Origin of the sequence: Sebaldella termitidis ATCC 33386, from assembly GCF_000024405.1 — a bacterium.
In the GTDB taxonomy this organism is placed as follows: domain Bacteria; phylum Fusobacteriota; class Fusobacteriia; order Fusobacteriales; family Leptotrichiaceae; genus Sebaldella; species Sebaldella termitidis.
The window spans coordinates 3517959-3575629 of record NC_013517.1; the positions used below are offsets into that span (position 1 = coordinate 3517959).

Genomic DNA, 57671 nt, shown 5'->3' on the forward strand with positions numbered 1-57671 from the left:
TCTCCGAAAAACATCTCTTTCAAGTCTTTTAACATTGTCAGATCCAGCTCTCTTTCCTGTAATAAAATCAAAGCCGTATCTGCTGCTCTTTCACTTGTGCTTGAATATGCCGCCGAGAATTTTATATCTTTCATTCCTTCCGCAGCATACTCTGCTACCTCTATTCCCTCAGGTGTCAGCGGTGCATCACAGTAACCCTGCATTCTTAAAAACTTGTTGAATAGTGTCTGTCCGTGTCTTACTATGTAAAGTACTATCTTTTTATCATTCATTTTTGAACCTGCCTTTTGCTTTTTTAGATATTTATATTATAGCACTTATACACTATTTTTTCATTTTTTACTTTCATTTTTTAAACTGTTCTCAAATACCTATATATCTTTGCCATTATTCATTATTACATCTTTATACCAGTAGAAACTTTTTTTCTTATATCTTGCCATTTCTTTTTCATCCTGTTCATCTCTGTCCACATAAACAAAACCATAACGCTTCTGATATCCGTTCAGCCAGCTTAGCAGGTCGGTAAAACTCCAAGTGCAGTAGCCTATAAGGTCTACACCGTCAGTAATTGCTTCTTTGCAGGCTCTGAGATGCTTTTCTATATAATCAATCCTGTAATCATCATTAATTATATTTCCCTCTTCAAGCTTATCAAATTCACCAAGACCGTTTTCCGAAATAAGGATCGGAAGCTTATATCTGCTTGTTATTCTTCTCATTCCTATTCTAAGCCCTGTAGGATCTATTTCCCAGTCCCAGTTGGTAGTTTCCAGATATTCATTTCTCTTTGTTTTATATGCTCCGGGAACTCCTTCCTCCTGTGTAGTTCCTTTTTTTCCCGTAGTATTAAATCCACCAATTCCCACGCCGTCAAGAGGATTTTTTTCAAATGTTCCTGTTCTATAATAGTTAACACCCATAAAATCAGGTTTCCCTTCTTTCAGAAGCTCTGTATCTCCCTCAAGAACTGTAGGTGCCCATCCTTTTTCTTTGAGAAATTTCATTCCGGCTATAGGATATTCACCCCATACATAAACATCCATCCACCAGTGTGCGTTTAATTCCTCTTCATCTTCAAATGCCAGTACATCTTCGGGATTACATGTGGCAGGATATCCCGGATTCAAAGCAAAGCTCGGTCCTATCTTTCCGTCCGGAACTATTTTTCTGAATGACTTTATCGCTTTTGCATTGGCAAGACTGGCTATATGATTAGCCTCGTACATTCTTTTATAATCCGTTACACCCGGCGGATGCATAGCTCTGAGATATCCCAGTCCTATAAAAATATTTTGTTCATTCAGGCTTACCCAGTATTTTACTCTGTCTCCAAAATTTTCAAATAAAGTAATACAGTAATTATTAAAGTCCTCTATTATCTGTCGGTTTTCCCAGCCGCCGTATAAATCCTGCAGTGCCTGCGGCAGATCCCAGTGATATACAGTAACTATCGGCTCTATATCATGCTTTATCAGTTCATCAATAAGATTATTATAAAAATCCAGACCTTCCTGACATATTTTTCCTGTACCTTCCGGAAAAATTCTTGCCCAGGCTATAGAAAATCTGTAAGCTTTCAGTCCCATTTCAGCCATGAGAGCCACATCTTCCTTATATCTGTTATAGTGATCCACAGCTACATCACCATTTGTCCCCATAAAAGTCTTTCCGGGAATTCTTACAAAATCATCCCATATTGACTTTCCTTTTCCGTCAGTATCCCATGCCCCTTCGACCTGATATGCCGCCGAAGCTGATCCCCATAAAAATCCTTCCGGAAAATTATCCAGCTTTTTATGTATCATTAAATACACCTCCTGATAAATATTTATTCCATCTGTTCTTTTATCATTATAAAATCAGCCATTACGGCTGATTTTCATCTATTGTTTGTCAAAAAAATCTTTAAACTGAGGAAGATATTTTTTGTGAGCTATTAATAATTCATCTAATACCTTTTTACCGATAGTGCTTCCAGGTACTAAAGGATTAGTAATGAATGCTTCTAATGCTATTTTATAATCTCCAGTTACAGCCGCTTCTATTGTAAGTTCTTCCATTGCTTTCATTATCTGGATATATCCTCTTTGTGCAGTAGGAAATTTCCCGAAATTAAGAGGTCTTGGACCGGATGCAGTTATATATGCAGTAGTTTCTATAGCACAGTCATAAGGAAGATCATCTATTGTTCCGTTATTACGCGTATTTACTACCATTAATATTTTTTTGTCATTATGTATTGAATTTATCAATTCACATGCAGCATCTGAATAATATGCTCCTCCTCTTTTTTCAAGCTGTGTAGGCTTATCTTTTAAGTCTGGATTTTTATATAGTTCAAATAATTCTTCTTCCACTCTTTTTACCACTTCACCACGAGTTCCTTCATTTTTATAGCTTTCAAGTCCTTTTTGAAGCATATCGTCCTGAAGATAATAGTATCTGTGATAATAACACGGTATCATTCCTAAGTGATCAAGCTGATCCTGAAGAAAATGCATTACTTCTATATTAGCCACTCCTGCTTCTTCTTCGCTTATTACTTTCGCAGCTACTTCTCCTGTTATATCATTACCTTTATTATCATATACCTTGTGCCATACAAAGTGGTTTAATCCTGCAAAGTGGAAAAACAATTCACTGGCATCCTTGCCAAGAAGCTTTGATTCGCTCATCATATGGTTTACAGGAACATTGCACAGTCCCACCACTTTTTCATATTTCCCATACTTCAATACTGCTTCTGTTACCATTCCTGCCGGATTTGTAAAGTTTACGAGCCATGCATCAGGACAAAGTCTTTTCATGTCTTCAACTATAGAAAGAATTACCGGAATTGTACGAAATGCTTTCAGCATTCCGCCGGGACCGTTTGTTTCCTGACCAAGCAGACCATTTTCAAAAGGTATTCTTTCATCTTTTATACGAGCATCAAGGAAACCAACCCTGAATTGTGTTGTTACGAAATCAGCACCTTTCAAAGCTTCTTCTCTGTCCAGAGTCAGATGTATCTGCCAGTCCAGTCCAGCTTTTTCTACCATACGTTTTGCCAGATTCCCCACTATTTCAAGCTTCTCTTTCCCCTCTTCTATGTCAACAAGCCAAATTTCCCTTATTGGAAGCTCCGCACTTCTCTTAATAAATCCCTCAATCAGTTCCGGTGTGTAGCTGGAACCTCCGCCAATAGTTACAATTTTAATTTTTGACATGTTACCATCATCTCCTTATATAAAATTTGTTAGTTGAATATATATATTTATTATATTATATCACTTTATCACCTTTTATGCACTAACTGCTGCCTGCTCTTCTTTTAATTTTTGCGCATCCATTATTTTAAAGAATGGATAATATATAAAGAAAGTCAATACCATACTTATTACCTGTATTACTCCTCCGGATATACTCGCCGTAGCCAGTGCCCCTCCGAGAACAGGCGGTGTTGTCCATGGTATCGCTATACCTGCGAGTCTTGACACCAGTCCTAATTTCATTGACCAGTATGTTATTGTAATTACCACTACCGGTGACAGTACAAACGGTATCAGCATAAGCGGGTTCATTACTATAGGAAGCCCGAAAAGAATCGGTTCATTAATATTGAAGAATGCCGGTCCTACAGCCAGTTTTCCTATTTCTTTCAGCTGTTTGCTCTTTGAGAAGAGGAATAATATTATTGCAAGTGAGAATGTAGATCCTGATCCGCCCATTGACTGGAATATATCAAAAAACTGTGTTGTTACAACGTGAGGTAATTCTGTTCCTCTTGCTCCTGCCATATAAGCAGCATTATTTTCCGCCATAAGCTTATAAGTTACCGGAGAGATTATTCCCATTATAAGGGCTGCACCGTGAATTCCCGTCATCCACAATAAGTGAATAAGCAGTGTTACTACGAGAGCTCCCCAGTATGTTCCTCCGATTTTTGTAAGCGGTCCTACCAGTATTACTCTTACTATATTATGCATATCCTCAAATGGAGTGTACATTAATCCAAGTCTGATTATCCATACTACAGTTAATATTATCATTCCCGGAATCAGGGCTGCGAATGACTTTGCCACTGCAGGCGGTACTCCGTCAGGCATTTTTATAATAATATCTTTTTGTACAATTATTCTGTATATTTCCACAGTAAATATTGACATTATCAAACCTACGAATAATCCTCCACTGTCTAAAAAGCTAAATGCGATTCCGCCTACAGTGCCTATTTCTTTACCGTCTTGTAAAAACGGGATGTTGTAAGGTGTTACAAGAACGAAAGTACATAAAGACAACACTGCCCCTGTAAGCGCATCTACATTATATTTTTCAGAAAGTCTGTATGCTATACCTATACAGGCTATTACTCCCATTAGTCCGAAGGATGCTGTTACCGGATACCCCAGCTTTTCAGCTATTCCTGTTTCCGCCAGCCATTTTGTGTATGCCGGTATCGGAAAGTTTCCTATTATTAAAAATACTGATCCTATTATTGTAAGCGGCATTGTAACTATAATTCCATCTCTTATTGCCTGAACATGTTTTTGATTTCCTATTCTTCCTGCTACAGGCATTAAATGTTTTTCCAGAAATCCTATAACCCCGTCCATTGCTCCTGCCATAATATTCCTCCTCAATTTCTATATATAATATTATACTAAAATTCTTTAACATCTTCATCAAAAAACAATGATAATTATGCATAAAATTAATGTTTTAAGGAATAAAATTCCAAACTTATGGACATAATACCCCTGTTATAAAGTTTATCTGCCCAAGTTCTTGGAATTTATTTATACAGGATAAATTTCATATCCTGCAAAAAAGCTTTAACCCTCCAGAGCATCCACTCTTTTATATAAATCTATCATTTCTATTACCATATCTTTGAACAGAATTGACCCCATCAGATGATCCTGTGCATGAACCATTATAAGACCCAGCTCTACTTTTTCTCCGCCTGCTTCCTTTGTTATAAGATCTGTCTGTATTTCATGTGCTTTCAGCATCTCTTCATTTGCTTTCTTTATATAGCTGTCAGCTTCTTCAAAGTTACCGACCTTTGCTTCTCTCAAAGCCTGAAAAGAATAGCTTTTACTTTCTCCTGCATGACCTATTAAGCTCATTGCAATCATTTCTATATCCATTTCCATATGTCATCTCCTAAATAATAAATTTATATTTACATTTTCAAAAAATTAACCGATTAATTTCAAAGCCTGTTCCAAAACCTTTGGCCCGTTCATCATTCCGTAATCCATCATATTTATTACATCAATAGGTATTCCTTTTTCATCAGCCACTTTTTTCAGATCGCTTAATGCGTATTTTACCTGCGGACCTAATAAAAGTACATCGGCATTTCCTACGTGATCTCTTACTTTTTCAAGCGGCTCTGCCCAAACTTCTGTTTCAATTCCCTGTTCATCTGCAGCCTTTTTAATTTTTGTCACAAGCAGACTTGTAGACATCCCTGCTGCGCAGCATAATAAAATTCTTTTCATAGTGAATTTCCTCCTCTAAAATGTTAATTTAATAATTTAATTGTTTCTTGCATAAATTCATCTTACCTATATAATAACCTATTTTTCTTATATGTCAAATTTAGTAAAAAAGCTTTATTTTTTCGTCTGCTTTTTTCTGATAAAAATTTTATTTTTGCCGTTTTTAAGCTTTTTATTCTTAAATCTTCAAAAAAAATATTGTTTTTTCGTCTGTTTTTGGCAAAAAAAAGTTATTATATTTTTATTTTTCTTGAAAATTTTTTCAAAAAACCCCATTTTTTAAATATAATTTTAATAATTATAGCTTTTTTTTCATATTTTTGTTATAATTCATTCAAAGTACTTTCCATATAGAAAATTCGGATTTTGAAAATCCAAAGGTATAAAAATATGGAATATATGAAATTTTAATAAAGGAGTTGTAATGCTAAATATATATAATTCCCAACAGTTTAATTTTCTAAAAAAACATAATTTTTCAGTTTTTACAAATAAATCATTAAATAAGAAAGAAAAAAAATTTTTAAAAACCCTTTATATCAGCTGCGGTATTATCGATAAAAATAACTCGGAAATATCCTATAAAACCGAAGATATATTAAGTATTTTAAATTACGATTCCATCGCACGTCTTGAAAAATTTCTTAATAATATTATCAGTAAAAGAGTTTTTTACAGAATTGAGGAGGATAACAAACTTCTGCAGAACGGGAGCTTCGGAATTATAAACTCTTATTCTGTATATAAAGGCAAGGTCTATTTTCTTCTTTCCGAAGAGATACTCCTATCTTTTGTGGAAAAGACTCTTTTTTCATACCTGAAAATAGATAAATTTATTTTTATGGAGGAAAATTTCTCTTATAATCTTTATTTATATCTTATTCCGCTTTTTTATAATCAAAAAGAAGTAAATATCGAACTGGATAAGCTCAAAAATATACTTAATGCCGAAACCAGCTATGAAAGATTTTATGATTTTGAAAAATACATTCTGAAAAAAGCAATTGAGGATATAGTAACTTTCAGTAAATATAATCTTTCATATTATAAGATGAAAACCGGAAAAAACATAAATAACAAGGTTACCGCAATAAAATTCATACTTAACAATAAAAAACCCGGCAATTACTTTGATGTAAAATATGCTGCCAATGAACTCCTGAATATGGTTAAGTCTCACATAACCAATATAAATGAGATGTACGAGCTTATTCTTCTTTATATAGTAAAAAGAAACTATGACTATGTACTTCTCAATATAAAATATGTACTTGCCAATTATACCGACAATATAGAAAAGCACCTGAAAAGAGCTCTTTTATACGATCTCGGCAATACTGAAAAAACAGATAAATATACACTTTATGTAGAGGATATTGCACACTTTAAGACACCTTTTATACTTCAGATGAATCTTTGGAGACATTTGAATAAAGTCAGCAGTGAAATTCCTGATTACGATGATGTAAACAGACTTTATTACTCAGATTTTTTCAAAAAAATAATAAAGCTTAAGGATAAGGAAGAGTTTGATTTTACTAATGATTCTGTGAGAATATTCATAAAATATAATGTAAAAGAGGAAAGTATTATCAGAATATATATTCATAAGGAAGTATAGCAGGCTCCTTCCTTACTATGAAAGGAGAATTTTTATGACTGATACGGATATTTTGTTTAAAAATAAAAAAGCAGATATAAAGCGGCTTCTTTCCTATGGATTTATAAAAAGGGAGAAAAATTACATCTATTCTGCCAAATTAGTAAATGATCAGCTTGAAATGACAGTAATTATAACAGAAGCCGGAAAATTATCAACAGAAATCAGAGATACGCTTTCAAAAGAACTTTACATTGTTCATAAGGTTTCCAATTCATACGGGGGCTTCGTCGGAAAAGTCCGTGAAGAACATAACAGAATTCTTAATGATATTATAAAAAACTGTTTTGATAATGATACATTTAAAAGTGAATATTCAAAACTGGTTATTGAATATGTCAGAAAAAAATACAATGACGAACTTCAGTTTTTATGGAAGAAATTTCCTGATAATGCGGTTTTTCGCCGTAAGGACAGTAATAAATGGTATGCAGCATTACTAATTCTTCAAAAGCACAAATTAGGACTGAAAGAAGACGGCATAGTTGAAATAATTGATTTGAGAATTAAGCCTGAAGAGCTGATCAGCCTTATTGACAACAAAAAATATTTTCCCGGTTACCATATGAATAAAAAACACTGGTTCACTATCTGCCTTGACGGCTCGGTTCCAATAGAAGAAATTTTTTCACATATTGATAAAAGTTATACACTGGCACAATAGCTCCTTGGCTTTTGAACTAATAACTAAAGCATTAATATACAAAAACAGACTGTCCTAAAAATGATTTTTTATACAGTCTGTTTTTTTGCTGATTCCTCTTGAAAATACATATTCTGTTAATATATATTCTTATCTTTCAAAACAGCCAATGCAGTCTCTGCTGCTTTTTTCCCGCCTGCATCATCCTTTCCCTGAATATTCACGGCAAAAATAAATACATTATCTTCCTTTTCCACAAAGCCCACAAACCAGCCGTTTACATTCTTTCCGTTTACTGCTCCGGTTCCTGTTTTTCCATAAAGGGCAGCTTTGTTATTTTCTGATAATTTCATTGCATTTTTTACAGTTTTTATGTTTTTATTACTGAAATCCAAACTGCCTGTATAAAAATTTTTCAGCAGTAAAACCTGCTCCACCGGAGAAATCCGTAAAGAAGAACCCATCCAGTAATCTGATATATCTCCGGCAAGATTATAATTTCCGTAGGCTATTTTTTTATAATAAGAATAAAGCTGTTTTTTCCCGGCTTTTTTATCGATTTCCTGAAAATACCAGTTTACGGAATTTCTTAATGCACTTTCAAGAGTCTGATCCTGATCCCACACTTGATAAGGATTCTTTTTCCCGTCCCATTTCATAACAGAATCATCATTTTTTATTATTCCCAGCTCCAGCCCGATAAGTGCGTCATATATCTTATAGGTAGAATCAGGTGCTGTTCTGGTGATACTTTTATCCCTGTTATAAATAAAATACTGATCATTTTTCATGTTATATAAAACAAAGCTTCCGTTAAATCCCCTGAAATAAGTGCTGAGATCTTCATAAACAATATTTTTTCCCCGAAAATCATACTTTTCAGTATAAGCCATCTGTGTTACAGCCGGAATCTGACTCAGCAAAAAAACACTCAGTCCCGTAAAAACAAAAAAACTCTTTATTTTCATGCTGATTGTTTCTCTGGTATAAACCGCTATTTTTTTTATTCGCTTTTTGAGTTCTTTTTTAGTTCCTCCCAAACTTGCTGTCATAAACATGTGAGGAGTTTCAGATAATTTTGTTATAAAATTTATAATAGTATATCCGTAATCATGAAAAGAGGTTTCATCAAGCACTTTCAGCACTGCAGCATCGCAAGCTATTTCTCTGTCAATGCGTATCTGCTTAAAAATCAGCCATATCAGCGGATTAAACCAGTAAATAACCTGAAAAAACAGCATTATCCAGTTAATCAAAACGTCCCTGCTTTTATAATGATTCAGTTCATGTAAAAAAATATATTTTATCTCTTTTGAGCTGAACTGCTCGGATATTTTTTCAGGAAGTACGATATATGACCGAAAGACTCCCATTGTTACCGGAACCCGGGTAAGAGAAGACGTCCCCATCACAGGTTTCTTGCTTATTTTAAGTATATTGCAGCATTCCGCATAAAGATCGTTTATTTTCTTATCTCTCACAAAAATTAGTGATTTTCCGATTTTTCCAAGTCTAAAACTGCCCATAATTATGAGAAATAAAAATATGAAAATTCCGGCAGCCCATACTCCTATCAAAAATAAGACAATATATTCAGGCATTGAATGATTGGCAGATACGCCAAAATCCTGAATCCAGTCAGCAGCATGTACTAAAGTCCCGCTTCTGTCGTTTCCCGCCATTCCGATTTCTGTAATCTGACCTGCATTCAGCTTATGAAACGTAAAATTATTCAAAACTCTGTAATCAAAAATTCTGCTTGGTATAAAAGGTACAGCTAATATTAACAGAAATAAAAAATCAGTATTATTCTGCCATTTTGCAGTAATATGTTTTTTAAATATACCTTTTATTCCCAGAATAACTAAAATAAAAACAGATATTGTAAAAGAATTCATCAAAAAACAGATAAAATTCGTCCTGATCATATTATTTCCCCTTCTTGTCTTTTTCCATATCAAGAATTTTCTTTAGTTCATTTATATCATTTTCCGTAAGCTTATCCTGTTCCAAAAAGTTAACTACCATAGAATTCAGGGCACCGTCATAAAATTTATTCAAAAAGCTGCTGCTTTCCTGTTCCACATAATCTTCCTCTTTTATCAGCGGAGTATACACAAATACTCTCCCCTCTTTTTTATAGCCTATCGCACCCTTTTTTACCAATCTCGAAAGCAGTGTCTGTATTGTCTTAGGCTTCCACGAGCTTTCAACTGTGAGAATTTCAGTAACTTCCTTTGTACTCACAGGGGCTTTGTCCCAAATTAATTTCATAACCTGATATTCTGCTTCTGAAATAGAAAATGAATTTTTCATAACAGCCTCCAATTCTTACAAATGTAATAAATTTATTATACCACAATTTCAAAGGGATTATAAGTAATTTTTTTATAAAAATTTTTCTTGACAAATTTATCTTACAAGTGTAAGATATAAAAAATTACATATGTAAGATTTAATTTTAAAGAGTATTATAATAATACTTATTTCTATCAAAATAATAAGGAGAAAATCATGAAAAGAATTCTATTAGTTATTATGCTGGCTTTTTCTACTATTCTGTGCAAAGCCCAGCCAAAATCAGAAAATACTGTTAACAATGCTGCTTCCGGAGGAATCCAGGAGGAAAATCTTCAAAAATACTTTGACGATCTGAATATAAAAGGAAGTATTACCATTTATGATTATAAAAATAAAAAATGGTACTATAGCGACAAAAAAGACTCAGAGAAACGAACTCTTCCGGCCTCTACCTTCAAAATACCAAATTCACTGATAAGCATTGAAGAATATGCTGTAAAAGATGAAAATGAAGTTTTGAAATGGGACGGAGTTATAAGAGAATTTCCAGCACATAATGCAGATACAGACTTAAAAACTGCTTTTAAAAATTCCACTGTCTGGTTTCACAGGGAAATGTCAAGAAGGGTCGGAATTGATAAATACAGAAAATATCTGAAAGAATTTAATTACGGAAATCAAAAGCTTTCAGGAATACCGGATTATTTCTGGCTGGATAATACACTTGTTATTTCACCTGCTGAACAAATAAATTTCTTATCCGGGCTTTATGATGAAAAATATCCGCTTTCAAAAAGAACCTATAATATTGTAAAAAATGTAATGATTGAGAAAAAGACAGACTCATATACCTTAAGAGCCAAAACCGGAAGCGGATTGGTAAAAACTCTGGATATAGGCTGGTATGTTGGTTATATAGAAACCAAAGACAATGTTTATTTTTTTGCTACAAGATTACAGCAGGACGAACCTGATAAAAATGATGATTTCCTGAATCTGAGAAAAACTATTACTTTTAATATTTTTCAGGATATGGGAGTTATGTAATATCTTCTGTGAAAAATAAAAAGGACTGTACCACTTCAAAAATGTTACAGTCCTCTTATTCCTAAAATGAAGCCTTAAAAGAAACTCCTACTTTATAATCTTCTTTCTTTTCATTTCCTATTCCGTATTCTCCTGTAAGGAATATTCCATATCTGTCTTTTAATTCCACCCCTATTATACCGTTTGTCTTTAATCTCCCCTTATCCTCAGCTGTCTGTGCCAGTTTATGATGACCTTCTTCTATTGCTGAAAGACCGGCTTCTTCCTGTCTGTTCATATTTCCAAGCTCATATTCATAACCTGCTCCTATATTACCCTTGATTTTCCAGTTTGACTCCGATCCGAGCCTTTTTTCCGCTTCCAGTCTTACACCTATACTTGGCTTTATACTGTAAGCATCATTGCTTTCCACCTTCAGACTTTCGGCAGCTCCGCTCTCCTCAAAGCTTTCATGTGTCATATATCCCAGCTCCAGACCTGTATAAGGTACCATCTTTACATTCCGCCCTATTTCAAAGTCTTTTCCAATTTCATTTAATGAGCTTAGACCGTATACATTATAATCCGATTTCATATCTGACTTTGTTTTATCATACCATGTAATGCTTCTGTCATTTGTATGGAAGCTCACTCTTCCCAGCAGGTCATTTCGGAAATTCCATCCGTTTACAGTATATTTATTATGTAATCCAAGCTGTATAGTATCTGCCTGATCCTCATTATCAGTATTCTTCATCTGAAAATCAGTTCTTGTATACCCAAGTGAATAACCAAATGTATGTCTGTATGTTCTTTCTACTTCCCTAAGCGCCAGTACACCTACTGTATTATAATCATATGACTCTACTCCGCTCGTATCTTCCTTAGTGCTTCCTTTACCTGCTATTACATTTATTTTTACATTTTCTTTTGTGTTGTTCTCTGAATTCTGCAGTGTAAACAAGGCATTATTTAGTACACCGTAAATATCCTGTTCTCTTTGGTTTATATTGGCATACATGCTTCCCGAAAGCTGCTCTAAACTATCTCTTAATGTATTTTCATCTTTTATAAGATCAAGCCTGTCATAAATTTTCAGTGCATCACCCTGTGCATTTAGATATTTATTTTCTATATTTTTGGCAAAGCCGTCATACCATGCTCCTTGTGTAAAGTTGTCATAATTGATCTTTTCCATCCATATATCTATTTTCCCCTGTGCATTCGTTACCGGAATTGCATCAAATGTCACTGAAGTACTTTTTACAGACACTTCTCCGGTATTTTGTCCTCCGCCCGGAGTAGTAGGATCAAATACATTTTCAAATTTATACACCCTTGCATTAGTTCCCTGAGTAAATAACGGGTCTATTTTTGCAACATTGTCACCAAAATTAAATCCCGGTGCCACTATACTCACACTGTTGCTTAGAAGAAAACCGCCGTTTATATCTTCCGGCGAATAACCATTTAGAGCAACCTCTTCTGCTGTAGGTACTCTAAAGCTTGACGGATCAGGCTTTATAATAAGATCAAAGCCGTTCAGCTCGAATTTTTCATCCACCTTTATAATTCCTGCGTTTATTATACTTGGAGGAGTATATGCCGCTTCTCCGGTTACTACCTGTACAGAACCTATTGTTCCGGAAGCTATTTCTATCAGTCCGTGATTTTCAAGTATTGAACCTCCTGAAAGCTGTATTCCTGTACTGTTATTTCCGTTTATATATATCTTTCCCGTACTTTCATTTATTACCTTCGAATTGGCATTAGCATAAATACCCATACTGTCGTTACCATTCATTGTTATAATTCCTGCATTTGTAATCTCAGTATTTCTTGTTCCGGCTATTCCGATACTTCCGTCTCCCGATAATGTAATATTGCCTTCATTTCTTACTGCTCCCTGCTCTATGTATATCCCCACTGCTTTTTCTGACACAGATGTTATATTTCCAGTATTCAGAGATTCATTTATATTATTTATCGAGTAAAAACCTACTGCATCGGAACCAATAGATATATTTCCGCTGTTTTGCATATTCTGTACATTTTCTCCGTAGACTCCCACTGCGTACTTATTAGCAAAAGGATTATCCGGATCTGTTATAACAGAATTACCGATTTTTATATCACCGCTGTTATTTATACTGCCTTCTTTATTATATATTCCCATATTTGCAGTTCCGTTGTCACCATTTATTGCGGCTTTATTTGTTATATCCCCGCCATTTATCATGTAAAAGCCTATTGAGTCAGAACCTGACATATTCAGGTCCGCCCCTGTTTCATTAATAACAGTTGTTTTACCGTCAGAATAAATCAAAACACCCGTATCTTCCAAATGAGATATATTTCTTCCGGTATAGACTGCATTCCCGCTTAACACTGCACCATAACTGCCGCTGCTTACACTTATCTCAGCATTATTATCAGTTACGGCACCGTTTGTCGCATAAATTCCTACTGTTTTTTCACCGCTTAATAACAATTTCCCGCCTGTAAGATTCAGATTCCCGGCATTCATATATATCCCGGTACCTGCCGGAGCAATTTTTATATCTCCGGCTGTATGATTTATTATACCGCCTTTATTATAGATACCTATAGATTTTTCACCCAGTATCATGTCAGTGGAATTATTAACCGTTCCCTGAGAATTATTATTGAATATCCCTATACTCGGATCAGCCGCGCTCACTGAACCGCCTAATTCTACAGAATTATTATTATTAAAGGTTTTTATACCTCCAGATGTAATATATACTCCTACAGATTTATCACCTGTTAATTTTATAGTTCCGTTATTTTCTCCTGTAATATCAGCTGTTCCGTCGATATAAATACCTACAGCCTTTTCGCCTGTACTATTAATTACACCCGAATTCGAGACAGCGCTGCCATCTTTTATATAAAGCCCTGATGATCCCGCTCCGATTCCTATATATCCGGAATTTTCAATGCTGGTACCTGCACCGCTCCCATACAATCCCACAGAAGAATTCCCCATATATACAGAACCTTCATTTTTTGCCTTAGCACCATTTGTTACATAAATTGCTGTTGATTTGCTGCCGCCGAAATTTATTACTCCTTTATTAGTTGCTTCATGATTTACAGCTTCACCATTTATAGTTACGGGAAGCCCGCCTGAATAAGCACCTGTAAGGGCTATCCCCACCATATTATCTCCTGCCGCATCTAAATATGAATTACTTCCGAGCAATACTGCCGAATTAATTCCGGAAGTAAATGTTCCTCCGGCTCCCAAAGAAGCATACGAATCATAAAACATGGTTCTGTCTTTTATATTCTGTACTATATACTGTGAATCAACCGTAGAATTAACGGAAAAACTCTGATTAAAATATCCTGAACCGGCTACGTTAAATATTACTATTCCTTTCCCGTCTACATTTACCGTTCCTGTTCCTGAGAAAGATGAAGTTCCGTCAGTATATATACCCACAGAATTATCTCCCTTCAGATTTAGCTCCAGATTACTAAGGGATACAGTATTATCTTTAATATATATTCCTGTTCCGTTTTCCCCTGCTGTTATTTTATTAAGTCCGTTACCTGAAACATAAGATTTATTGGAGTATATTCCTACACCGCCTTTTGAAGCGCTTACATCAATATCACTCCCGTCTTCGAGATACAGAGTTCCCTGTCCGTAATATCCTCCGCTTGAATTTTCATTTACATAAATTCCTATGGCCTTTTTACCTGAAGATGCAGTTATTTTCCCGGAATTATATACATCAAAACTTGCATAAGAAGTTGTGTAATCATTTGGTTCCGGATAAGTTTCCGCATAAATTCCCACACCGTTATTTCCAATATTTATCTCACTGCTGTTTCTGACAGTTCCGGCAGTAGTATACATCCCTATACTGCTTTCACCGTTCAAATTTAGAGCGCCTGTATTAGTCTGCCCTGCTCTTTGAGTATAAATACCTATAGATTTATTTCCGCTAAGAGTAATTATCCCGTTATTTTCGCTGTTTATTCTGTTATACTCATTCGCCTTATAGCTCTGTCCTATTGCTACCAGATTATCTTCAGTTCCGCTTATTGTCACACCTTGGTTTACAGATACTCCGGATTTTCCTATTTCAGTATTTCTGTATGTTTTATCTCCTGTATTATTGTTTTTATCTATATTGGAATCTGTATCTATTACCAGCAGTGATGAAGTCAGCTTGGATTTCCCTGAACCGATAAACTCTATTGAAGAATTTCCTGACAGATCCTTCAGATCACTTAAATTTACCTTTGCATTTTTTACTGCTATATTAAAGCTGTCTGAATCTGTATTTATAGTAAGCTTCCCGTTTGAAGCATCAGTTACGCTGTTTACATATCCCTGAAGATCAACAGTATTTGATATTCCGCTGCCTTCATAATAATATCCTATTGCCCCGTTTTTCAAGTTTGCATTTACATCACCATTAATTACTGTTTTCCCTGTCAGAGTGGTATAGTTATCTTTTTGAAAAAAGAATGCAAAGCTGTCCTTTCCGTTTACTGTTAATTCCATAGCCTGTCCTGGAGTTTGGGACTGCAGGGTAATATTCCCGCCTTTTGAAAATAAAGCTGCTCCCCCGTCGCCATTTACTTCAAGTCTGTCTGTAGTAATATTTGTTTCTGACGAAGTATTCTGATATGCCCCGTTTACATATAAAGAACCCGATCCGCTGTAGACCGCTGTCGGTTGTTTACCGTTCACCTCTATATAGCTGTTTTCAGATGTCAGACTTAATCCGTTATTATAAACAGCAGTGGCATAATTACCGTTCATTTCAATATTACCTTTATTTAAACCATATTCACCCGCTACCATTCCGCTGACTACAAGACCCAGACTCCCGTAATTACTTCCCCACTGAGTTGTAAATGAAGAAGAATTATTTACGATATCCCCGTAATTTTCAAAGGTCCCGTTAGTTATTATTCCGGTCATTGCTATTGCCCCCGGATTTATTGTAATAGGCATATAATTTTTTATTACTGTTCCATATGAACCTGACACTATAGAATTTTGAGTTCCTGCATTAATAGGGACTATGGAATTAATAAGACTGCTGTCCAGCGTTACTTTTCCATAACTCACTTTTACTATAGAACTTTGCTTGGAGTCTGCTCCGAATTCTACTTTTTTTATTACAGTATCATTTAATATCATATCCATTGTTTTTAACGTTGCAGACTGTGTTTCTCTTGATACTGCCGGTGTATTTGTTCCGTTTATATATATATCCATATTTTTTACATTATCTAAAATATTGTTTCCTGTGGTACTCAAACCTCTTTGAACATATAACCCGACATTTTTGGTACCTTCCAGTATTATTTTCCCGTTTGATCCATCTATTTCTATTGTTGAATTTACATAATCATTACTTCCATATACTGAAGCTCCGATTTCCACAGCCCGGTTTCCTTCTCCGGTAACACTTATATTACCGGGCTTTATCAGAATAGGCCTTGTGTACGGGTCTACTGCAACAAATACTCCTACTCCTCCTGTTGATCCCGATACGTTTCCTGTATTCAGTTCTATTATGATATTCCCTGAATTGATCAGCTCTCCTGCCATTGAAGATGATGCAGTTCCCCTGTCCAGCTGCATTGCTATCCCGCTTTGTCCGGATTGTGTTCCATTTTTTATTGTTATTGTTCCCGTATTTTCAAGAACTGCTTTTGCACCAGAGTTCGGATTTGAATTTGTCAGATTAAGACTTAATCCGACAAGTCCTGTTGATGAAAACGAAGATGTAGTATCATCTGCCTGCAAATTTAAGTTTCCTGAAAATACAAGCCTGCTGTCTGATGTTGCATAGTATGGTCTATAGCTTAAAAAGCCCCAGTTATTATAACTTGCTCCGTTAGTCATAATCAGATCCCAGTTGCCTTTTACTTCAAAATTACCGTTATTTGATATATTATGTACTGCAAATCCTGTACTATAACCGGTATGAGTATAAGAAGCAGCTGTTGTCCCTGTATACGAACCATTATTATACGAAGCTGCTCCCGTTACTGATATGTTATTTGTTGTTCCGTCCATGTTCAGCGTAGTTCCCGTAGGTGATTCTACATTCAGATTTTCATAAGCTCTGTTTCCGGAAGTATTATAACGAACCAGAGTTGTTATTCCTCCTATAGATTTTCCCTGATATGAATTCTGTACTCCAAAATACGGTACTACCACATTTGGTGCTGCGGGAAAACTAAAATCTCCCACTGTAAAAACCGGTGCTGTTATCTGAGGAGCTGCTACAGGTGACATATTTACATTTACTGTCGGCGCATCCACTGAACTGATATTTAATTTTATATCTTCCCTTGTAATTCCCTTTACCGGTATATACATTCCCAGATCTACAGATTTTGCCGTTCCTTTTTCCAGACTTGACACTGTTTCTTTCGATCCGCCTCTGTGATTGCTATTATAGAACCCGCTAAAAAATATCTGCCATTCTAAATATTCAGGTTTTACAATATAATCACTTTGCATATACAAATCATTTAACTCTTTATTTCTTTTATTTAATATTTTTTCTAAAAGTCTATAATTTTCATCTGCTGTTTTACTTCCCATATTTTTGGTTATATTATTATAAAGTCTTTCATATTTACTTTTAGAGATATTATTGTTATTATCTGCATAAATACTTGCTATAGAACCTAAAGCTAAAAACATGCACATTCTCTTATTGCCTAACATTCTTCTCTCCTCTTAATTTTATTATTATTTCAAAATTAGAAATTACTGATTAATTCTGATATTAACTTTTCTGAAAACTACAGCCTGGTTTTATGTACAATAACCGTTAATCCGTTTTATTTACAGATGCTATTATATCCAGAAAAATTTATTTCAACTCAAGTTCATTTTCACATACAATTATCGAACATCAGATATACATAAACTTGACTGCTCATTCTAACATTGTTAAAGCAATTTGTCAACAATACAAATTGACTATGGTTTCAATTATAAGCATTTTCAAAGAAATTTCGTACCATCTGATATTTATATAAATTTTATATAAATTTGCATATATATATTCATTATATATATCTTTATTTTCCCGTCGTTTATTTTTATGTAATAGAAAAGACCGAAAATCTATCCGGTCTTTTCCAGAAATCCAAATCGTAATATATTACTGTCTGCACAGCTAATTTTACTGGATATTCTATAAATTATATTTTTCTTTAGTTTTCTTCACTCTTCCCAGTGTTCTTTCCTTCCCGATAATTCCAATTACAGTATATAGATCTGCACCTCTTGCTTTTCCTGTAAGTACTGCTCTTATCGGCATAAGAACTGCAGCAGGTCCTTCACCAAGCTCTTCCTGCAATTCATTCAGAATTTTTATAGCTTCCTCTTCACTGATTTTTTCATTTAACATACTGATCTTATTTACAAATAAATCTATCGCTTTTTTGCCAATTTCTGTTTCCATTGATGAACGAAGCTTTTCAATAGATTTTCTTTCTTTTTTATTTTCAGCCTCTTCAGAATTCGGAAGTTCAAAATCATCTTCATAGTAAATAACTGATTTTTCAGGAAGCTCCTTTAATGTCTGTGCTGACTCTCTTCCTATCTCCACTATTCTCATAAGCTTTGTAAATTCTTCATCACTTAAATCTTCATTTTCATAATACCCTGCTTTCACAAAGTAAGGCAGAGCAAGTTTTGTAAGTTCTTTCAGATCTTTAAGCTTCATATGCTGATTATTTACCCAGCCCAGCTTTACAAGATCAAAAACCGGCCCTCCAAGCGAGATTCTGTCAAAAGAAAAATTCTCTATCATTTCTTCAAGACTGAATATTTCTTTATCTCCTCCGAAGCTCCATCCCATAAGAGCAAGAAAGTTCAAAAGACCCTCTTTCAGATATCCTTCTTCTACATAGTAGTTCAAAGAAACGGGATTCTTTCTTTTCGATATCTTCGATTTATCTGCATTTCTCAAAAGAGGCATATGATACCATTTCGGTTCTTCCCATCCAAAAGCCTTATACAGCTGTATATGCTTAGGTGTGGAAGCTATCCATTCTTCAGCTCTGATTACATGCGTTATTTCCATTAAGTAATCATCCACTATATTAGCAAGATGATAAGTCGGAAATCCGTCTGACTTTAATAATACCTGATCATCAATTTTGCTGTTTTCAAAAACTATATCCCCTCTTAATTCGTCATGAACAACAGTATCACCTTCATAAGGCATTTTCAGTCTGATTACATAAGATACACCTTCGGCGAGCTTCTGCTTTACTTCCTCATCTGTGAGATTTCTGCAGTGTCTGTCATATCCCGGTGCCTGCTTCATTGCTATTTGTCTTTCTCTAAGCTTGGAAAGTCTCTCAGGAGTACAGAAGCAGTAATATGCTTCTCCCTTTTCCACAAGCTTTTCTGCATATTCTTTATATATATGAAATCTTTCAGATTGTCTGTACGGTCCTTTTGCTCCGCCTACATCCGGTCCCTCATCATAATTAAGACCCAGCCAGTGCATAGCATCGAAGATCTGCTGTTCAGAATCCGCTGAAAATCTTGTTCTGTCTGTATCCTCTATTCTTAATAAAAAATCCCCGTTATTTTTCTTGGCAAATGCATAGTTAAAAAGCCCTATATACGCAGTCCCCACATGCGGATCTCCAGTTGGAGAAGGTGCTATTCTTACCCTTACTCTTTTACCTTCCATTTTTCCTCCTATTTATTAATCTGTATTCTTATACCATTTCAGATATTCATTTATAAAATTATCTATATTTCCGTCCATTACTTTGTCTACATTGCCTTCCTCGGCTTTTGTCCTGTGATCTTTCACCATTTTATAAGGCTGGAATACATATGACCTTATCTGGCTTCCCCATTCTATTTTAGACTGCTGCCCCTGTATCTCCGAAATTTCGTTTTCTCTTTTCTGCATTTCGAGCTCCAGCAGTTTTGATTTTAGTATTTTCATGGCAGTTTCCCTGTTTTTCAGCTGCGATCTTTCTTTCTGACATGTTACTACTGTATTAGTGGGTATATGTGTAATTCTCACAGCCGAGTCTGTAGTATTTACATGCTGTCCGCCTGCTCCGCTTGATCTGTATGTATCTATTTTCAGATCGTCAGGCTTGATATTCAGCTCCACATCATCTTCCAGTTCCGGAAGCACATTTATTGCCGCAAATGATGTATGTCTCTTCTTATTGGCATCAAAAGGTGAAATCCTTACAAGTCTGTGAACACCTTTTTCCCCTTTCAGATAACCATATACATATTCACCGGCAATACTTAGTGTTACACTTTTTATCCCGGCTTCATCACCGGCAAGTGAGTCCAGCACCGATACACTAAAGCCATGTATTGCTGCCCATCTGTCATACATTCTGTAAAGCATTTCTGCCCAGTCGCAGGCCTCTGTTCCTCCTGCACCTGCATTTATTGTCAGCATAGCATTACAGCTGTCGTATTTCTCATCCAAAAGCAGTTTTATCTTAAAGTTTTCCACTTCATTCTTTAGATTTTCAATTTTTTCCCTAAGCTCTCCCTGAAATTCAGTTTCACCGTTTTCTGCAAATTCCAGTAAAACACCCACATCTTCTAGAAGTGTACTTAATTTATTAAATTCGTCCCTGTCTTTTTTCAGTATATTCAATTCTTTTATGACCTTCTGGCTTTCCTGCTGATCATCCCAGAAATTTTCCGTAAGTGTCTGTTCTTCCAATTCTTTTATTTTTGCTTTTAAATTTTCCAGATCAAAGATGCCCCCTAATTTCGTTTATACTTTCAGTAAACCCTTCAATCTCTTTTTTGATTTCAAAAAGATCCATATTTTCTCCTCTAAAAAATAAATTTCATTACTGTGTATTATATCATAAATATCACTGTTTTTCAAATATTTGACTATTTTTACTATCTTTCTCAGCTTATAGAATATATAAAATTTTACATCATATGAATTTGTACATGAAAATTTCCTTGACATATGGTATAAAAAATTATAGCATACTTATATAAACAAACTATTTTATAAACTAATTTTTATATATGGAGGCTGAGATGAAAATAGCTTTATTTGATGTAAAACCATACGACAGAGAATTTTTTGAAAAATGGAATAAAAAATATAATGCCAGCATCACATATTTTGAAGAAAGACTTTCTGTAAATAATGCCGTTCTTACAAAATATTATGATGTCGTCTGCGTTTTTGTAAACGATGATGTAAATGAAAAAGTGCTTTCTATTCTTTCCAAAAACGGAATAAGACTTTTGGCTTTGAGAAGTGCAGGCTATAATAATGTTGATTTTAAAGCTGCAAAAAAATATGGTATCAGGGTAGTAAGAGTTCCCGCTTATTCTCCTTATGCAGTAGCAGAACATGCGCTTGCTCTGATTATGACCCTGAATAGAAAAATTCATAAAGCATACAGCAGAACAAGAGACGGAAACTTTACGCTGAACGGACTTCTGGGAACAGATCTTCATGGTAAAACTGCGGGTATTATCGGTACCGGAAGAATAGCCAAAATACTGATAGGTATTTTGAAAGGTCTGGGAATGAATGTTCTTGGTTATGATAAATTTCCTGATGAAAAAGCTGCAAAGGAAATAGGATATACCTATGTTACGCTTGATGAATTATATAAAGAATCTGACATTATATCACTGCACTGTCCGCTTACCCCGGAAACTATGTACCTTATTAATTATAACAGTATAAAGAAAATGAAAGACGGTGTTATGATTATTAATACAGGAAGAGGAAAGCTTATAGATACAAGCATGCTTATAGAGGGGCTGAAAGACAAAAAAATAAGTGCTGCCGGACTTGATGTTTACGAAGAGGAGGAATCATATTTCTTTGAGGATGATTCTGCTGATGTGCTTCAGGATGATGTACTAGCAAGACTGCTCACATTTAACAATGTTATCGTTACATCGCATCAGGCTTTCTTCACAAGGGAAGCTCTTGACGGAATAGTAGAAACTACTTTTAATAATATTCTGGAATACCATAATAAGCAGGAGCTTACAAATGAAGTGTATTATGATGAAAAAGAAAATAGAATTGTAGAAGGCAATCTACAGAAACACTAGGCTTATATTTCTAAAGATTGTAAACTTTCCATGAAAAACCGGATTATTACCGGTTTTTTTTGTATCTTTTCCATAGATATTATAGAACAATCATAAAAACAGATAATTTTTATACTTATATTGACTTTTAAATTTTCTCTGTTAAAATATAATCACATTAAGGAGGTTTAAAATTATGAGAAATATAATTATTTTTATATTGATATTTTCTTTTACATGTTTTGCAGGTGAATATCTCAAAGAGGGAAAAAGTATTTATTATATGAAAGACGGACAGATGGTCTCGTGCTACTTTGAAGACGGTACTGTTGATCCTGCTGCGGATTGTTATTCAAAACCTTCTAAAATTCTTTTAGATAATGTTGACCTTGATACTTTTAAAAGTCTTAATCTGGGCTATGCCAAAGATAAAAATTCAGTTTATTATGAAGGTCTGAGGCTTGATGATTCTGATCCTGATACTTTTAAAATTATGGACAGATATCTTTATTCCAAGGATAAAAATTATGTCTATTTCACAAACATAAAACTGGATAATTCCAATTCTGATACCTTTGTTTTTCTTGGTTCAGACTATGCCAAAGACAAAAATAATATATATTGGCACGGAGCAAAACTGGAAAATGCAGACACAAAATCATTTGAAATACTTTCTGCTGACCCGTGGAAATACCATGCCAGAGATAAAAATTCAGTTTATTTTGCAGGAAATAAAATACTGGGTTCTGATGCAAAAACTGCGGAATACCTTTCAGGCTATTTTATGAAGGATAAGAATAACATTTATTATCTAGGCAAAAAAATGGAAACAGAAATAAAGAATACCGCCGATCTGGTAAAAATAGACGATACTTACTACAAAGACAAAAACAATATATATTGCTATTTTAAAAAAATTCAAGATGTTGACCCTGCGACTTTTGAAATAATAAAAAGTCCTCATCACCCTTATTCCAGAGACAAAAACAATGTCTATTATTATGAGCATACAATAACTGGTGCCAATCCTGAAACTTTCGTGATTCTTGATGAAGGATACGGATATGCCAAAGACAGCAAAAGTATCTATTACGGGACCAAGAGTCTAAAGGAAGCTGACTTGAATACTTTTAAAGTTATTAATATGAATACGGCAAAAGATAAAAATAATGTCTACAGAGACGGGGAAATAAGCGGTGAAAACCCGTCAAAATTCTAAAACATCATAATTTATTATAAAACAAAAGAGCAGATGACCTGCTCTTTTTATATTTATCCTATTGCTTCTTCGTATTTTTTAGCTACTTCGTTCCAGTCTACTACATTAAAGAAAGCTTTTATGTAGTCAGCTCTTACGTTTTTATACTTTAAGTAGTATGCATGCTCCCATACGTCCAATGCCAGAATAGGCTGCCCTTTTCCGTCACATTTACACATAAAAGGATTATCCTGATTAGGAGATGATCCTACTGACAGGTGCCCGTCCTCTTTCACTACAAGCCAAGCCCATCCTGAACCGAATCTTCCTGCTGCTTTAGCAGATATTTCTTCTTTTAGCTTATCTACGCTTCCAAAGTCTGCTTTTATCTGTTCTGCCAATTTACCTGTAGGTTCTCCTCCGCCGTTTGGAGACAGAATTTCAAAATAAAGATTGTGATTGTAGTACCCTCCACCGTTATTTTGAATAGCTGTTCTTGAAGCTTCCGGGATAGCATCCAGATTTTTCAAAATTTCTTCTATTGATTTTCCTTTTAATTCAGGTAATTTTTCTATAGCATCATTTAGATTTTTTGTGTATGTAGCATGGTGTTTTCCATAATGAGTCTCCATAGTAAGTGTATCTATATGTGGCTCCAAAGCATCAAAAGCATATTTTAATTTAATTTGTTCAAACATTTAAATCCCTCCTGTAATTTGTTTTATTATACAAATAATAACACTTTCTTTTTAATTTTTCAAGATTTAATTTGAAAATTATTTTATTTGTAAATCAAACTATTTTTATTTTATACAAATAAAAAAGCAGGACTGTTAAATGTCCTGCATTTTTTGGTATGGTTACTCTTTTACTATGTAACCTACACCTCTTACAGTTTTTATAATTTTTTTGTCATATCCTTTGTCTATTTTTGATCTTAAGAAGTTAATGTATACATCTACTATGTTGCTTTCAGTGATGAAATCAATATCCCAGATCTTTTCTGATATCATAGTTCTTGTAAGTACTCTGTTTTTATTTTTCAAAAAGTATTCAAGAAGTAAGAATTCTTTATTAGTAAGTTCAATTTCTTTTCCTGCTCTTTTTACTTCTCTGTTAATAGGATTTAGTGTTAAATCATATGCAGACAGTACTTCTGACGAATCGTCATTACCCTGTCTTGTAAGAGTTCTTACTATTGCTTTTACTTTGGCAGACAGTTCATCAAGTTTATAATCATTATAAACATAATCGTCTATCCCCTGTAATAATGCTTCTGTTTTTGAGTATCTGTCATCTTTATCTATTGATAACAGAATGTAGCTGTTTTTCTTGTTGTCTATAATTTCTTCGAGCTCTTTTGAAAAAGTATTTTTAAAAGATTTAATATCCAGCATTACTATATCTATTGTGTCTGATTTTAATTCCTGCATCATTTTGTTCTTGTCTTCTGCCAGTGAAACACTGAAGCTTAACTCTTTCATCAGCTGACCTACTACAAGTCTGCTTTTTTCGTTACTATTAAATATTAAAATTTTCATTTTTCGTTTCCTCCAAAAATATTTTATTTTACTTTATCTAAGATCTGATCAATGATTTTATTTAGCCGAATGCTTGCTTCTGATTCATTCTGGATATACGGCTCACCGCTATCTCCAGCTTCTGCAATATTTTTATCCATAGGTATGGAACCAAGAAAATTAACTTTTAATTCGTTTGCCATTCTCTCCGCTCCGCCTTTTTTTAATATATTAACTTCTTCTCCACATTCAGGACATATAAACCCACTCATATTCTCAATTATCCCAATTAATTCCATATTTACCAATCCTGAAAATTTCACTGATCTCCTAGAGTCTAATAACGCTACATCTTGAGGAGTTGTTACAACTATTGCCTTTGTCCCTACACCCACATTTTGTGCAATTGTTAATGTTTCATCACCTGTACCCGGTGGTAAATCTATTATCAAATAATCCAGTTTACCCCAAACTACATTTTCTAGTATTTCCATAATAGCACCCATTTTTTGTGGTCCTCTCCAAATTATTGGATCCGTACTAGGAAGAAAAAAACTTAAGGATGTTGTGCACAGATTCTCATTTATCTTGTATGGAACTGATAAATCGGTTAACTTTTCCCCTTCTACTCCTAACATAATAGGAATATTTGGCCCATGCAGATCTGCATCTAGAATCCCCACTTTATATCCTCGCATAGAAAGCCCATATGCTAAATTTACCGATAGTGTGGATTTCCCAACTCCACCTTTGCCACTCATAATAACAACTTTGTTAGTAATATTACTCATATTCTCCTTGATTTTGGATTTTTGATTTTCCATATTGATATTACTATGCATGTGTGTTTTACCTCCCTTAAATCACGTAACCTGTCTTAACTCGGACACCACCTCTCCATTTTATTTTTCCTTAATTATATTTATTTGAATATAATAATTAAGAGCTCTTGATTTTATTAGACAATATGTTATAATAAATTAAAAATTTAGTTTTTCACATCAATTATTACTAATATAATCAAGACATTTTACTAAGTTTTTAGCACTTTTGTCAAGCATATTTTAATTTTTTAGTAGAACTCATTCTAAATTTTTTGAACAATATCTTTTTAGACCAATAAAATCAGGTCTTTCCGCTAATATTAAAAGGAGGAATTTTATGTCAGAGTATTTAAGCGATAAACCAAAAAAATTAATCATAAAAGATAAAAATGGAAATATTAAAAATTACCAGGAATTTGAACATAATAATAACGGTGATCCCATTTATTATAAAAAAGTTGAAAATGAAAGAACAACAGTAGAATTAACCTATGAATATGAATATGATGAAATTGGACGTAAAAAAGTAACAAAAATTGCTGATTTAATAACTGATAATATTACTATAATGGAATATGAATATTAATACCTTTTCTTATTCATGTTTTGATATGTGAAATATCGAATGAGGTATAAGTGTTTCGACATTAGTATATTTTTGTCATTTTGAATTAAAACTGGACAAAACACTGGTTATATCATAAAATTTATGTATATTTTTAGAAAGAAGGTTTGTAAATATGAATATAAGTGTAATTAACAATTTTAAAGATAATTTTGATACTCTGATACTTCCGGTCAGTAAAAACCGTAAGATTAATTCCCATAATAAGGAACTGGACAAGAAAATTAATAAATATATTGAACTTTATTCTTTTTCTTATTCTGATGATAAATTTCTTTCTTTCGATTTGGAAGCAGATAATAAGCTAAAACAGATTGTTTTGGTTAATATCGACCTTCCAGATAAACTTCAGATTCGAGATACATTATTCAATGTATTTGGTAAAATTTCCGAAAAATCAAAAAATATACTTTTTATTAATTCTGATTTATTTTTTGATGAATATATTATAACAGAAATTTTCATATTAAGATACTATAAATTTATAAAATATATAGAAAATTCTAAAAAACATAAACATCATTTATTTATCTTAACCAATAAAGATATTGACCTCACTGAAACCATAGAACTTGCAAATTCTGTTAATACCGCTAGAGATTTAGTTAATGAACCTTCTAATGTACTTTATCCTGAAACTTTAGCCGAATCAGCTTTATCACTCGGAGAAAAATACGGTTTTGAAGTCGAAGTATTAAATAAGAAAGATATTAAAAAGCTGAAAATGGAATGCTTTTTAAAAGTAGGCGAAGGATCTGACAAAGAACCAAAGCTTATTATTCTTCGCTACCACGGCAACAAAAAAGATAAAAATAAAATCGGGCTGATTGGTAAAGGCGTTACATTTGACAGCGGCGGTCTGTCGTTAAAACCTTCTGACAGCATGATCGAAATGAAATCCGACATGGCTGGTGCTGCAGCTGTTATTTCTGCTGTTTGTACCGCTTCAAAAATGAAGATAAAGAAAAACATTATCGGTGTCATACCCGCCTGTGAAAATATGATTAACGGTTCTTCATATAAACTTGGCGATATAATTAAATCAATGAATGGCAAGACTGTAGAAATACACAATACTGATGCTGAAGGACGTCTTACTATTATTGATGCTGTTACTTATGCGATCCGTCATGAAAAAGTAACACATATACTAGATATCGCAACTTTAACGGGTGCATGTATGGTTGCACTCGGTACTGATATTACTGGTGTTGTTACCAACGACGGTAATATGCTGAAAGTCTTGAAAAAGGCCTCTGAAATTTCAGGTGAGCTCATTTGGGAACTTCCTAATCATAGTACCTATAAAGAAAGTTTAAAATCACCCAATGCAGATCTTAAAAATGTAGGAACAAGATGGGGCGGTGCTATTATAGCCGGTCAGTTTATAGAGGAATTCGTAGAGAAACTTCCGTGGCTGCACCTTGACATTGCAGGCCCTGCTTTTATTGAAAGTAAGTCTAAATTCGGCAGTGCAGGCGGAACAGGAGCCGGTACCAGATTATTATATGAATTTATAAAAAACTTTTGATCACAATATGGAAGAGCTGTTTATTTAGAACAGCTTTTTTAATTTTGTCAGAATCTTTGTTTTATTTCTTCCTTTGATTTCAAAATTTTATTCCGCTTTCTGATATATTTCTGTTTCATTTTTGACTTCACAAAGTTTAAAATTTTTCACAGTTTCCGCTTTATTAATTAATTAATTAATTTAGATATTTAAAAAATTTTATCTCTAAATTTTCTAATAAAAATTAACATTTAAAATAGTAAATTCCGAGTTATTTTTATTATTCACAAGTATTTGTTGACATATTATTATATAAAACAGATTCTAAGATCTTATTTTATGCTAAAATACTTACACTCGTCTTTATTCATATAATTGGAATCCAAAAAGTTAAAGTATTGGTAACTGATATTATTTTTTTATGATTTTCCATCTAAAATGAATTAAATTGAAATATGTGAAAAGTGTTGAAAATTGTCAAATAAATAACCGATAAGTAATATGATTGTGATAAACTTTCCCTATTTATGAAATTATTATAGCACATTTTATAGTAATAATGAAAGAAAATAATTCTTATTTATTTATTAACAAATATAAGATATCTCTAATATAAATGCAAGACAGATCAAAAAACACTCTTTATTTTAAATTGAACATACTAATTCATATACAATTCTTTTACTAATAATTTATACAAAAAGACAAGCAGAATTAATTTTTCTGCTCGCTCTTTTTATTAGTTTTTACAGTAATTCAAGTGCATTTTTACAGATATCTTCTGCTGTCAGTTCATATTCCTTCATCAGATAATCTAATGTTCCCACTTGTCCGTATCTTTCCTTTACTCCTACTCTTCTCATTTTAGCAGGATAATTTTCAGCAAGAACTTCAGCTACTGCTGATCCAAGTCCGTTATGTATGCTGTGATTTTCACATGTTACTATCTTTCCTGTTTTTTCTGCATATTTTATAATAAGATCTTTATCTATAGGCTTTAATGTAAACATATCAATTACAGCCGCATTATATCCTTTTTCTTTAAGCATATCTGCTGCTTTAAGAGCTTCTGACACCATAATACCATTCGCTATAAGTGTTATGTCGCTTCCGTCTTTTACTACATTTCCTTTTCCTATTTCAAATACTGAACCATCTTCATATATCTTTTCCGCATTTTTTCTCATTGTTCTGATCCAGTGAAAACCTTCTGTCTGGGCTACCTGTTCTATTATATTTTTGAACATTACACCGTCAGTTACCTCAAGAACAACTGCTCCGGCAAGCCCTCTGACGATTCCCATATCTTCAAAAGACATATGTGTTCCGCCATTATGTACTGCTGTTATTCCGGCATCCGAAGCTATTATTTTTACATTGTTTTTTTGATATGATATTGACATAAACAGCTGGTCAAAGCATCTTCTGCTGGCAAATGCCGTAAATGTATGGAAAAAAGGTACTTTTCCCGCAATTGACATTCCGCCTGCCATACCTGCTATATGAGCTTCCATAATACCGCCGTTTATTATTCTTCCGGGAAGCTCTTTCTGTATAATGTCTGTACTCATTGACCCCATCAGATCTGCTTCAAGGGCAACTATTCTTTCATCCTTTTTCATGAGCTCCAGAAGAGTGGTAGAATATATCTTTCTCATTTCCATATCATCTTTTTTTCTTTCACTGCATATTTTATACATTATTCTACCTCCCCTTCCAATTCGGCAACAGCCTTTTCTATTTCCGCTTTCACATCATCTGTAAGTCTCAGATGATGTGAATTTTTTAAATTTTCTATATATTTTACACCCTGACCTTTTTTTGTATCAAGAATTACTGCAAGCGGTCTTTCATTTTCCCCTCTTGGATTTTTTAAAAGGTTATAAATTCCTTCTATATCATCACCTTTTACTTCCACGCTATCAAATCCAAAGGTCTTGAATTTCTCTGTTAAAGAAAACGGCTTTATAATTTCTTCCAGAGTTCCGTCAAGCTGGAGCTTGTTATAATCCACAAATACAGTAAGATTATTCAAATTATGGTGTGCTATAAACTGAAACGCTTCCCAGCACTGACCCTCATTTAATTCTCCATCCCCAAGGATAGTAAATACACGGTTATCCTTACCTGAGAGCTTTTCTGCCATTGCTATTCCTGTTGCTAATGATACTCCCTGACCCAGTGATCCTGTAGTAGCGTCTACTCCTTTAGTCAAAAGTCTGTCCGGATGGCTGGGCAGATGAGTTCCGTTTACATTCAGAGTCATTAATTCTTCTTTGGGAAAGTATCCTTTTATGGCAAGAGCAGCGTATAAAGCCGGACCTGCATGTCCTTTTGACAGCACCATATAGTCTCTTCCTTCCCAGTTTGGATTTTTAGGGTCTATTTTCATTACAGCACCATATAATACTGCAAGAGTTTCAACCACTGAAAGACTTCCTCCAAAATGCCCGAATCCCAGATTCAAAAGCATTTTTAACATAGAGATTCTTATATCCTTTGCCAGTTTTTTTATTTCATTATAATTTTCCATTTAATCCTCCTGTATTTTGTTTATTTCGCTGCATCTGCTTCAGGCATTTTTTTCTTAGGCATCATATAGTTCAGAGCTACAAGGATTGCTAATATTGCTACAGCTATTATTGTTATTACATTTTTATCCATATATCTTGCCATATTTCCTAAAATTATTCCTACCAGTCCGAAATCCGCATCTGAGAATGTAGTATTCGCAAATCCGAGAGATCCTAAAACAGGCAGAAGCATTACAGGCAGGAATGTAATAAGCAGACCGTTTGCAAATGCTCCAAGCATTGATCCTCTTCTTCCTCCTGTAGCATTACCAAATACACCTGCTGTTGCTCCACAGAAGAAATGCGGAATTACACCCGGAAGTATTAATACCATGTTTAACTGACCAAGTACCAGAAGTCCTACTATTCCTCCCAAAAAGCTGAATAAGAATCCTACAAGAACTGCATTTGGTGCATACGGGAATACTACCGGACAGTCTAATGCAGGTTTTGCAGACGGTACCATTTTTTCAGAGAACCCTTTGAATGCAGGTATTATTTCCCCAAGAATTAGTCTAACACCTGATAATATGATAAATACACCGGCTGCGAATGTAATTGCCTGAATAATAGCATATACAAGATAATTATCCCCATTGCTTAAATTAGTTTCTACGAATTCTCTTCCTGATAACACTGCCAGCATCAGATAAATAACCATCATAGTAAGTGATATAGAAATAGAACTGTCTCTTAAAAAACTAAGATTTTTCGGAAGATTCATATCTTCTGTTGATTTTGAACCTTTTCCTACTGCTTCACCAACGAATCCCGAAAGAACATAACCAAGCGTTCCGAAATGCCCGAAAGCTATATCGTCATTACCTGTAATTCTTCTCATATGTCTTTGTGCCATTGCAGGGAATAATGCCATTATAAGACCTAAAATTATTGACCCTACCAATACTAACTGAACACCGTCAAAATCTGCCACACGAAGAATTATTGCTATCATACATGCCATGTATAATGTGTGATGTCCTGTAAGGAAGATATACTTCAGTCTTGTAAATCTTGCTATAAATATATTAAATATCATTCCAAATGCCATGATATATGCTGTCATTGCCCCATATTCCCCAAGTGCTATGGACACGATTGCCTCATTATTCGGGATTATACCCTGTATATGAAAGGCCTGTTCGAACATTTGTCCCAGCGGATCCAAAGATCCAGTAAGTACTCCGGCTCCTCCGCTCAGAACCAGAAATCCCAATATTGTTTTTATTGTTCCTTTTACCACATCAGTAACTGGTTTTTTTTGTGCCACCAGCCCTATTAATGCCATTAATCCTACTAAAACCGATGGTACTTTCAGTATGTCAAATACGAACATTAATAATCCATTCATCATTAAACCTCCTAATATTATTTTCCAAAATATTTGCTCAATTTTTCTTCCAGTTCATTCATATCGATAATATTATCCAATACTACCAGTTTATTTTCGGGAACACTTGCACTAGCCGCAATATCTTTTCCCATAACGAATAAATCCGCTGCATCAGGTGTAGCACTTGATAAATCCGAATGCTCCACTTCTGCGTCTACCCCTATCTTTTGTATTACTTTTTTTATGTTCATTTCCACAAGGAAACTGCTTCCAAGTCCTGAACCGCATACTGCCATAATTTTCATGAATTTCTCCTCCTAATATTTTAATTATAATTAATTTTTTTTGATCATAGCGATCAATTTGAAGCACAGATATTTTTACAGTCCGTTATTTTCTGAATGTGGATTCTGCAAAAATACTGAAATACCAGTGTTTTTATAAATTTTTATCTAAAGTAATCAATGATGCCTGTCAGTATCAAAACACTTATATCCCGGTTATATTTTTATTCTTTAAAATATAAATGAGATAAGGTATTAATATTTATTTATTATTCCTATTACTTCCTCTGTAGTTTCCGCCTTCATTAAAGCCTCTACCTCTTCATCATTCTGAAGAAGCTCGGAAAAACCTGTAAGAGCTTCTATATGCTTCTCACTATCCTCCGCCGCGAGTATGAAAATCAACTTTACTTCATTTTCTCCGTATTTCACGGGCTCTTTCAGCTTTAAAAGCGACATTGCAGTTTTTGATACTCCGTTTTCAGGTCTTGAATGTGGCATTGCCACACCTTCCCTGAGCACTATATAAAATCCCAGTCTCTTTATGTCATTTATCATTGCATTCACATAATTTTCTGATATAAATCCCTTCTCCAGCAGCGGATTAGCAGCTGTTTTTACTGATTCTTCCCAGTCCGAAGTGCCTTTTATCAGATTTATATTTCCGTTTAAAAATTCTTTTAGCATAATGATGCCCCCTAAACTTTTGTTTTTATAAAATAATCTATTACTTCATGTTTATCTTTTGCCTGTAATAATTCTCCTTTTAAGTCATATTTGGTTATCAGATCAAATAAATCATTCAGAATAGTAAGATGTGATTTATTTTCATTGCTTGCAAATGATATAAAAATATTTGCAGACTTCTTATCGGAAAATAAAACAGGTTTCTTTACCACAAGTACTCCCACACCCAGCTTCAAAACATTACGGCTTATTCCTGCATGCGGAAGAGCTATTCCGTCATCAATAACAATATATGAACCATACTTTTTTACCAGATTTATCATCTCGTCTATATATTCTGTTTTCACATACATGTTATCTACCAGAAGACTTCCCGATATTTTTATTGCCTCTTCCCAGCTTTCTACTTCGTCCAGCACCACTACACTTTTTTCATTTATAAATTCTTTTATATGTGTGGTTTTATAGTCTACATCATCAATTATTCTGTTTTTAAATTCTTGCTTTATCTCATTAATCAGAATTTCTTCATTGACGATCTTTGTATTTTTCTTTATTATTTTCAGAATTTTGGACAGAAAAATTTTATTGTCATTTTTTGGTATGTTATATTTTGCCATTTCAAGATAATCTTCCTGCTTTAACAGCGGATTTATCTTTACCACGGGAATTTTATACTTCTCGGTTATATCAAGCGTAGTAAGAATCAGATCTATATTTTTGTAGTTTTTCAGTGCATCTTTCAAGAGGTAATAAGGGAGCACGTCTACTATATCCACGTTATAATTTTCTTTTATACTCTGTTCGAGAAGCCTTGAGCTTCCATAACCCAAACCGCATACCAGAAGTATTCTTTTCAGATTCTGGTGTGTGTTCCTGTCTATTGATGCCTTGAAATGAAAAGCCAGCAGAGCCAGCTCCTCTTCCGGAAATTCTATTCCAAACATTTTTTCAATGTCTCTGGTAATTATTCTTACTATTTCCAGAATAGGATCCTTGCTTATTATCAATTCCTTAAAAACAGGATTTGTTACTCTTATATTGTTCCTTATTCTGTATATTACCGGTTTCATATGATATATAAGACAGTCTATTAATATTTCATCACTTGTAATATCCAGCTCTATATATTTATTAAATTCATTTACCATTTTTTTGATAAAAACCTCTTCATGAATCCAGTTTTCCAAATTATTGCTGCTATACTCATTTGTAGTAATTCCTAAGATAAAATCCGCAAGCTCCAGAATTCTTTCTTTGGGAATTTCGGCATTTTTCAGTTCCTTTATTTTTTTTATTTCCTTTTCTATTACCAGAAATTCTTTTGTTCCCAGAAGAAAACTCTTATTACTGCTCCTTGTATACAGTGACTGTATATTTTTATGATTATCTATCAGTATTATCAGATATGCGTATATAACATAAAATATTTCATCACTGATATTCAGACTCAGATTCTTATGAATATTCAGTATAAATTCTTTTATGCTTTCTTTGCCTTTTATGTTAAAAAGGCTGTCGCATAATTCTGACATAGTTTTTTTATACGAGCTCTCTTTATCTTTTGTGTTTACCAAAATAAGAATTTCTTTTAAAAGACCTATTTTATAAAGCTCAAGCTTATAGGGCTCTCCTTCCAGTCTGTATCCTTCATTATTTTTATAGGCTACGTCAAAACCTTCCTGTATCATCTCCTTTTTTAAAATTTTCATATCTTTCTTTATTGTTGTTCTTGACACTCTCAGCTTTTCAGAGCTTTTGGTAAGATTTAGTCCGGTTTTATCAAAGCATAATATAAACTTCAATATTTCCAGACGCTCTTCCTGTGAAAAAACTTCAATATCATTTAATATTGTATAAATATTTGATATATCCTGTGTATTGTCAAAATACAGATCTTTCCCTGATTTCTTTACGGGACTTATATGCAGTACCTCCAGAAAATAATTTATATTATCAATGTTATATCTGGCTGCTCTCTCAGAAATACTGTACTTATTGCATATTTCTTCATAAGTGAATTTTCCGTTCTTAACAAAAAAATCCAACAATTCCTGTTCTCTGTGATTTAACATGTTTATCACCCTACTATAAAATACCACAATTTTCGCAGCATTCAATATAAACTTCCTTTCTCACATTTATGACGAAAAATTACCACTGTACAAAATATAGAAAAATATTAGCTTTTAGAATTTTTATTTCTTTTTGTAAGTGCAAAATTTTATACTATATTTTTATATTCACTAAAATATTCCAAAATTTATTATTTTTTGTATTATAATTTTTTTTAATAATAAATTATCAAAAAAACCTCTCTTTTCCAGTAATATCAAAAAAAATCAACTATTTATAATATTTGCTGAAATTATCCTTCAAATCCTGTCTGATATTATATTGACACAATTTATAATTATATAATATAATGTATCATTTAATTCATTAAGGAGGATTTCATGAAAAAGTTTATTTTATTTTTAGTATTTACGCTTGCAGTATCTTCATTTGCAAACTATGAAAGCGATCTGCTCGGCAGAATGAAGCCGGTAGAACAAAAATCTGGTTCAATGCTTGATTCAGCACAGACAACAGCAGAAATGATTAATGCCGTTTCGTATGCTTCAAATGAATGGGATGCTGAATTAAACAAGATATATAAGCTTCTTATGTCCAGTCTTTCAAAGGACGGTCAAAATTCACTCAGAAACGCACAACGCAGCTGGATCAAGGAAAGAGATAAAAAGATAGCTGGGGAAAACAGCGGCGGCACTATAGATTTAGTCAACAAAAACAGCATCTTTTTGGAAGAAACCAAAAAACGTACTATAGAGCTTGCTAGAATTTATGATAAGCTCAAATCCAAAACATAAAAAATAATGGTGCCGTATCGGTGATTAAGCTGATACGACACCATTTTTTTACATACCTTATAAATTTTATTACCGAAATTTTTCAGTTCTGATATTATCTGTTAAACTCAGACTTTACGGCATATCCTAAAATACTGCCTTTAATGTTACACCTGCTCTGTAATCATTTTCTTTATTATCACCTGTAAAATATTCCCCTGTAATAAATATTCCATATTTATCTTCTACTTCTACCCCTATTGCCGCCTTTGTTCTAATTGTTCCTTTTTCGTCCTGCGGTTTTGATAAATTATGATAATCATTTTCCACCGCTATTAATTTTGCTCTTTCTCTTTCATTTAAATCTGCAAGTTCATATTCATATGCTACATCCAATGTACCTTTTAGTTTTACCCCGGTATTTTTTCCAAGCGGCAGTGCTCCTTTTAGTTCCACTCCTGCTCTTGGCTTTGCACTCCAAGCGTCATTTCCTTCCACTTCAAGTCTTTCTAATCCGCTCTCACTAAATGTCGGTCTTGTAACATACATTGCCTTGAATGCTCCATATGGCATTATGCTGGCATCTTTGCTTATTTTAAATTCTTTACCAATAATATTGTCACTTGTTACACTATAAGTTTCATATGTTCCGTTCATTTCCGATCTTCCATGCGGAGAAGGCCAGTCTATATTTCTGTCCACATTATGCATGCTTACTCTTCCTGTAAGATCATTTCTCATTTCCCAGTCATTAACTTTATACTTATTATGTACACCTAGCTGTACTGTATCTACCCATTCCTCACTACTGTTTCCGTCGTTGAATTCAAATCCTGAATGTAAATATCCAAGCGAATATCCGAATGTATGTCTGTAGGTTCTTTCTACCTCACGCAGGGCAAGTACTCCTGTTGTAGTATAATTATAACCTGTTACTCCGTCTGTTTCTTCTTTATTCTTCCCTTTTCCGCCTATAATACTTATTTTTACATTTTCTTTTGTATTATTTGTCGAATCCTGCAATAAGTGCAGCGAATTTTCAAATGCTCCTGCTATATCGTTTTCTCTTTGATTAATATTAGCATATACATTTCCTGCAAGACTTGCCATTATATGTCTGAAATTCTCTTCATTTGGAATATATGCAGTTTTATTATATATTTCCACTCCGTCACCGGAAGCACTCAGATAATTATTTTCCAATGAAGTCCCGAAATCTTCAAACCATAATCCGTCTGTAAATTCTGTAAATGCCTTTCTTGACATATATACATCTGAACCATTTCCTGTAGCCTGAGGTGTTGCCTCCCATAATAATGATCCGCTTATAAAATCATACTTTCCTGATGTTGCCTGAATTACACCTTCCAGTTTATAAACATTGGCAATTGTACCGTCTGAGAATCCCGGAAGTATTACAATAGGCTTAGATGTTGATATTTCATCTGCTATTATTGATGTTCCCGATAATGCAAAGTCATAGTCAGGGTTTCCAGAAGGCTGTACTGATGAAGGATCCGGCTTTATCAGTACCTGTATTCCATCTAGTGCCAGTACTCCGTTAGTTTTTATTATTCCCGCATTTATTAATGACGGTAGTGTATGTGTACTTCCCACTGACTGTATTGTATTATCGAATATGCCATTTACACCGGCTGTTCCTGAATTTACATTATGCAGTGAATTTGTAGGGTCTGATGATACAAATAACTGTCCGTCACCTGTTATATTTATAGTACCTGTGTTAGTGATTATTGTCCCAAGGTTTCCGTACATTCCTATAGCTCCGTTACCTGTTATATTTATAGTACCATGGTTTATTATTTCAGAGCCTTCACCTTTTCCTGCCATTCCTATTGCATTATTGCCTGTTACATTTATAATTCCTGTTGATTCATTTGTAATTACTCCGCCTTCTGTATACATACCAGTAGAATAATCACCATTTGTTGTCACAGTACCAAAGTTATTTGCTGTTCCGCCTTTAGCCACTATTCCGTATCCACCGTAGCCTGCTGACACATTAGCTCCTGCATGGTTTACAATTGCTGCATTTTCTCCATATATTCCTACTGAATATTTACTATTCTCCACATCTACATCTGTTGTTCCTGAAACAAACAGAATATCTGAATTACCTACAGATACTGTACCGTAGTTGTCTACTGTTCCGCCGTAATTATAAATACCTACATTATTATTTCCTGCTGTTCCGGAGATGATACCGTTATTTGCCATAACAGCTCCTCCCGCTCCGCTTGCAGGATCCTGTGCCATATAGAATCCGACATTGTCAGAACCTGTCATTGTTACATTACCATTATTAGTAATTACTGCACCTTCTGTACTGTACATATATACTGAGTCAGTTCCTACTGTACTGTTAGTTCCGGCATTATTTACCAATGAACCGCCTTTTAATATAAATCCGTAATTTCCATTTCCTGTATTCAAATCAGCTGAATTATTTACTGCCGAAGATACTCCGTATACTGCTACTGCCCCGTCAGTTCCCATGTTCATTACTGATCCTGCATTTAGATTTACGATTCCGTTTGTAGAATATATACCTATTCCTGAATTTCCTATATTTGACGTATTATTATTAATAACTGTTCCGCTATTGCTGTAAATACCTATTGAACCTGTTCCTGCTGTTACTGTCCCCGAATTCGTTACTGTATTTCCAGCAGTATTACTGTATACAGCTATACTCGGATCGGAAATATTTGACGAATCTCCTACTTTTACCGTACCTGTATTATTTATAGCCTGACTGCTTGTTCCTATAGTATAAATACCTATAGATTTATCCCCGGTAAGATCTATAATTCCGCTGTTATTTACAGTACCCGTATTATTATTCGAAAATAATCCTATTGAGCCTGCTCCTGTTCCGCTGATAATTCCAGAACCCATATTATCAATACCTGCTCCATCTTTCAGATATATTCCGTGCGAACCTGAACCTACAGTTATAGAACCGCTGTTTAACACGAAAGATCCGCTTCCCGAAGTCATAAGTCCTGCCGAGCCTGTTCCTACAGTTATAGAACCTTTGTTACTTATTCTTGAACCGTTTTTCCCGTATATACCTGCTGAGCTGTCTCCTAATATTATAGTTCCGTTATTTTCACCATCTGTTCCTGCTGTCATTCCTACCGGAACTGTTCCCGAATATTGCTTATCCAGTGCGATAGCTGCTACATTCACTGCACCTGGTGCTGCTGTTATTACAGAACCGTTCAGATACACTGCAGAATTTTCCCCTACCACAAGTGTTCCGTCAGATGCAAGTCCTGCATTACCTGTATATTCCAGTGAACCGCCTTTCATGCTTCCTAATGTATATGTAGAACCTGCTGATGAGCTTACAGTAAAATTATTATTTATTGTTGCTCCCGGGATTGTATTCATATAGAATAATGTTACATTTTGTCCGTTTATATCTATATTTCCTGTTCCTGTTAACAGATTTGTATCTCCTTCAAGATACATCCCCAATGCATTATCTCCATAAAGATTTATATTTGTTCCGCTTAGATTCAGATCACTGTCTTTTGCGTATATTCCTATTCCATTTTTACCCACAGTTATTGTAGAACCTGTATCATTTACTGTTCCTTTATTTACATAAACACCTATTGCTTCTGTTACATTACCAAGATTTATTGTTCCTCCGCTTAGTGTTACTACGGCATCTCCTTTTGTTCCGCCGGTTCTGTTTGTATTGGAATATATTCCTATTGTTCCTGAACCGCCTGTTCCTGTAATACTTCCGGAATTCGTAATATTTATTAATCCGCCTCCGTTAGCTCCCGGATTTGACGGATCCTGATAACTTACTCCGTAAATACCTACTCCCTGATCACCGATAGTTATAGTTCCTGTATTTGTTGATACAGTTCCATTTTCGCCATATATACCAAAACTCTCTTTCCCTGTAGCTGAAACAGCACTACTATTAGTTATATTTCCGTTATTGGCATATATTGCAACCGAACCGTCACCTGTCAGACTTACTGTTCCGTTATTTATCATGTTATTGTATGTTACAGAATTTACAGAAGAAAAATTATCTGCTATAGCTACCTGATTAGCCAGACTTCCAGAAATTACAGCATTGTTTGTAATACCTATCAAAGATTTTTCAATTGTATTATATGCATCTGTAGAATCATTCAGATTTACATTTTGGTCTACAGTTAATGTTCCTTCTAAAAGGGACGCTATATTTCCTCCATTCAGAGTAATGCTCTTAAACATAGAACCTATTGATCCGAAGCTTAATGATGACAAAGTCGAATTTGCATTTTGCAGTGCCATTAATGTGGCATCCTGTGAAAGTATTACATCCATATTAGTGTTTAACCCTGAATAGTATGCACTAAAGTAACTCGGAATTCCCATTGAACCGTCTACTATGAATCCTGTTGATCCTGACAGCAGATTTAAAGTACTTCCTGATGTAAAATTAGTTTTTGTCCCTGAATCTTTAGCTATCGAAAATATTGAACCGTCACCGACAGTAAAGCTTGTTCCGGGTGTATTTATTGTTCCTCCTCCTGAATTATACAGAAGTACTCCGTTTGTTCCTACTTCATATGTTCCGCCTGTTGTTCCCAGCGTGATCGTTCCGTTGTCATTATAAACACCTATTGATTTATTTCCCAAAGCATAAACATCTACATTATTGCTTGTTCCAAGATTCAAAATTGAACCGCCTTTTACATAAAGCGTTGCACTGCCTTCTCCCGCTGTTTTGAAGCTATGGTCTCCTCCCGAAGTTCCTGTCAGCGTTGTTCCTGTATCTGTCAGAACTACAGCATGAGATTCTTTTCCGTTTGTTTCTATATTGTTTGATCCCAAAAGATTTATTTTTCCGCCTGATTTAGCTATCAGTGCGATAGTTCCGTCTACAGGTACTGCTGTACTTCCTACTGTCATATGAGGATACAGATTTAAAGTCGAGCTTGTTCCGTCTACTATTATTCCTGTGTTATCTACACCTTTATCTATGTTAATTACCGAATATTTTTCATTGTCAAGAGTCAATGATCCTTTACTTATATAAGCCAGTGAACTGTTTTTAGCATAATCTCCGAATTGTAATTCATATTCTTTTATTCTATAATTTAATGAAGCATGATTTACATATAACCCTATTGCTCCCTCTACAAAATTTTCATCATTTCCCGCTGCATTTCCGGCATACTTATTTTTTTCATCCCCTATAGTCACTCTTATTTCAGCTGACTGAGGATCATACTGTCCGGCTGTGAGGTTCCCGTATCCGCTGTCCATTACCTGGGCAAGCTCTACACCTATACTGGAATCTCCGTTTATTCTTATTGGAGTTTTTAAAACCAGTTTTGAAGAAGCTAAAGTATTTGCTCCTGCTCCTGCTGTTTTTACTCCTACACTGTTTCTACCATACAGAACAACATCTCCTTCATTATATATAGAAAGATGCGCAGCACTTGTATTCGCATAGTTAAATCCTATACTTTCCTTAGTCTGCAATTCCACAAGTCCGTTCGATGCATTATAGAACTCCAGTCTTCTGGCTGCTGTAGAACCGCTTACCGTAAATGAAAAAGCTACGTGTCTTCTTCCTCCGTCTGTATAATTACTATCATATAACCCTAATATACTTCCTTCATTTCTTACTGTAGGACTGAAACTTCCGCTGTGCATCTGTAATGAAATTAGAAGCAGTGAATTTCCATTTCCTTTAATAGTTCCCTGATTTAATAATTCTCCGTATTTGTCATAGGTTCCCCAGCTTGTTAATGCATTCCCGTAATAATCATAATCATAATTGTGATAAGTAGTTCTTGATCCATGAGGGTCATATTGAATAAGGTGAGGAAGAACTCCTGTATAAGTATCGCTCACATTACTTGTCATCGATATGGTAAAATTCTTTCCGAATACTGCACGATCAGCACCTGTTATCTCATATAAAGCCGGTACAGAACCAGATACAGTTATCGATCCAAGACTGCCTGCATTTGTCATTGAATTGGAACCTGAAGCCCAGTTAGATGTTCCAGTAAGATTATCATATGAGTATGAAGTAATATACTGACTATTCCATACTCCTGATAATTCACCCTCTGAAAAATTATAATTTCCTACAAATGATGTTATTCCTCCAGGGTCTGATGTACTCGCATTCCCCAGACTGTTAAAGCTGTCGTCACCATTTCCTGTTGATGGTACAGTTACAGCAAATGTGCTGATTACTGGCACATCCGGAATAGTTATGTCAGGAATATTAATGGAAAATGTATCTACATTTACATTTGCTGTAATTACTTTAGTAGGATCACTTGGAGCTGCGAATGTCGGATTGAAGCTCAGCTCCGGAACCTCTGACAATGCCAGATTAACCGGCTCTCTTGTGAGTCCCTTCAAAGGAATGCTTACTCCCAGATTTATATCCTTTGGTTTTTGTAAAGCCTGATATCCTTTTCCTGCAATTCCGCCTTTTACACTGCTTGTTGTTACATAATTGCCTTCTTCATCATAATATCCTGTTACCTGTGAATGATATTTTGCGTTTTCTTCACTATTATCCACGCCTTTTCCGTGCTCATCATAGTATCCCGTAAAAAATACCTGCCATTCAAGATATTCGGGTTTTACTATGTAATCGCCCTGTATATGTAAATCTTTTAATTCTTTATTTCTTTGTTTGAGTATTCGTTCTATTAGTTGGTAATTTTTTTCGTTTGGTTTTCCCTGTTCTATGTTTCTTACAATATTATTATACATTCTGTCATAACGTGATGATACAGGAGCTTTCTCTCCTTTGGCGTAAGCCGCCATCACCGCATTCAATGCCAGAAATAATACTAATAGTTTCTTTCCTTTTTTCATAATTCTCCTCCTGAACTACCTTATATTGTTTTCCACTTTATACTGCTCTATTCTGAATAATAAATCTTCTATTTCCTGTATTTCCTTCACTTTTCTGTCTATTTGTTTATCTACTTTTGTTATTTCTCTTTCCAGTCTCTGTCCGCTGTTTAAGTGCTGTCTGAGATTAATCCACTTTCCTCTTGCACCTTCTCTCAGTTCCCTTCTGTACTCATACGTAGGAGCAGCATTTAGCACCATTCCCCAGAGAGCACCTAAAGATATAATCAAAATCATTTTTTTCATAATTTTCTCCTCCATGTTATCTTCTTCTCATTCTTGCTGTTTCATCTGGTAATAATTCCTCTTCCTCAGCTTTTATTTTATCAAGAGTGCTGTACCAGTAGCCTCTGTGTTCGGGAAGAGTCACATATATCGATTCCTGTGCCTTTCTCAACGCTTTCTCATAAGCGGAGTATTTCCCGTCCTGGTCAAAATCCTTTGTAATACTTTCTTTTACTGCTCTATCAATTTTTATATCATCAGAAAAACTGAAAAAAGATATTACAGCAACTAAGATCATAATCTTTTTCATATTATTCCTCCTTATTTTTTAGTCTTTTTCAGATACTTTAAGACCTTGTTATATTCTGTTTTATGCCATGCAAGATCTTTTTTTGCCTTATAACTTTCGATTTTATCGGCTCTTTCCATTTCTAAAGCGACGTCAGTTTTCACATTTTTGCTTTCTGCCGCCGATACTGCACCGAATACTATAAGAAACGTAAAAAATACTATTCTCATACATTACTCCTCTCTCAGGTTTCTTTAGAATAATTCTTCATAATAATTTTGCTTGTTAAATTACTTTTATACCCATTATAGATTTATTTCCACACGAATTGTCAAATATATGATAAGAACAGAAAAGGTCTGACAACTATTGAAGCGAGACTATATGTTAATTTTATCATAAACTACCTATTTTTAAGCAAACTAGACATTCGCAGAAATTACGAATATAAAGCAAAACCAACCCATTACTTTTTTACATTCAGATTTTTCCATATTCAGCATCTTAATTTTATAAAAAAATATAAAACGAATACTCAATTCTGTTTGTTTTATTCAAAAAACTGTCTGATTCTTAATATGAAACATTCTGAATTCAATTAAAGAAACATTTTTACTATCATTTAAATTATTGTAATAATGTTCAATTCATTCTATCAAAAGACTCTTAAATTGTCAAACATTTTTTATTTTGCTTAATAATTTATTTATGGAATAATAATGAAAAAATTTTCCTTATAATGTCTTTAAGGATATATTTTTTTAGAAATAAGAACTATTATTTTAAAAATTATATTTTTAATTTTTAATATTATTTTTTAAAATTTACCTAATATTTAATTTTAAAAGACTGTATTTTAGTAGTACTTTTCACATTCTTTGAAAAAAAAATGAACCTTGCGGCTCATTTCATCTCTTATTATTTAAATTATTCTCATTATTTACAATGTTCCCCATATCATTATTTCATCTGAATCACTTTTTTTATCCATAATCCAGTTGCAAAAGTTTTCTATAAACCTTTGCAGATAAATATCTTTATATTCTTTTTTGTATAAGTCAATTAATATTTTACTCCATTCAACGGCAGGAATACAATTCATCCCACAGGCATCAAAGAATTCCTGTATTTCTTTTGTTTCAGGGTCTGCAAACGGGTAAATACTTTTTACAGATTCTGTTATATGTTCAAAATCAGATGAATAAATAAATATATGATCTTCTTCTTTTATACTGTCCCATCTGTCTCCAAATTTTGCAGAAAATAATATAAAACCATATTTTTCTTCTCTGGGTTTATAACTCAATATTTTCATAACAAGTAATCTCCCTTATTTTACTTTATCGGTACATAGCCCGTTTTTTCCACTACTTCCTGTCCTTCATCACTTAGTATCCATTCTATCAGCATATCAAGATTTTTATTTTTCACATCTTTTCTTGTAATGATATAAAAATCGATTGTGTATGGATATTTTCCTGTTCTGATGTTTTCTCTGGAAGGCTCTGCACCGTTTATTGACAGAAGCTTTATATTGTCATTTTTATTCATTCCTGTCACATAATATCTAAAGGAATATCCTATTGAGTTCTTATAGTTTCTGTAACTAGCTACTCCGTTAACTATACCGCCCATAAGCTCGTAATATTCCTCCTCCAAAGGCGGTGCCATCTGTATTCCGTTCATCACTTTATTTTCCATAATTGTCTGGCTTCCAGAATTTTCCGGACGTTGAAAAGCCATGATTTTCGCGCGCTGTCCGCCGGCTTTTTTCCAGTTCTTAATTTTTTTAGTGTATATATCCTGTATTTGCTCCACACTTAGATTAGATACAGGATTATCTTTATTAACTAAAAATACAAACGCCTCTCTTCCCAAAGGAATGAGTTCCAGCTCTACTCCGGCTTTTTTTGCCATCTCGAGCTGACTTTTCGACGGCTCTGCTCCAAATATAGCATCTACCTCTTTATTTATAAGTCTCTCATATGCAACAGGTGTGGTATTACATTGCACATAATCCTTGACTGTTTCCTCATTAAGACCTTTATAAACTGCCTGTACTATGGAACCATACACAGGATATGCCGCTGTTGCCCCGTCCAGTTTAGGATAATTACTTTCTATACTGATTTCCGGTTCTTTTTCAAATATATACAGGCTGTTTTCTCCTGAAAAAGGGACATAGCGCTGTATGGAAAATCCGTCTGCCACCTGATCTACAGAAGTATCCCTTTTTAATTTACCTGAATTATAAACATATTTATATACTCCAATACCTATTACACTCAATATCATCATTATTATTACTGCTAAAAATAAAAATAACGCTGTTTTCTTATTCATTATTCCTCCTGATATCCACTTCTTATTATTTAATAAAAATATCTTATTTATTTTACTGGCACATAGCCCGTTTTTTCTACTACTTCCTGTCCCTCATCACTTAATATCCATTCTATCAGCATATCAAGGTTTTTATTTTTCACATCTTTTCTTGTAACAAGATAAAAGTTTACTGTATACGGATATTTTCCTGATTTGATATTCTCTATGCTGGGCTCTACATTATCTATTGATAAAATTTTTATATTATCATTTTTATTCATCCCTGTTGTGTAGTATCTGAAAGAATATCCTATAGATCCTTCATAATTTCTATAATCTGCCACACCGCGTATTATCCCGCCCATTCCCATGAAAAATTCTTCTTTTAGCGGAGGAGTCATTTTTATTCCCTTCATTACTCTGTTTTCCATAATTGTCTGACTCCCGGAATTTTGAGGTCTCTGGAAAGCCTGTATTTTCAATGACTTCCCGCCTGCCTTATTCCAGTTTGTTATTTTTTTTGTGTATATTTCCTGTATTTGCTTTACACTTAAATTACTTACTTTATTTTCTTTATTTACAAAAAATATAAATGCTTCTTTTCCTATGGGTATAAGTTCCAGCTCTACACCTGCTTTTTTAGCTGCTTCAAGCTGCTTTTTTGAAGGCTCCAGTACGAATATAGCATCTACCTCTTTATTTATAAGTCTTTCATAAGCATAAGGCGTCGTATTGCACTGAACATATTCCCATATCGTATCATCATCAAGTCCTTTATAAACTGCCTGTACTATAGAACCGTATATCGGGTAACCCGCCGTTGCTCCGTCTAATGTGGGATAATCCTCAGATATACTGATGCTCGGAGCTTTTTCAAATTTATACAGAAGATTTCCCGGTGCAAAAGGTGTATAATCCCATAAATCCACCTCTCCCACTACTCTTTCCACATCGTAATCAGGTTTCAGCATTATGGATTTCGAAGCGCTGAAAGTCACTGCCCCTGTTGTTATTAACAACAAAAAAAATACTTTAATTCTTTTCATTTATTCCTCCTTTTTATATTTAATTTTTACAGCAAATATCTAAAAATAGTCATTTTACTCATTTAGCTTTGTTTAATTATACTACACTCATTTATATTAAACAACATTTTAAGAATAAAATTTGATTTTTTATAAAATAAGCAATATACGTATAAAAAAGCAAAAAACAGATACCCAAAGCTGCAATATCTGTTTTTCTAATTTTATTCATAAAAAGTTCTATTTTTTCTAAATAACTGTATAAATATTATTTTACCCTGTCTATTACCATTTTTATCTTAGCCGGCAACCCGTGCAGCTGTCTTTTTGGTACACTGCATATTGCTATTCTGAGACCTTTTTCCAGTATTACAGTGAAAATATTTTCTTTTTGAAGCTCAAGTCCTATTTTTTCAGTATCATCACCAAGAGGAACAGTTATAAAAAAACCTCCTCTGTATGTGCACATAGGAATCCCCTCTTCTTTTGCCTCTTTTATAAAAATATCAGCTCTTTCTTTCATTAGCCCGACATATTCATTTCTTTCTTTTTTCAATTTATCAAAAAGCTCAGGATTAGATACTATATCAGAAAAAAGTCTCATCCCTCCTCTTGATATATTAGACCATCTGCTGCGGCATGAAAATTCATTTGCCCGTTTGAAGTCATCTGTTACTTTTTTGCTTGATGACAGTGCAAGCTGTGCTCCCACTCTCAGTCCGTATTCAGTGAAGGCCTTGGAAATACTAAAAGCAAAAATCACAAGAACATTTTCGGGAAGCCCCTTAAAATATTCCATATATTCTCTTGCTCCTTTTTCTCCCCTAAAATCATAATCTATATAAGCTATATCATTCAAAAGAATAATATCCCCTTTTAAAGCTGTTTTTATAAAAAAATCACGCAGTTCTTTCCATTCATCCATAGAAAGTGAATATCCCGTTGGATTATGACATGGATCATTTATTATAGCAAGAACTTTACCCTGTTCTTCTATTATTTTTTCTGCTTTCTGCTCAAAATCAGCAGTATTAAATGCCCCGTTTTCGTCAAAAAGGCTGTAAAGCTCGTATTTTACACCGAATTCTTCTGACATAATCTTATATGACTCCCACATCCAGTCGGGTATTAGTATTTTCTCTCCTTTATCCACATAATTCCAGATAGTATTGCTTACGGCACCGCTTCCTCCGGGAGTAGCGACAGCGTCTATAAAGGAATCTTTGAACTCTTCCCCGTAATTTTTCCCCAAAACTACTTCTTTTACACACTCCAGATATTTCGGATCTCCGGAAAATGAACTGGCATAAGCTGCTATTTCATTGTCGGGAAGATTTTTATAAACTTCCGATACTGTCTTAAAATTAACAAACTGAGCATCTTCATTGCATAAAACACCTATTGTGGCATCTATTACATTCTCCTGCCCGAATTTTTCCTTTGCTTCTTTTGCTTTAGCCACCACAGTAAATACCTTATCCACAATGGACTTATCTTTTGAATGATTTGCTAACACCTTTCTTCACCTACTTTATATTAATCTATGCTTACTTTATTTTTTCCATTCTCTTTATCATATCAGGATAATAATTCTCCATAAGATCAGTAAATAATTCCTTTGTAATTTTCGGAGTCTCCTCTATTATCTTTTTCCCTGCCGGAGTTTTATAAAAATTCAGAATATCGTCTATTTCCTGCTCTGTAAAATGCCTGTCATAAAGCTCGGCCTGTTTATTCAGTACATAATCCATCATTGACTGCATCTCTTTCTGCATCGCAGCTTTCTGATTTTTTGATAATTTCATACTATCTGTATCATTTAGTATCATTTCCGACATTTCATTTGTTGCTGCCTGAATATCCATTACCTGAAATAATTCTTTTATTTTTTTCTGCTTTGGCGTTTCAGCGGAAAAAACTGTTATGTTTATTGTGAATACTAACATTGTAATAATAAATAATTTTTTCATATGCTCACTCCTTATTTATTTTATAGTTATGAAATAATTATATCACAAATACATAATTTTTATAATTATTTCTCTTTTATTCTTTCCACCCTTTCAGTGAACTTTCCCTCATCTGTGTTCTTCCTCTGTAGTCTGTTTTATAATAGTCAGAATTTATTGCTGCTTCAAAGCTTCCATACACAGGATTCGGAATAATGAAATATTTTTTCCCGAATTCTTTCGAAAGCTCGTCTACTTTCCTTCTCCGCTCTTCTGCTGTAGCCCCTGCATCAATAAAATCGTTTATATCATCTCCCAGATAAGCTGCGACATGATAATCCTTCTCTATCTGGTTTCTTCTCGATTCCTTACTGGATTCTCCTGTTTTCATTATAAGATGTTTATTATCTGCCTTGAATTTTTCTTTCAAAAGATTATCAAGTGTATTTTTTCTTTCAGCCTCTTTTCTGTTCGTTATATAAAATACTTCTCCGCCGTTTTCATATATAAAATTCACAAAATCAACAGCTCCCGGCATAGCAGCGGCTTTTTCCGCCTTTCTCCACTCATCCCATGCTTTCGGAGAAAAATTTTTCCCTTCTTTTATATATTCAGCCTGAGTATAAATATTATCCAGTACTGTTTCATCAATATCCACAATAACTGCAAGTTTTTTTTCATAGTTCTTACTTTTTTCTTCAATAAATCTACTCTTTGCAAAATTAAATACCTGATATACAGAGGCCCTGTATTCTGCCGAAGTCTGCATCCATACTGTTCCCAAAACTGTCTGCTGTGACTGGAGACTCTCATAAGTCATTTGTACAGTATCTGTATCTGCGCTTCCTGCATGTATAATTCCCGTGAATATTACTATTATATATATACACAATAATTTTCTAAAACTTTTCATTTTTTCTCCCCTTTTTCTGCTATACTTCAAAAAATACTTTTATCAGCTCTTTTAAGGAATATAAATCATCTCTGCCGCATAGCTCTCTCACAGAATGCATTGCGAGCATAGGTATCCCCAAATCTACCGAATCTGTTTCCAGATGTGTCGATGATATCGGCCCAATGGTAGAGCCTCCCGCCTCTTTTGAATTATTAACAAAATCCTGTGTTTTTATATCTTTTCCCTCTATTATCTGCTTTATTACAGATATCGAAAATCCGTCAGATGTATATTTTTGGTTGGCACTTATTTTAAACACTACTCCCTGATTCAGAGAAGGCTTATTTGTGGGATCCATTTTACCAGTAAATCCCGGATGTGCCGCATGTGCTCCGTCAGCTGATATTAAAAAAGAGTTATTTACGGCTGTTAAAAAATCTCCTCTGTTCATTCCCAACGCTATATATATTCTTTCCATATAATTCATCAGATAATTGGAATCTGCCCCCTGCTTCGTGGAGCTTCCCACCTCTTCATTATCAAAGCCGACAAAGATATTTATACCCTTATTAACATGTCTGCTTTCTATAACAGCACGAAGCCCTGTATAAACCGATGCCAGATTATCTATTTTCGGTGCAGAAACAAATTCATTTTCCGCTCCGAGCAGAGTTCCCTTTTCATAAGCATATACGTATAAATCAAAGTCCAGAATATCTTTTTTATCTATATTACTCTCTTTTGAAACCAGATTTATAAGAAAATCTTCTTTTTCAAATGCTTCATTTATTAAGCCTATTACAGGAAGCACATCATTTTGTCTGTCTATTTCTACACCCTGATTAACACTTCTGTTTTGATGAATTGCCAGATTTGGTATTGTCATAAGCGGTCTGTCTATATTTATATATACAGTTTCAGGTCTGAAAATATTATCTGTTTTCAAAATGACCCTTCCTGCTATGGACAAAGGTCTGTCAAACCATGTACTCAGGATAGGTCCTCCATATACCTCAGTATTCAGTCTTATTATATTTTCCACTGTCATCTCAGGATTTGGTTTTATTCTAAAACACGGAGAATCAGTATGAGATCCTGCTATCCGAAATCCGCATTCTGTGCTGATTTCTTCGCCCACTGTAAAAGCCATGATTGTAGAGCTGGTTTTCTTTATATAATACTTTCCGTTTTTTTCCAGCTTCCATTCCTTAGAAGGGTCAAGTCTTATGAAGCCGTTTTTTTCCAGCATATCTGAACAGTTTTTTACTGCATGGTAAGTACTCGGGCTTTTATCAATAAAATCTATAAATTCTTCTGCAAATACTTTTTTCATCTAATCATCCTTTCGTTTTTCCATAACTTTTGTATTCTTTTTATAGTATAGACTTCTCTTCGTTTTGTGTCAAATAAAAATTGTTCCTGTTTAAAAAATAATTTTAATATAAAAGCTGCCCCTTTATCAGAGACAGCCTTCACTTAGCGTAATATTTCATTTATAATCGGTCAAATGTAACATTACACTAGATTTTTAGTACTTCAACTGTAATATTTCCCATGAATTCCTTCACGTCTTCCGGAATTACCCTTCCTGTTTCCATACTTTGTGCATTTGACATACCGCATGCCATGGATAATTTCAGTATTTCGTTTAATTCCAGACCGTCATCCAGACCCTTCGCAAAACCTGCCACAGAAGAATCACCGGAACCCACGGTATTATGTATTTTGATTTTTGGAATCGTAATTTTCAAAATCTCCTCACCAAAATATATTGCTCCTTCTCCGCCCAGAGATACAAGTACATTTTGTGCACCAAGATTTTTGAGTTTTTCTACTGCTTTTTTTATTTTATCTCTTCCGTCTATTGACTCTCCCAGAACATACTCCAGTTCATCAAAATTCGGCTTTATGAGATAAGGCTTTCCTTTCACACCTTCCAGCAGTGATTTTCCGCTGGTATCCAATATTACCTTTTTGCCTTTTCTGTTTACCAGTTCTACCAGCTTCTGGTAATATCCGGCATCCATCCCCTTGGGAAGGCTTCCTGACATTGTTATTACGTCTGATTTTTCCACCAGCTCCATTAATTTTTTTTCAAAGGCTCTCAGATCAGAATCAGTCAGTTCTTCTCCTGATTCCAGAATTTCAGTTTCCGAATGCTTTGCTAAAACTGCAATACATACTCTTGTTTCAGCAGAAGATACATAGAATTCCTCTTTTATATCCATTTTTTTCAGATTTTCCTGTATCCATTCTCCGTTTTTCCCGCCTATTATTCCTGTGGCAACGACATCAGCACCCATCTGTCTTAGTACCTTTGTTACATTCAGACCTTTTCCGCCGGGACTTTTTATAGTCTTTTCGGCTCTGAAAAGTCTTCCTTCCTTAAAGTCTTCTATAAAATATCTTGTATCTATAGCCGGATTTAATGTTACTGTAGTAATCATCTTCTCCTCCTTTAATATCTGTGTTCACTCATACACATTTTTATTTTTTCGGCTACCACTAATTTCATGGCTTTTTTAGCCGGTTCCATATACTTTCTCGGATCATTTGCATCTCTGTGCTCTTCCAGATATTTTCTCAATTCACCCGAAAAAGGCATTTTCAGCTCAGTTGCTATATTTACCTTACAGATTCCCAGTTCTATAGTTTTTCTTACATCATCAAAGGCTACACCCGAAGCTCCGTGAAGTACCAGCGGAATAGAAACCACCTTCTTTATTTCCGCAAGTCTTTCAAAATCCAGTTTTGGTTCGCTTTTATACAGACCATGTGCAGTACCTATTGCTACTGCCAGTGAATCTATTCCCGTTCTGTCCACATACTCTTTCGCAGAATCAGGATTAGTGTACATAGAGTCCTTCTCATCAACTACAAGGTCGTCTTCCTGTCCCCCGAGTCTTCCCAGCTCTGCTTCTACCGTAACATCATATCTGTGTGCATAGGCTACGACTTCTTTTACTACTGCTATATTTTCATCAAACTGATGGTGAGATGCATCTATCATTACGGATTTTGTTCCCAGATCAATGGATTTTTTTATATCCTCCACTACTTCATGATGATCCAGATGAAGTGCTATAGGTATATCATATTTTTTAGCAGCTGTTTCAATTATTGCCTGTGCATAATCTCTTCCTGCATAATCAAATGTTCCCGGAGTTCCTGCCAGTATTACAGCCGATCTTAGTTCAGCAGCTGTTTCTACTATTACCTGAATTGTTTCAAGGTTATGAAAATTAAATGCAGGAACCGCATATCTTTCTCTCTGTGCTTTTAACAGCATTTCTCTTGTACTTACTATCATTCGCTTTCTCCTACCTTTACCATAATTTTTCCTCCTAATGTTCTCCCTTTTATCTCTTCCAGTCTCTCACAGAATTCTTCCATAGAAACAGTGGCTCCGATTAATTTATCAATCTTAACAAGACCCTCATCAAAAAGTCTTATTGCCTCTGTCCACTCTTTTCCCGGAAACGGCTTGGAATAATTCATCCATGAACCTTTTATTGTAAGTTCTTTTCTGTTTATTAATTCAAAATCCTTATATTCAAATGTCAGTGTACTATGCGGAGTTCCTATGTATAAAAGCTCTCCTTTTCCTGCGGCAAGTTTTAGAATTAATACAAAACTCGGATTCGCTCCTGATGTTTCTATCATTATATCATATTTATCGTATTCATTCTCTATATCTTTTTTAGCTACATTATGTACTTCGTCTGCCCCCAGTTCTTTCGCAGCTTCAAGATTTTTTTCATTTATATCAAAGGCTGAAACCAGCTCTGCTCCATATGCTTTCGCACACTGAACTGCCAGAAGCCCCATTGTTCCCACTCCGATAATCCCCACTTTTTTACCTTTTACCTCTTTATTCAAAAGACCAAGTCCGTGTAATACAACTGTTATAGGCTCAAAAAATGCACCCTGAAGCAGATCAAATTTTTCCGGAAGTTTTTGAAGATTTATTTCAGGTATTTTTACATATTCTTCCATTCCGCCGTTTTCTCTCGAACCGATAAATCCATAATTTTTACACAGAGAATAATTCCCTTCATCACATGCTTCACATTTAAAACAAGGTTTTAACGGAATACAGCTTACTTTGTCCCCGACTGCCAGTTTATGAACTTTTTCACCAACTTTTTCCACTACTCCTGAAAACTCATGACCCAAAACTACAGGAAAAAATTTTGCCTGATGCTCAAACATTCTCGGAAAATCCGAACCGCAAAGTCCTGAATACACTACCTTTACCAATACATCATCACCGGTTGTATTTTCCGGTTTCTCTAAATCAATTACCCCGAGTTTTTCATTTTCCAATACTGCTAATGCTTTCAAATTATGTCACTCTCCTATTCTGGTATATAAATTTAACAGGCTGTATAAAAATAGAGTTACTTTTTATACATAATACCGGTAATGTAAAACAGATAATTTATAATACCCGGCATTAATTTATAAAATCTATTTTGATACAGCTCTTATTTGCTTAGTTTATTTAATTAAGCTTTTGCTCCTTGTAATTCTGCTTTTTCCTGTTTCTGAAGTGCTTTATATCTTCTGTATGTCATTGCTATTCCTATAAAATATATTACTGCTATTACTAATAATCCCACTACATTTGTTCTCTGGAAAATCTGTACCATCAGATATGTAATCGGTGATCCGCCCTGATCCAGTGATCCTACTAAATCTTTTCCTCCGAGCATATTTGCATTTTTAGCAAGTATTGTCTGTAATTCCACTGTCTGATTAGATATCCATATTGTAATAAACATAATGAATGAACCTGATATCAGCGTTCTGAAAATATTTCCGTGATGAATTGCCACAGCCATAGCTATAAAGAATCCGATTGTTGCCAGATCCCCGAAAGGCAGTACTCTGTTACCAAATGTTATTGATCCTATCGCAGCTATTATTACTGTTAACGGGATAAATAACAGCCCTGCAGAAATTACGTTTGCATCTCCCAGTAATAGCGCCGGATCAAGCCCGATAAGAAATTCTCCTCCGCCGAATTTTGCAGATAATTTTTCTCTTGCAGCTTCTGATATTGGTAATAAACCTTCCATAATAGGTTTTATTACTTTTGGCATCAGATACATAACAGCTGATACTGATACTGAAAGCTGCAGTACTTGTTTTGGTCCGTATCCTGCAAGAATCCCTACTATTAATCCTAATATAAACCCTACTATTATAGGCTGTCCGAATGCCCCTAATTTTTTCTCAAGTTTCTCAGTATCAATGTCTATTTTATTTATTCCCGGTATTTTATCAAGAATAGCATCCACTATTACTGCAAATGGTGCGCAGTAAGCTGATGTCCCGTGTGGCACGGCAATTCCTTCCAGTCCGAAATAATCTCTTGTATCATACTGAAACCAATCCCCGAACTTATACGAAAATACGGCATGTACTACTACTCCCAGTATTCCCAGCCAGTAATTTCCTGTAACTATATGTACCAATGCCCCTGTAAAAGTCATATGCCAGATATTCCAGATATCCACATTTACTACTCTTGTCATTTTTAGGGCAAGCATTATAAGATTTACTAAAATTGCCACCGGTATTGCTACTATGGCTATTTTTGACGCCCATGTCATCGGTGCAGTTCCCGGCCATCCAAGATCAATTACAGTAAGATTCAGACCAAAATTCTGTGCCATCTGCTCTGCAGCAGGCCCTAATGTATCTCTCATCAGTGTAATTACTATTCCAATCCCGATAAATCCTATTCCTATCATAAGCCCGGCATTAAAGGCCTTTCCTAGTTTTAATCCTAAACATAATGCAAAAATAATTATTACCAGCGGCAGCATTACTGCTGGTCCTAAATCCAATATATATTGTATTGGCGGTGTTATCATATTTAAAAAGTTATCCATGTTATAAACTCCTCCTAGTTTATTATTAAATTAAATTTTGTTTTAGTATTGTCATTACTTCTTCTACATCGTTAGAATCATAGATTTTTTTCAAAACATCTTCTTTTTGGTACAGCTCTACTAATTTCATCAAAAAATCCAGATGTTTTTCAGAATCCTTTACAATCAGTCCGAATATAATCTTGGAATTCACTATTCCGTCATCCTCGGCATTCTCGAATTCTACCCCTTTTTTGGTAGTCACTACAAACATTGCATTGTCATTCACATGCTTTGCTTCCACGTGCGGCATTGCCACCTGCATATATCCGAGATCAATTCCTGTAGGAAAGCTCTCCTCTCTTTTCAGTATCTCTTCAATGTAAGCCGGCTTTACCATTCCTTTTTCTATTAATACTGTTCCAATTTCATTAAACATTTCTTCTCTGTCGGAAAAATCCCTGTTCAAATAAATGAGATCCCCGTAAAAATTCATTTCTATTCTGATCACTCTCCTGTTTATTTTAATATTTCAAGTATTTTTGCCTTTAATGCATCCTGATTTATTCCTGAAATAAATCCCATTACATGGACAACAGGAACACTTCCCATATCTTTTGAAAATTTTGAAGTAGTTGCTATTAATGCTGCACCGTCAGCATAAGATTCTATTTCGTTTATTCTGCACTGAACCAGATCTATAGCTATTCCGTTTTCCTCACATAACTGTTTGATTTTGTTTGCTGCCACAGTTGATGTTGCTACTGCACCTCCGCAGGCTACTATTACCTTTTTCATTTCTTTACCTCCACTATATATTTATTATTTTTGTTATTTTTTTGTAGTCTTTCATTATATCCGGCTTCAAATTCCCGTCTGTTATTATTCCGTCAAGATCTTCCACCTTAAAAAACGAATAAAAAGCTTCTCTGTTAAACTTTGAACTGTCCAGAAGCAGGAATCTTTCTTTTGCATTTTCCAGCACTATCTGCTGTATCAGACCCTCGTCATAATTGGATATTGTTACTTTGTTTCCGCTTACTCCGTTTGCTCCTATAAAACATTTATCCACATTTATCTTACTTATAGAATCCAGAAAATAATCAGGAATAATTGCTTCTGTTTTTCTTCTCAGCCTTCCCCCTGTTACAATGAAGTCTAAGTCCAGATGCGAGTACTTTACCATTACAGAATAAGAATTAGTTACCACTGTTACATTTTTTGCTTTTATAAATTCAGGAATTCTTTCTGTTGTTGTTCCCGGTGCTATAAATACCGTTTCACCGTCCTGTATATAAGAAGCTGCTATTTTGGCAATATGCTCTTTTTCTTTCATATACTTTACTTTTCTGTCATCATAAAGTTTTTCCTGCTGAATTTTCTTTATACTTTTTGCTCCTCCGTGAATTCTGATAAGCAGTTTTTTATCTTCAAGGTATTTTAGATCACGCCTTATTGTCATTTCAGTTACATTCAGTTCTTCTGTTAATTCCAGAGTCGATACTATACCTTTTTCCTTTACCTTGCTTAATATCACCTCTATTCTTTGGTCTTTCATAAGTTTCCCTCCTTTTTGTTTCCAAATGTTTTAAAATGTTTTATTTTGTTCGTTATAATTATAACTCATTTTTTTATTTTGTCAATAGTTATTCTAAAAAAAATTTCTACCCTGAAAAAACATAGCTAAAATAAAGACTTTTCCACATTTTCGTTTTTGTTGGTTTTTGTTTCTTTATTTGATTTTTCTATTTTTATTTCAAATTTCTACAAAAAATTTTTTTTAGATATACAGTTTTTTTATTATATTTCATGTTTATTTTATTTTTGAAATATGGTAGTATTTATAAAATAAATGTAAATTAAGGATAACCAATATGATCAATACTGATAAAAACAATAGTTTTATTTATGAATCAAAAATAGAATCTTTATCTTTTCTAAAAGATCTGGCGCTTATATTTGCCAAACCCGCTGCTGTTGTGTACACTGCATTAGTTTTACTCTTCGCCTTCTTAGAACAGGGTATAAATAAAATAGTATTTTTAGTGCCTCTGCTTATTCTGTCAGCAGTCTTTTTAATTATTATTCTGATGCTTTTTATTATGTTTATCTGGGAAGCTTTGTTTTCACCATATAAAATTTTTGCTGAAGACGGGTGTCTGATCTGTAAATTTTTCTTCAAAAAAATATTAGTCATAAATACAAAGGATATCCTTTTTGTAAAACGTCATAAAGGTCACAGCAAAGGCAGAGGTGCTTTTTATAAAAATAAATACACTCTGTTTTTGAAAAATGGAAAAAAATATATGATAAATTGTTTTATATTCAGAAACAGCAGCGACATAAGTTTTTTCTTTACAAATATCACAAAATCATACAATAAAAAATATATAAAACATATCTCCGATGAAAAAAACACTTTTCCTGAAATATTTCATAAAGATATCTATTGTTTTTATATACTGAAAAACAGCCTTGTAATTCTTTTGGTTTTGTGCCTGATAGTATTATTTATTTATTTTATTTTTACCCGGATATTCCTT

At 34.2% G+C, this 57671-nt stretch carries 47 protein-coding genes (2 of these 47 cut by a window edge); 9 read left to right on the forward strand and 38 right to left on the reverse strand.

Translation table 11 applies throughout. The features are described 5' to 3' along the window. The 6 genes from STERM_RS16500 to STERM_RS16525 all read right to left on the reverse strand — a co-directional run. A protein-coding gene (locus STERM_RS16500; protein WP_012862765.1) for a histidine phosphatase family protein crosses the window boundary here: on the reverse strand, window positions 1-272 show its start. The gene continues 379 nt to the left of window position 1, outside the view; 272 of the gene's 651 nt are visible here — the first part of the coding sequence; it begins with the start codon at window positions 270-272; the stop codon falls past the left edge of the window. Window positions 273-371: 99 nt separating this feature from the next. Beyond that, a complete protein-coding gene (locus STERM_RS16505) occupies window positions 372-1808 on the reverse strand; it encodes a glycoside hydrolase family 1 protein (protein WP_012862766.1) in 1437 nt (478 codons plus the stop codon). A 78-nt stretch (window positions 1809-1886) separates the two neighbouring features. Then, window positions 1887-3212, reverse strand: coding sequence for a 6-phospho-beta-glucosidase (locus tag STERM_RS16510; protein WP_012862767.1), 1326 nt, complete (start codon window positions 3210-3212; stop codon window positions 1887-1889). Window positions 3213-3287: 75 nt separating this feature from the next. After that, window positions 3288-4610, reverse strand: coding sequence for a PTS cellobiose transporter subunit IIC (gene celB, locus STERM_RS16515; RefSeq protein WP_012862768.1), 1323 nt, complete (start codon window positions 4608-4610; stop codon window positions 3288-3290). Between the two features lie 207 nt (window positions 4611-4817). Continuing rightward, window positions 4818-5141, reverse strand: a complete 324-nt coding sequence (locus STERM_RS16520; RefSeq protein ID WP_012862769.1) for a PTS lactose/cellobiose transporter subunit IIA — start codon at window positions 5139-5141, stop codon at window positions 4818-4820. Window positions 5142-5186: 45 nt separating this feature from the next. Beyond that, window positions 5187-5492 (reverse strand): PTS sugar transporter subunit IIB, encoded by a 306-nt coding sequence (locus STERM_RS16525; RefSeq protein ID WP_012862770.1) that lies wholly within the window; start codon window positions 5490-5492, stop codon window positions 5187-5189. A gap of 424 nt (window positions 5493-5916) precedes the next feature. On the opposite strand from STERM_RS16525, the gene STERM_RS16530 reads away from it, so the two are divergent. Both STERM_RS16530 and STERM_RS16535 read left to right on the forward strand, forming a co-directional pair. Beyond that, window positions 5917-7113, forward strand: coding sequence for a replication initiation protein (locus STERM_RS16530; RefSeq protein WP_012862771.1), 1197 nt, complete (start codon window positions 5917-5919; stop codon window positions 7111-7113). Between the two features lie 34 nt (window positions 7114-7147). Beyond that, window positions 7148-7816, forward strand: a complete 669-nt coding sequence (locus STERM_RS16535; RefSeq protein ID WP_012862772.1) for an MmcQ/YjbR family DNA-binding protein — start codon at window positions 7148-7150, stop codon at window positions 7814-7816. Window positions 7817-7932: 116 nt separating this feature from the next. Here STERM_RS16535 and STERM_RS16540 read toward each other — a convergent pair whose 3' ends face one another. Beyond that, window positions 7933-9723: a BlaR1 family beta-lactam sensor/signal transducer gene (locus STERM_RS16540; RefSeq protein WP_012862773.1), complete on the reverse strand. Its 1791-nt coding sequence runs from the start codon at window positions 9721-9723 to the stop codon at window positions 7933-7935. 1 nt (window position 9724) lies between these two features. Beyond that, window positions 9725-10111, reverse strand: a complete 387-nt coding sequence (locus STERM_RS16545; RefSeq protein ID WP_012862774.1) for a BlaI/MecI/CopY family transcriptional regulator — start codon at window positions 10109-10111, stop codon at window positions 9725-9727. Window positions 10112-10309: 198 nt separating this feature from the next. Between STERM_RS16545 and blaOXA the strand changes: the two genes are divergently transcribed. Next, window positions 10310-11143 carry a class D beta-lactamase gene (gene blaOXA, locus STERM_RS16550; protein WP_012862775.1) on the forward strand — a complete coding sequence of 278 codons (834 nt, stop codon included), beginning with the start codon at window positions 10310-10312 and terminating at the stop codon, window positions 11141-11143. Between the two features lie 61 nt (window positions 11144-11204). Here blaOXA and STERM_RS16555 read toward each other — a convergent pair whose 3' ends face one another. From STERM_RS16555 to prfB, 3 genes are all read right to left on the reverse strand, one after another. Further along, the gene (locus STERM_RS16555) at window positions 11205-17855 is read right to left on the reverse strand and encodes an autotransporter domain-containing protein (protein WP_012862776.1); all 6651 of its coding nucleotides are present in this window, start codon (window positions 17853-17855) and stop codon (window positions 11205-11207) included. Between the two features lie 475 nt (window positions 17856-18330). Further along, entirely contained in the window at window positions 18331-19845 is a 1515-nt protein-coding gene (gltX, locus tag STERM_RS16560) for a glutamate--tRNA ligase (protein WP_012862777.1), read from the reverse strand. Window positions 19846-19860: 15 nt separating this feature from the next. Further along, a protein-coding gene (gene prfB / locus STERM_RS16565) for a peptide chain release factor 2 (RefSeq protein ID WP_177605689.1) occupies window positions 19861-20965 on the reverse strand; the annotation gives its coding sequence in 2 pieces (ribosomal slippage) (window positions 19861-20892 and window positions 20894-20965; 1104 coding nt in all). A 229-nt stretch (window positions 20966-21194) separates the two neighbouring features. Here prfB and STERM_RS16575 point away from each other — a divergent pair. Both STERM_RS16575 and STERM_RS16580 read left to right on the forward strand, forming a co-directional pair. Next, window positions 21195-22235: a 2-hydroxyacid dehydrogenase gene (locus STERM_RS16575; RefSeq protein WP_012862778.1), complete on the forward strand. Its 1041-nt coding sequence runs from the start codon at window positions 21195-21197 to the stop codon at window positions 22233-22235. A 175-nt stretch (window positions 22236-22410) separates the two neighbouring features. Then, a complete protein-coding gene (locus STERM_RS16580) occupies window positions 22411-23433 on the forward strand; it encodes a DKNYY domain-containing protein (protein WP_012862779.1) in 1023 nt (340 codons plus the stop codon). Between the two features lie 53 nt (window positions 23434-23486). On the opposite strand, the gene STERM_RS16585 is transcribed toward STERM_RS16580, so the two are convergent. From STERM_RS16585 to STERM_RS16595, 3 genes are all read right to left on the reverse strand, one after another. Continuing rightward, entirely contained in the window at window positions 23487-24110 is a 624-nt protein-coding gene (locus STERM_RS16585) for a superoxide dismutase (protein ID WP_012862780.1), read from the reverse strand. Window positions 24111-24272: 162 nt separating this feature from the next. Continuing rightward, window positions 24273-24953 (reverse strand): response regulator transcription factor, encoded by a 681-nt coding sequence (locus tag STERM_RS16590; RefSeq protein ID WP_012862781.1) that lies wholly within the window; start codon window positions 24951-24953, stop codon window positions 24273-24275. 23 nt (window positions 24954-24976) lie between these two features. Further along, window positions 24977-25756: an Mrp/NBP35 family ATP-binding protein gene (locus STERM_RS16595; RefSeq protein WP_244407190.1), complete on the reverse strand. Its 780-nt coding sequence runs from the start codon at window positions 25754-25756 to the stop codon at window positions 24977-24979. Between the two features lie 337 nt (window positions 25757-26093). Between STERM_RS16595 and STERM_RS16600 the strand changes: the two genes are divergently transcribed. Beyond that, window positions 26094-26342, forward strand: a complete 249-nt coding sequence (locus STERM_RS16600; RefSeq protein ID WP_012862783.1) for a hypothetical protein — start codon at window positions 26094-26096, stop codon at window positions 26340-26342. A gap of 154 nt (window positions 26343-26496) precedes the next feature. Further along, entirely contained in the window at window positions 26497-27912 is a 1416-nt protein-coding gene (locus STERM_RS16605; RefSeq protein ID WP_012862784.1) for a leucyl aminopeptidase, read from the forward strand. 725 nt (window positions 27913-28637) lie between these two features. On the opposite strand, the gene STERM_RS16610 is transcribed toward STERM_RS16605, so the two are convergent. The 6 genes from STERM_RS16610 to STERM_RS16635 form a co-directional block, all read right to left on the reverse strand. After that, complete coding sequence (locus STERM_RS16610; RefSeq protein WP_012862785.1) at window positions 28638-29591, reverse strand: transketolase family protein; 954 nt, start codon at window positions 29589-29591, stop codon at window positions 28638-28640. Continuing rightward, the gene (locus tag STERM_RS16615; protein ID WP_012862786.1) at window positions 29591-30424 is read right to left on the reverse strand and encodes a transketolase; all 834 of its coding nucleotides are present in this window, start codon (window positions 30422-30424) and stop codon (window positions 29591-29593) included. Before STERM_RS16615 ends, STERM_RS16610 begins: the two co-directional genes overlap by 1 nt. A 20-nt stretch (window positions 30425-30444) precedes the next feature. Beyond that, a complete protein-coding gene (locus STERM_RS16620) occupies window positions 30445-31815 on the reverse strand; it encodes a PTS ascorbate transporter subunit IIC (RefSeq protein WP_041310967.1) in 1371 nt (456 codons plus the stop codon). Between the two features lie 17 nt (window positions 31816-31832). Next, a complete protein-coding gene (locus STERM_RS16625; protein ID WP_012862788.1) occupies window positions 31833-32102 on the reverse strand; it encodes a PTS sugar transporter subunit IIB in 270 nt (89 codons plus the stop codon). Window positions 32103-32336: 234 nt separating this feature from the next. Then, on the reverse strand, window positions 32337-32768 hold the full coding sequence (locus tag STERM_RS16630) for a PTS sugar transporter subunit IIA (RefSeq protein WP_012862789.1): 432 nt from the start codon (window positions 32766-32768) through the stop codon (window positions 32337-32339). A gap of 11 nt (window positions 32769-32779) precedes the next feature. Then, window positions 32780-34843 carry a BglG family transcription antiterminator gene (locus STERM_RS16635; RefSeq protein WP_012862790.1) on the reverse strand — a complete coding sequence of 688 codons (2064 nt, stop codon included), beginning with the start codon at window positions 34841-34843 and terminating at the stop codon, window positions 32780-32782. A gap of 381 nt (window positions 34844-35224) precedes the next feature. Between STERM_RS16635 and STERM_RS16640 the strand changes: the two genes are divergently transcribed. Then, the gene (locus STERM_RS16640; RefSeq protein WP_012862791.1) at window positions 35225-35638 is read left to right on the forward strand and encodes a lysozyme inhibitor LprI family protein; all 414 of its coding nucleotides are present in this window, start codon (window positions 35225-35227) and stop codon (window positions 35636-35638) included. A 126-nt stretch (window positions 35639-35764) separates the two neighbouring features. Here the strand turns inward: STERM_RS16640 and STERM_RS16645 are convergent, their stop codons facing one another. The 18 genes from STERM_RS16645 to STERM_RS16730 all read right to left on the reverse strand — a co-directional run bounded on the left by STERM_RS16645 (window position 35765) and on the right by STERM_RS16730 (window position 56686). Then, on the reverse strand, window positions 35765-42502 hold the full coding sequence (locus STERM_RS16645) for an autotransporter domain-containing protein (RefSeq protein ID WP_012862792.1): 6738 nt from the start codon (window positions 42500-42502) through the stop codon (window positions 35765-35767). Window positions 42503-42517: 15 nt separating this feature from the next. Continuing rightward, complete coding sequence (locus STERM_RS16650; protein ID WP_012862793.1) at window positions 42518-42787, reverse strand: hypothetical protein; 270 nt, start codon at window positions 42785-42787, stop codon at window positions 42518-42520. 16 nt (window positions 42788-42803) lie between these two features. Then, complete coding sequence (locus STERM_RS16655) at window positions 42804-43076, reverse strand: hypothetical protein (protein ID WP_012862794.1); 273 nt, start codon at window positions 43074-43076, stop codon at window positions 42804-42806. A gap of 11 nt (window positions 43077-43087) precedes the next feature. Then, window positions 43088-43285 carry a hypothetical protein gene (locus tag STERM_RS16660; protein WP_012862795.1) on the reverse strand — a complete coding sequence of 66 codons (198 nt, stop codon included), beginning with the start codon at window positions 43283-43285 and terminating at the stop codon, window positions 43088-43090. 710 nt (window positions 43286-43995) lie between these two features. Next, entirely contained in the window at window positions 43996-44370 is a 375-nt protein-coding gene (locus tag STERM_RS16665) for a hypothetical protein (protein ID WP_012862796.1), read from the reverse strand. Window positions 44371-44390: 20 nt separating this feature from the next. Further along, the gene (locus STERM_RS16670; protein WP_012862797.1) at window positions 44391-45398 is read right to left on the reverse strand and encodes a PstS family phosphate ABC transporter substrate-binding protein; all 1008 of its coding nucleotides are present in this window, start codon (window positions 45396-45398) and stop codon (window positions 44391-44393) included. Between the two features lie 47 nt (window positions 45399-45445). Beyond that, window positions 45446-46426, reverse strand: a complete 981-nt coding sequence (locus STERM_RS16675; protein WP_012862798.1) for a PstS family phosphate ABC transporter substrate-binding protein — start codon at window positions 46424-46426, stop codon at window positions 45446-45448. Between the two features lie 247 nt (window positions 46427-46673). Further along, window positions 46674-47921: a pyridoxal phosphate-dependent aminotransferase gene (locus STERM_RS16680; protein ID WP_012862799.1), complete on the reverse strand. Its 1248-nt coding sequence runs from the start codon at window positions 47919-47921 to the stop codon at window positions 46674-46676. Window positions 47922-47952: 31 nt separating this feature from the next. Continuing rightward, window positions 47953-48375 carry a DUF2059 domain-containing protein gene (locus tag STERM_RS21415; protein WP_012862800.1) on the reverse strand — a complete coding sequence of 141 codons (423 nt, stop codon included), beginning with the start codon at window positions 48373-48375 and terminating at the stop codon, window positions 47953-47955. Window positions 48376-48451: 76 nt separating this feature from the next. Then, window positions 48452-49267, reverse strand: a complete 816-nt coding sequence (locus STERM_RS16690) for a 5'-nucleotidase, lipoprotein e(P4) family (RefSeq protein ID WP_012862801.1) — start codon at window positions 49265-49267, stop codon at window positions 48452-48454. A 19-nt stretch (window positions 49268-49286) separates the two neighbouring features. Then, window positions 49287-50582, reverse strand: a complete 1296-nt coding sequence (locus tag STERM_RS16695; protein WP_012862802.1) for a M18 family aminopeptidase — start codon at window positions 50580-50582, stop codon at window positions 49287-49289. Between the two features lie 187 nt (window positions 50583-50769). Then, window positions 50770-51696 (reverse strand): 1-phosphofructokinase, encoded by a 927-nt coding sequence (gene pfkB / locus STERM_RS16700; protein ID WP_012862803.1) that lies wholly within the window; start codon window positions 51694-51696, stop codon window positions 50770-50772. 11 nt (window positions 51697-51707) lie between these two features. Then, window positions 51708-52559 carry a tagatose bisphosphate family class II aldolase gene (locus STERM_RS16705; protein ID WP_012862804.1) on the reverse strand — a complete coding sequence of 284 codons (852 nt, stop codon included), beginning with the start codon at window positions 52557-52559 and terminating at the stop codon, window positions 51708-51710. Then, window positions 52556-53593, reverse strand: a complete 1038-nt coding sequence (locus STERM_RS16710) for a galactitol-1-phosphate 5-dehydrogenase (protein WP_012862805.1) — start codon at window positions 53591-53593, stop codon at window positions 52556-52558. Before STERM_RS16710 ends, STERM_RS16705 begins: the two co-directional genes overlap by 4 nt. A gap of 164 nt (window positions 53594-53757) precedes the next feature. Further along, complete coding sequence (locus STERM_RS16715) at window positions 53758-55149, reverse strand: PTS galactitol transporter subunit IIC (protein WP_012862806.1); 1392 nt, start codon at window positions 55147-55149, stop codon at window positions 53758-53760. A gap of 25 nt (window positions 55150-55174) precedes the next feature. Continuing rightward, window positions 55175-55639, reverse strand: coding sequence for a PTS sugar transporter subunit IIA (locus STERM_RS16720; RefSeq protein ID WP_147289493.1), 465 nt, complete (start codon window positions 55637-55639; stop codon window positions 55175-55177). Window positions 55640-55647: 8 nt separating this feature from the next. Continuing rightward, on the reverse strand, window positions 55648-55926 hold the full coding sequence (gene gatB / locus STERM_RS16725; protein ID WP_012862808.1) for a PTS galactitol transporter subunit IIB: 279 nt from the start codon (window positions 55924-55926) through the stop codon (window positions 55648-55650). A gap of 13 nt (window positions 55927-55939) precedes the next feature. After that, window positions 55940-56686, reverse strand: a complete 747-nt coding sequence (locus tag STERM_RS16730) for a DeoR/GlpR family DNA-binding transcription regulator (protein ID WP_012862809.1) — start codon at window positions 56684-56686, stop codon at window positions 55940-55942. 316 nt (window positions 56687-57002) lie between these two features. Between STERM_RS16730 and STERM_RS16735 the strand changes: the two genes are divergently transcribed. Further along, a protein-coding gene (locus STERM_RS16735; RefSeq protein ID WP_012862810.1) for a hypothetical protein crosses the window boundary here: on the forward strand, window positions 57003-57671 show its 5' portion. It continues 348 nt past the right edge of the window; 669 of the gene's 1017 nt are visible here — the first part of the coding sequence; its start codon is at window positions 57003-57005; its stop codon lies off the right edge, out of view.

Bases quoted from the DNA above. Each gene is read 5' to 3' on its own strand.
- STERM_RS16545 (WP_012862774.1), bottom strand. From the start codon at position 10,111: ATGAAAAATTCATTTTCTATTTCAGAAGCAGAATATCAGGTTATGAAA.
- STERM_RS16640 (WP_012862791.1), top strand. From the start codon at position 35,225: ATGAAAAAGTTTATTTTATTTTTAGTATTTACGCTTGCAGTATCTTCA.
- STERM_RS16540 (WP_012862773.1), bottom strand. From the start codon at position 9,723: ATGATCAGGACGAATTTTATCTGTTTTTTGATGAATTCTTTTACAATA.
- STERM_RS16595 (WP_244407190.1), bottom strand. From the start codon at position 25,756: ATGGAAAATCAAAAATCCAAAATCAAGGAGAATATGAGTAATATTACT.
- STERM_RS16655 (WP_012862794.1), bottom strand. From the start codon at position 43,076: ATGAAAAAGATTATGATCTTAGTTGCTGTAATATCTTTTTTCAGTTTT.
- STERM_RS16650 (WP_012862793.1), bottom strand. From the start codon at position 42,787: ATGAAAAAAATGATTTTGATTATATCTTTAGGTGCTCTCTGGGGAATG.
- STERM_RS16645 (WP_012862792.1), bottom strand. From the start codon at position 42,502: ATGAAAAAAGGAAAGAAACTATTAGTATTATTTCTGGCATTGAATGCG.
- STERM_RS16600 (WP_012862783.1), top strand. From the start codon at position 26,094: ATGTCAGAGTATTTAAGCGATAAACCAAAAAAATTAATCATAAAAGAT.
- STERM_RS16615 (WP_012862786.1), bottom strand. From the start codon at position 30,424: ATGGAAAATTATAATGAAATAAAAAAACTGGCAAAGGATATAAGAATC.
- STERM_RS16580 (WP_012862779.1), top strand. From the start codon at position 22,411: ATGAGAAATATAATTATTTTTATATTGATATTTTCTTTTACATGTTTT.
- pfkB (WP_012862803.1), bottom strand. From the start codon at position 51,696: ATGATTACTACAGTAACATTAAATCCGGCTATAGATACAAGATATTTT.
- STERM_RS16665 (WP_012862796.1), bottom strand. From the start codon at position 44,370: ATGAAAATATTGAGTTATAAACCCAGAGAAGAAAAATATGGTTTTATA.
- STERM_RS16730 (WP_012862809.1), bottom strand. From the start codon at position 56,686: ATGAAAGACCAAAGAATAGAGGTGATATTAAGCAAGGTAAAGGAAAAA.
- STERM_RS16705 (WP_012862804.1), bottom strand. From the start codon at position 52,559: ATGATAGTAAGTACAAGAGAAATGCTGTTAAAAGCACAGAGAGAAAGA.
- STERM_RS16635 (WP_012862790.1), bottom strand. From the start codon at position 34,843: ATGTTAAATCACAGAGAACAGGAATTGTTGGATTTTTTTGTTAAGAAC.
- gatB (WP_012862808.1), bottom strand. From the start codon at position 55,926: ATGAAAAAGGTAATAGTAGCCTGCGGAGGTGCAGTAGCAACATCAACT.
- STERM_RS16610 (WP_012862785.1), bottom strand. From the start codon at position 29,591: ATGTATAAAATATGCAGTGAAAGAAAAAAAGATGATATGGAAATGAGA.
- STERM_RS16525 (WP_012862770.1), bottom strand. From the start codon at position 5,492: ATGAAAAGAATTTTATTATGCTGCGCAGCAGGGATGTCTACAAGTCTG.
- STERM_RS16605 (WP_012862784.1), top strand. From the start codon at position 26,497: ATGAATATAAGTGTAATTAACAATTTTAAAGATAATTTTGATACTCTG.
- STERM_RS16690 (WP_012862801.1), bottom strand. From the start codon at position 49,267: ATGAAAAGTTTTAGAAAATTATTGTGTATATATATAATAGTAATATTC.
- STERM_RS16660 (WP_012862795.1), bottom strand. From the start codon at position 43,285: ATGAGAATAGTATTTTTTACGTTTCTTATAGTATTCGGTGCAGTATCG.
- STERM_RS16675 (WP_012862798.1), bottom strand. From the start codon at position 46,426: ATGAAAAGAATTAAAGTATTTTTTTTGTTGTTAATAACAACAGGGGCA.
- STERM_RS16535 (WP_012862772.1), top strand. From the start codon at position 7,148: ATGACTGATACGGATATTTTGTTTAAAAATAAAAAAGCAGATATAAAG.
- STERM_RS16530 (WP_012862771.1), top strand. From the start codon at position 5,917: ATGCTAAATATATATAATTCCCAACAGTTTAATTTTCTAAAAAAACAT.
- STERM_RS16670 (WP_012862797.1), bottom strand. From the start codon at position 45,398: ATGAATAAGAAAACAGCGTTATTTTTATTTTTAGCAGTAATAATAATG.
- STERM_RS16505 (WP_012862766.1), bottom strand. From the start codon at position 1,808: ATGATACATAAAAAGCTGGATAATTTTCCGGAAGGATTTTTATGGGGA.
- blaOXA (WP_012862775.1), top strand. From the start codon at position 10,310: ATGAAAAGAATTCTATTAGTTATTATGCTGGCTTTTTCTACTATTCTG.
- STERM_RS16620 (WP_041310967.1), bottom strand. From the start codon at position 31,815: ATGAATGGATTATTAATGTTCGTATTTGACATACTGAAAGTACCATCG.
- STERM_RS16695 (WP_012862802.1), bottom strand. From the start codon at position 50,582: ATGAAAAAAGTATTTGCAGAAGAATTTATAGATTTTATTGATAAAAGC.
- STERM_RS16510 (WP_012862767.1), bottom strand. From the start codon at position 3,212: ATGTCAAAAATTAAAATTGTAACTATTGGCGGAGGTTCCAGCTACACA.
- STERM_RS16715 (WP_012862806.1), bottom strand. From the start codon at position 55,149: ATGGATAACTTTTTAAATATGATAACACCGCCAATACAATATATATTG.
- STERM_RS16555 (WP_012862776.1), bottom strand. From the start codon at position 17,855: ATGTTAGGCAATAAGAGAATGTGCATGTTTTTAGCTTTAGGTTCTATA.
- STERM_RS16575 (WP_012862778.1), top strand. From the start codon at position 21,195: ATGAAAATAGCTTTATTTGATGTAAAACCATACGACAGAGAATTTTTT.
- gltX (WP_012862777.1), bottom strand. From the start codon at position 19,845: ATGGAAGGTAAAAGAGTAAGGGTAAGAATAGCACCTTCTCCAACTGGA.
- STERM_RS16590 (WP_012862781.1), bottom strand. From the start codon at position 24,953: ATGAAAATTTTAATATTTAATAGTAACGAAAAAAGCAGACTTGTAGTA.
- STERM_RS16630 (WP_012862789.1), bottom strand. From the start codon at position 32,768: ATGCTAAAAGAATTTTTAAACGGAAATATAAATCTGATAAAAGGCACT.
- STERM_RS21415 (WP_012862800.1), bottom strand. From the start codon at position 48,375: ATGAAAAAATTATTTATTATTACAATGTTAGTATTCACAATAAACATA.
- STERM_RS16625 (WP_012862788.1), bottom strand. From the start codon at position 32,102: ATGAAAATTATGGCAGTATGCGGTTCAGGACTTGGAAGCAGTTTCCTT.
- STERM_RS16520 (WP_012862769.1), bottom strand. From the start codon at position 5,141: ATGGAAATGGATATAGAAATGATTGCAATGAGCTTAATAGGTCATGCA.
- celB (WP_012862768.1), bottom strand. From the start codon at position 4,610: ATGGCAGGAGCAATGGACGGGGTTATAGGATTTCTGGAAAAACATTTA.
- STERM_RS16585 (WP_012862780.1), bottom strand. From the start codon at position 24,110: ATGTTTGAACAAATTAAATTAAAATATGCTTTTGATGCTTTGGAGCCA.